The sequence below is a fragment of the Arhodomonas sp. KWT2 genome (genome assembly GCF_041949875.1).
Classification (GTDB): Bacteria; Pseudomonadota; Gammaproteobacteria; order Nitrococcales; family Nitrococcaceae; genus Arhodomonas; species Arhodomonas aquaeolei.
Genome location: NZ_JBHFPQ010000050.1, coordinates 1 through 55451, shown reverse-complemented (window position 1 = coordinate 55451; position 55451 = coordinate 1). Strand labels below are relative to the sequence as shown.

Annotated in this window: 54 protein-coding genes and 2 tRNA genes (1 of these 56 running past the window's edge); 30 read left to right on the top strand and 26 right to left on the bottom strand. The window is 68.3% G+C overall.

Annotated features, from left to right (window positions below; genetic code table 11):
* The 3 genes from bamB to adk all read left to right on the top strand — a co-directional run.
* A protein-coding gene (bamB, locus tag ACEZHJ_RS15060) for an outer membrane protein assembly factor BamB (protein ID WP_018717296.1) crosses the window boundary here: on the top strand, positions 1-733 show its 3' portion. 419 nt of this gene lie to the left of the window's left edge; 733 of the gene's 1152 nt are visible here — the last part of the coding sequence; its start codon lies beyond the left edge, outside the window; the stop codon is at positions 731-733.
* 10 nt (positions 734-743) lie between these two features.
* The gene (locus ACEZHJ_RS15055; protein ID WP_375036666.1) at positions 744-1508 is read left to right on the top strand and encodes an NRDE family protein; all 765 of its coding nucleotides are present in this window, start codon (positions 744-746) and stop codon (positions 1506-1508) included.
* A 196-nt stretch (positions 1509-1704) separates the two neighbouring features.
* Positions 1705-2361: an adenylate kinase gene (gene adk / locus ACEZHJ_RS15050; RefSeq protein ID WP_018717298.1), complete on the top strand. Its 657-nt coding sequence runs from the start codon at positions 1705-1707 to the stop codon at positions 2359-2361.
* Positions 2362-2452: 91 nt separating this feature from the next.
* On the opposite strand, the gene ACEZHJ_RS15045 is transcribed toward adk, so the two are convergent.
* Positions 2453-2914 (bottom strand): DciA family protein, encoded by a 462-nt coding sequence (locus ACEZHJ_RS15045; protein ID WP_018717299.1) that lies wholly within the window; start codon positions 2912-2914, stop codon positions 2453-2455.
* Positions 2915-3018: 104 nt separating this feature from the next.
* Between ACEZHJ_RS15045 and secA the strand changes: the two genes are divergently transcribed.
* The 3 genes from secA to ACEZHJ_RS15030 are packed head-to-tail and all read left to right on the top strand — an operon-like array spanning position 3019 to position 7901.
* Complete coding sequence (gene secA, locus ACEZHJ_RS15040; RefSeq protein WP_163141080.1) at positions 3019-5745, top strand: preprotein translocase subunit SecA; 2727 nt, start codon at positions 3019-3021, stop codon at positions 5743-5745.
* 3 nt (positions 5746-5748) lie between these two features.
* Positions 5749-6969, top strand: a complete 1221-nt coding sequence (gene argJ / locus ACEZHJ_RS15035) for a bifunctional glutamate N-acetyltransferase/amino-acid acetyltransferase ArgJ (RefSeq protein ID WP_259201579.1) — start codon at positions 5749-5751, stop codon at positions 6967-6969.
* 8 nt (positions 6970-6977) lie between these two features.
* Positions 6978-7901: a Nudix family hydrolase gene (locus ACEZHJ_RS15030; RefSeq protein WP_375036665.1), complete on the top strand. Its 924-nt coding sequence runs from the start codon at positions 6978-6980 to the stop codon at positions 7899-7901.
* Positions 7902-7925: 24 nt separating this feature from the next.
* Here ACEZHJ_RS15030 and yacG read toward each other — a convergent pair whose 3' ends face one another.
* The 7 genes from yacG to ACEZHJ_RS14995 form a co-directional block, all read right to left on the bottom strand.
* Complete coding sequence (gene yacG, locus ACEZHJ_RS15025) at positions 7926-8156, bottom strand: DNA gyrase inhibitor YacG (RefSeq protein ID WP_163139538.1); 231 nt, start codon at positions 8154-8156, stop codon at positions 7926-7928.
* Positions 8144-8926: a cell division protein ZapD gene (zapD, locus tag ACEZHJ_RS15020; RefSeq protein ID WP_163139540.1), complete on the bottom strand. Its 783-nt coding sequence runs from the start codon at positions 8924-8926 to the stop codon at positions 8144-8146. The genes yacG and zapD overlap by 13 nt, the downstream gene beginning before the upstream one ends.
* 89 nt (positions 8927-9015) lie before the next feature.
* Entirely contained in the window at positions 9016-9618 is a 603-nt protein-coding gene (gene coaE, locus ACEZHJ_RS15015; RefSeq protein ID WP_163139542.1) for a dephospho-CoA kinase, read from the bottom strand.
* A complete protein-coding gene (locus ACEZHJ_RS15010) occupies positions 9618-10487 on the bottom strand; it encodes an A24 family peptidase (protein ID WP_163139544.1) in 870 nt (289 codons plus the stop codon). Before ACEZHJ_RS15010 ends, coaE begins: the two co-directional genes overlap by 1 nt.
* A gap of 6 nt (positions 10488-10493) precedes the next feature.
* Positions 10494-11723 (bottom strand): type II secretion system F family protein, encoded by a 1230-nt coding sequence (locus tag ACEZHJ_RS15005; protein ID WP_163139545.1) that lies wholly within the window; start codon positions 11721-11723, stop codon positions 10494-10496.
* A gap of 3 nt (positions 11724-11726) precedes the next feature.
* Positions 11727-13448 (bottom strand): type IV-A pilus assembly ATPase PilB, encoded by a 1722-nt coding sequence (gene pilB / locus ACEZHJ_RS15000; protein ID WP_163139547.1) that lies wholly within the window; start codon positions 13446-13448, stop codon positions 11727-11729.
* A 188-nt stretch (positions 13449-13636) separates the two neighbouring features.
* Complete coding sequence (locus ACEZHJ_RS14995; protein ID WP_163139549.1) at positions 13637-15475, bottom strand: EAL domain-containing protein; 1839 nt, start codon at positions 15473-15475, stop codon at positions 13637-13639.
* A 166-nt stretch (positions 15476-15641) separates the two neighbouring features.
* Here ACEZHJ_RS14995 and ACEZHJ_RS14990 point away from each other — a divergent pair, with 166 nt between their 5' ends.
* From ACEZHJ_RS14990 to ACEZHJ_RS14980, 3 genes are read left to right on the top strand one after another with little or no spacing between them, the layout of a single operon-like run.
* Positions 15642-15845 (top strand): heavy-metal-associated domain-containing protein, encoded by a 204-nt coding sequence (locus ACEZHJ_RS14990; RefSeq protein ID WP_018717310.1) that lies wholly within the window; start codon positions 15642-15644, stop codon positions 15843-15845.
* Complete coding sequence (locus tag ACEZHJ_RS14985) at positions 15842-16138, top strand: metal-sensitive transcriptional regulator (protein ID WP_018717311.1); 297 nt, start codon at positions 15842-15844, stop codon at positions 16136-16138. The genes ACEZHJ_RS14990 and ACEZHJ_RS14985 overlap by 4 nt, the downstream gene beginning before the upstream one ends.
* 7 nt (positions 16139-16145) lie before the next feature.
* On the top strand, positions 16146-18641 hold the full coding sequence (locus ACEZHJ_RS14980; RefSeq protein ID WP_018717312.1) for a heavy metal translocating P-type ATPase: 2496 nt from the start codon (positions 16146-16148) through the stop codon (positions 18639-18641).
* On the opposite strand, the gene ACEZHJ_RS14975 is transcribed toward ACEZHJ_RS14980, so the two are convergent.
* From ACEZHJ_RS14975 to ACEZHJ_RS14965, 3 genes are all read right to left on the bottom strand, one after another.
* Positions 18642-18935 (bottom strand): HU family DNA-binding protein, encoded by a 294-nt coding sequence (locus tag ACEZHJ_RS14975; protein WP_018717313.1) that lies wholly within the window; start codon positions 18933-18935, stop codon positions 18642-18644.
* 210 nt (positions 18936-19145) lie between these two features.
* Positions 19146-19222 (bottom strand) — tRNA-Pro (locus tag ACEZHJ_RS14970).
* Between the two features lie 9 nt (positions 19223-19231).
* Positions 19232-20191: a polyprenyl synthetase family protein gene (locus ACEZHJ_RS14965; RefSeq protein WP_018717314.1), complete on the bottom strand. Its 960-nt coding sequence runs from the start codon at positions 20189-20191 to the stop codon at positions 19232-19234.
* Positions 20192-20370: 179 nt separating this feature from the next.
* On the opposite strand from ACEZHJ_RS14965, the gene rplU reads away from it, so the two are divergent.
* The 4 genes from rplU (at position 20371) to proB (ending at position 23216) form a co-directional block, all read left to right on the top strand.
* On the top strand, positions 20371-20682 hold the full coding sequence (rplU, locus tag ACEZHJ_RS14960) for a 50S ribosomal protein L21 (RefSeq protein WP_018717315.1): 312 nt from the start codon (positions 20371-20373) through the stop codon (positions 20680-20682).
* An 18-nt stretch (positions 20683-20700) separates the two neighbouring features.
* Positions 20701-20961 carry a 50S ribosomal protein L27 gene (rpmA, locus tag ACEZHJ_RS14955; RefSeq protein WP_018717316.1) on the top strand — a complete coding sequence of 87 codons (261 nt, stop codon included), beginning with the start codon at positions 20701-20703 and terminating at the stop codon, positions 20959-20961.
* Positions 20962-21043: 82 nt separating this feature from the next.
* Complete coding sequence (gene cgtA / locus ACEZHJ_RS14950) at positions 21044-22078, top strand: Obg family GTPase CgtA (protein ID WP_375036664.1); 1035 nt, start codon at positions 21044-21046, stop codon at positions 22076-22078.
* Positions 22071-23216, top strand: a complete 1146-nt coding sequence (proB, locus tag ACEZHJ_RS14945; RefSeq protein ID WP_375036663.1) for a glutamate 5-kinase — start codon at positions 22071-22073, stop codon at positions 23214-23216. Before cgtA ends, proB begins: the two co-directional genes overlap by 8 nt.
* Before the next feature lie 93 nt (positions 23217-23309).
* On the opposite strand, the gene rpsT is transcribed toward proB, so the two are convergent.
* A complete protein-coding gene (rpsT, locus tag ACEZHJ_RS14940) occupies positions 23310-23573 on the bottom strand; it encodes a 30S ribosomal protein S20 (RefSeq protein WP_375036662.1) in 264 nt (87 codons plus the stop codon).
* Positions 23574-23723: 150 nt separating this feature from the next.
* Here rpsT and murJ point away from each other — a divergent pair, with 150 nt between their 5' ends.
* From murJ to ispH, 5 genes are all read left to right on the top strand, one after another.
* A complete protein-coding gene (gene murJ / locus ACEZHJ_RS14935) occupies positions 23724-25307 on the top strand; it encodes a murein biosynthesis integral membrane protein MurJ (RefSeq protein ID WP_375036661.1) in 1584 nt (527 codons plus the stop codon).
* A gap of 657 nt (positions 25308-25964) precedes the next feature.
* Entirely contained in the window at positions 25965-26933 is a 969-nt protein-coding gene (gene ribF / locus ACEZHJ_RS14930; RefSeq protein ID WP_163139560.1) for a bifunctional riboflavin kinase/FAD synthetase, read from the top strand.
* On the top strand, positions 26930-29758 hold the full coding sequence (ileS, locus tag ACEZHJ_RS14925) for an isoleucine--tRNA ligase (protein WP_163139562.1): 2829 nt from the start codon (positions 26930-26932) through the stop codon (positions 29756-29758). The genes ribF and ileS overlap by 4 nt, the downstream gene beginning before the upstream one ends.
* 456 nt (positions 29759-30214) lie before the next feature.
* Entirely contained in the window at positions 30215-30679 is a 465-nt protein-coding gene (lspA, locus tag ACEZHJ_RS14920) for a signal peptidase II (protein WP_018717323.1), read from the top strand.
* 65 nt (positions 30680-30744) lie between these two features.
* Complete coding sequence (ispH, locus tag ACEZHJ_RS14915) at positions 30745-31710, top strand: 4-hydroxy-3-methylbut-2-enyl diphosphate reductase (protein ID WP_018717324.1); 966 nt, start codon at positions 30745-30747, stop codon at positions 31708-31710.
* Between the two features lie 9 nt (positions 31711-31719).
* On the opposite strand, the gene ACEZHJ_RS14910 is transcribed toward ispH, so the two are convergent.
* The 8 genes from ACEZHJ_RS14910 to ACEZHJ_RS14875 form a co-directional block, all read right to left on the bottom strand.
* Positions 31720-32280, bottom strand: a complete 561-nt coding sequence (locus tag ACEZHJ_RS14910) for a GspH/FimT family pseudopilin (protein ID WP_163141359.1) — start codon at positions 32278-32280, stop codon at positions 31720-31722.
* Positions 32281-32368: 88 nt separating this feature from the next.
* Entirely contained in the window at positions 32369-32866 is a 498-nt protein-coding gene (locus ACEZHJ_RS14905; protein ID WP_163141338.1) for a type IV pilin protein, read from the bottom strand.
* Positions 32863-33210 (bottom strand): hypothetical protein, encoded by a 348-nt coding sequence (locus tag ACEZHJ_RS14900; RefSeq protein ID WP_163141341.1) that lies wholly within the window; start codon positions 33208-33210, stop codon positions 32863-32865. The genes ACEZHJ_RS14905 and ACEZHJ_RS14900 overlap by 4 nt, the downstream gene beginning before the upstream one ends.
* Before the next feature lie 3 nt (positions 33211-33213).
* On the bottom strand, positions 33214-36660 hold the full coding sequence (locus ACEZHJ_RS14895) for a pilus assembly protein (protein WP_163141344.1): 3447 nt from the start codon (positions 36658-36660) through the stop codon (positions 33214-33216).
* Positions 36661-36680: 20 nt separating this feature from the next.
* Entirely contained in the window at positions 36681-37223 is a 543-nt protein-coding gene (locus tag ACEZHJ_RS14890; protein WP_163141347.1) for a PilX N-terminal domain-containing pilus assembly protein, read from the bottom strand.
* The gene (locus ACEZHJ_RS14885; RefSeq protein ID WP_163141350.1) at positions 37220-38284 is read right to left on the bottom strand and encodes a PilW family protein; all 1065 of its coding nucleotides are present in this window, start codon (positions 38282-38284) and stop codon (positions 37220-37222) included. Before ACEZHJ_RS14885 ends, ACEZHJ_RS14890 begins: the two co-directional genes overlap by 4 nt.
* A gap of 14 nt (positions 38285-38298) precedes the next feature.
* Positions 38299-38733, bottom strand: a complete 435-nt coding sequence (gene pilV, locus ACEZHJ_RS14880) for a type IV pilus modification protein PilV (RefSeq protein ID WP_163141353.1) — start codon at positions 38731-38733, stop codon at positions 38299-38301.
* Positions 38734-38753: 20 nt separating this feature from the next.
* Positions 38754-39290, bottom strand: a complete 537-nt coding sequence (locus ACEZHJ_RS14875) for a GspH/FimT family pseudopilin (protein ID WP_163141356.1) — start codon at positions 39288-39290, stop codon at positions 38754-38756.
* 97 nt (positions 39291-39387) lie between these two features.
* Here ACEZHJ_RS14875 and ACEZHJ_RS14870 point away from each other — a divergent pair.
* Positions 39388-39463 (top strand) — tRNA-Thr (locus ACEZHJ_RS14870).
* Between the two features lie 160 nt (positions 39464-39623).
* A complete protein-coding gene (locus ACEZHJ_RS14865) occupies positions 39624-41264 on the top strand; it encodes a methyl-accepting chemotaxis protein (RefSeq protein ID WP_163138556.1) in 1641 nt (546 codons plus the stop codon).
* Here the strand turns inward: ACEZHJ_RS14865 and ACEZHJ_RS14860 are convergent.
* Positions 41248-41952 (bottom strand): TIGR02281 family clan AA aspartic protease, encoded by a 705-nt coding sequence (locus tag ACEZHJ_RS14860; RefSeq protein WP_163138557.1) that lies wholly within the window; start codon positions 41950-41952, stop codon positions 41248-41250. The two genes, ACEZHJ_RS14865 and ACEZHJ_RS14860, sit on opposite strands and share 17 nt — an antisense overlap.
* Positions 41953-42240: 288 nt before the next feature.
* On the bottom strand, positions 42241-44268 hold the full coding sequence (locus ACEZHJ_RS14855; RefSeq protein ID WP_163138558.1) for a methyl-accepting chemotaxis protein: 2028 nt from the start codon (positions 44266-44268) through the stop codon (positions 42241-42243).
* Positions 44269-44525: 257 nt separating this feature from the next.
* On the opposite strand from ACEZHJ_RS14855, the gene pomA reads away from it, so the two are divergent.
* The 3 genes from pomA to ACEZHJ_RS14840 are packed head-to-tail and all read left to right on the top strand — an operon-like array spanning position 44526 to position 46806.
* Positions 44526-45293, top strand: a complete 768-nt coding sequence (gene pomA, locus ACEZHJ_RS14850) for a flagellar motor protein PomA (RefSeq protein WP_375036660.1) — start codon at positions 44526-44528, stop codon at positions 45291-45293.
* Positions 45294-45296: 3 nt separating this feature from the next.
* The gene (gene tssL / locus ACEZHJ_RS14845) at positions 45297-46244 is read left to right on the top strand and encodes a type VI secretion system protein TssL, long form (protein ID WP_018717337.1); all 948 of its coding nucleotides are present in this window, start codon (positions 45297-45299) and stop codon (positions 46242-46244) included.
* On the top strand, positions 46216-46806 hold the full coding sequence (locus tag ACEZHJ_RS14840) for a PilZ domain-containing protein (protein ID WP_163138560.1): 591 nt from the start codon (positions 46216-46218) through the stop codon (positions 46804-46806). Before tssL ends, ACEZHJ_RS14840 begins: the two co-directional genes overlap by 29 nt.
* A 3-nt stretch (positions 46807-46809) precedes the next feature.
* Here the strand turns inward: ACEZHJ_RS14840 and ACEZHJ_RS14835 are convergent, their stop codons facing one another.
* The 4 genes from ACEZHJ_RS14835 to flgA all read right to left on the bottom strand — a co-directional run bounded on the left by ACEZHJ_RS14835 (position 46810) and on the right by flgA (position 49069).
* Positions 46810-47523: a flagellar brake protein gene (locus ACEZHJ_RS14835; protein ID WP_018717339.1), complete on the bottom strand. Its 714-nt coding sequence runs from the start codon at positions 47521-47523 to the stop codon at positions 46810-46812.
* A gap of 19 nt (positions 47524-47542) precedes the next feature.
* Positions 47543-47959 carry a flagellar protein FlgN gene (gene flgN, locus ACEZHJ_RS14830; protein WP_163138561.1) on the bottom strand — a complete coding sequence of 139 codons (417 nt, stop codon included), beginning with the start codon at positions 47957-47959 and terminating at the stop codon, positions 47543-47545.
* Positions 47952-48269, bottom strand: coding sequence for a flagellar biosynthesis anti-sigma factor FlgM (gene flgM / locus ACEZHJ_RS14825; protein ID WP_163138562.1), 318 nt, complete (start codon positions 48267-48269; stop codon positions 47952-47954). The genes flgN and flgM overlap by 8 nt, the downstream gene beginning before the upstream one ends.
* A gap of 101 nt (positions 48270-48370) precedes the next feature.
* Positions 48371-49069: a flagellar basal body P-ring formation chaperone FlgA gene (flgA, locus tag ACEZHJ_RS14820; RefSeq protein ID WP_375036659.1), complete on the bottom strand. Its 699-nt coding sequence runs from the start codon at positions 49067-49069 to the stop codon at positions 48371-48373.
* 199 nt (positions 49070-49268) lie between these two features.
* Here flgA and ACEZHJ_RS14815 point away from each other — a divergent pair, with 199 nt between their 5' ends.
* From ACEZHJ_RS14815 to flgG, 7 genes are all read left to right on the top strand, one after another.
* Complete coding sequence (locus ACEZHJ_RS14815) at positions 49269-50114, top strand: protein-glutamate O-methyltransferase CheR (protein WP_205599680.1); 846 nt, start codon at positions 49269-49271, stop codon at positions 50112-50114.
* Positions 50115-50428: 314 nt separating this feature from the next.
* The gene (gene flgB / locus ACEZHJ_RS14810; protein WP_018717344.1) at positions 50429-50821 is read left to right on the top strand and encodes a flagellar basal body rod protein FlgB; all 393 of its coding nucleotides are present in this window, start codon (positions 50429-50431) and stop codon (positions 50819-50821) included.
* Between the two features lie 3 nt (positions 50822-50824).
* Positions 50825-51247 (top strand): flagellar basal body rod protein FlgC, encoded by a 423-nt coding sequence (gene flgC, locus ACEZHJ_RS14805; RefSeq protein ID WP_018717345.1) that lies wholly within the window; start codon positions 50825-50827, stop codon positions 51245-51247.
* 10 nt (positions 51248-51257) lie between these two features.
* A complete protein-coding gene (locus tag ACEZHJ_RS14800) occupies positions 51258-51932 on the top strand; it encodes a flagellar hook assembly protein FlgD (RefSeq protein ID WP_018717346.1) in 675 nt (224 codons plus the stop codon).
* Between the two features lie 15 nt (positions 51933-51947).
* A complete protein-coding gene (flgE, locus tag ACEZHJ_RS14795) occupies positions 51948-53180 on the top strand; it encodes a flagellar hook protein FlgE (RefSeq protein ID WP_018717347.1) in 1233 nt (410 codons plus the stop codon).
* Positions 53181-53259: 79 nt separating this feature from the next.
* Complete coding sequence (flgF, locus tag ACEZHJ_RS14790; RefSeq protein WP_018717348.1) at positions 53260-54003, top strand: flagellar basal-body rod protein FlgF; 744 nt, start codon at positions 53260-53262, stop codon at positions 54001-54003.
* A gap of 73 nt (positions 54004-54076) precedes the next feature.
* A complete protein-coding gene (flgG, locus tag ACEZHJ_RS14785) occupies positions 54077-54862 on the top strand; it encodes a flagellar basal-body rod protein FlgG (RefSeq protein WP_018717349.1) in 786 nt (261 codons plus the stop codon).
* Positions 54863-55451: the final 589 nt, after the last annotated feature.

The following is a 55451-nucleotide window of genomic DNA, read 5'->3' as shown; positions in this document are numbered from 1 at the left end:
CGCGCCGGCGGCGATCGGCGACGACGTGGTCGTGGTCCGGACCAACGACGGGCGCGTGTTCGCCCTGGAGCCGGACAGCGGTGAGCGCCGCTGGCTCTACGACCGCAACGTCCCGACCCTGACCGTGCGCGGGCACAGCGCCCCGGTGATCGCCGAGGGCGGTGCCATCGTCGGTTTCGATAACGGCCGCCTGGTGGCGCTGTCGCTGAGCGAGGGCACTCCCGTCTGGGAGGCGTCCGTGGCCGTGCCCAAGGGGCAGACCGATCTGGACCGGATGATTGACATCGACGCCGATCCCCTCGTGGCGCGGGATGCGGCGTTCGCCGTGGCCTACCAGGGCCGTGTGGCCGGTGTGGCGCTCAAGAGCGGCCAGGTGGTCTGGGCCCGCGAGCTCTCCGGGAACGCCGGTCTGGCGCTCGCCGGGCGTCGTCTCATCGTGCCCGATACCGGGGGCCGTGTCTGGGCGCTCGATCCGTCCAACGGCGCTTCGCTGTGGCGCCAGGACGCCCTGTCCGGTGAGGCCCTCGCCGGCCCCGCGATCCAGGACGGGTACGTCGTGGTGGCGGGTGATGACGGTTACCTGAGCTGGCTGAACGCGGACAGCGGCGAGATCCTGGCGCGGCGACATGCCGCGGATACCCGCATCACGGTCGCCCCGCTGGTCGTGGGTCACCGGCTCTATACCCTCTCCACCGGCGGCCAGCTCCAGTCCTGGTCCCTGCCGGGCTCGTGATCGCGACGGCATGTGCCTGATCGTCGCCGCGGCGGGCCACCATCCCCGCTACCCGCTGGTGGTGGCGGCCAACCGCGACGAGTTCCACGAACGCCCCGCCGCGCCGGCGGCGTGGTGGGACGACCCGCCGGTGCTGGCGGGGCGCGACCTGCGTGCCGGCGGCACCTGGTTTGCGGTGGACCGGCGCGGCCGTTTCGCCGCGGTCACGAACTTCCGCGATCCCTCCACCGAGGCGGCGCCGCGCTCCCGCGGCGAGCTGCCCGCGGCGATGCTTGCCCACGAACGCCTCGAAGCCGGTCTCGACGCACTGGCCGGCGTCGCCGGCCAGTACGGCGGTTTCAATCTGCTCGCCGGTGACGCGCACGGCGGCGGGCTCGTGCACCTGTGCAACCGGACCGGCGAGTCACAACGGCTCGGGCCGGGGCTGTACGGCCTGAGCAACCACACCCTGGACACCCCCTGGCCCAAGGTCCGGCGGGCCCGTGACGGGCTGGCGGAGTTGCTGGCGGCGGACGCCGTCGACGCCGGCGTGCTTCTCGAGCTGCTTCACGATCGCCGCGGCGTTCCCGACGACGCGCTCCCGGATACCGGTGTCCCGCTGGAGTGGGAGCGCCTGCTGGCACCGGCGTTCATCGTCAGCGAGCGCTACGGGACCCGTGCCTCTAGCGTTTACATCGTCGCCGACGACGGTACCGCGACCTTCGTCGAGCGGCGTTTTGACCCGGCCGGCCGGCCGACGGGGGAGACCCGGGAGGCCTTCCGCGTCATGGGCTGACGGTCGGCGGGCCCGGCGGGCAGGTTACCCGGCGCATCGGCGCGTTCGCGTGGTCCCCCGGGCTGAATTGCGCCCCCCGGGGGCGGGTGATAGGCTCGTTGGCCTCCGTCCGGAGGGTCCCTCCGGACCCGGCCGTCGGGCTTCGCCCCGGCCGCGAGCGAAAACGCCAGCGAGCGACATTGGAGGAGTTCGACTCATGCGCATCATTCTTCTGGGCCCCCCGGGGGCGGGTAAAGGGACTCAGGCGCAGGCCCTGTGCGAGACCTACGGCATTCCGCAGATCTCCACCGGGGATATGCTGCGCGCCGCCGTCAAGGCGGGTACGCCCCTCGGCCAGGAGGCCAAGAAGGTCATGGACAGCGGCGGGCTGGTCTCCGACGAGATCATCATGGGCCTGATCAAGGAGCGCGTGGCCGAGCCGGACTGTGCCAACGGCTTCCTCTTCGACGGCTTTCCGCGCACCATCGCCCAGGCCGACGCCCTGGCGGCGGAGGGCATCCGCATCGACAACGTCGTCGAGATCCAGGTGCCGGACGAAGAGATCGTCCAGCGTATGACCGGGCGGCGCGTGCATCCCGGCTCCGGGCGGGTCTATCACGTCGAGCATAACCCGCCGAAGGCGGCGGGCCGCGACGACGAGACCGGCGAGGAGCTGGTCCAGCGCGACGACGACCGCGAGGAGACGGTCCGCAAGCGCCTGGAGGTCTACCATGAGCAGACCCGTCCGCTGGTCGACTACTATCGCGATCTCGCCGGAAAGGGCGGGCCGGATGCGCCGAAGTACGTGAGCGTGGACGGCCGCGGCAGCGTCGAGGACGTGCAGGCGCGTATCCGCGCCGAGCTCGTCGACTGAGCCCCGATAACGCGGGCGGGCTGCGTCCAGTCCCGCCCGCGTGCGTATTCCGGCCCGGCCCCGTGTCGTGCCGGACGTTCCGGCGGGGCGGCTAGTCCCCGCCCCGGCCATGACTGGCCAGCCGGCGCAGTGCGTCGGCCAGCCGTGGGTCGTCACAGCCCTCGGCGGTGGTCTCCAGCAGGCGGGCGTTCGTGCCACTCAGCCGCCGAGGCGGCGCACGACGGGTGCGCAGTCGCGGCGGCTCGACGGTGATCCGGCACGTACGGGGGCGCTGGTCGATCAGCGATGCGGCGGCCTCCAGCAGCTCCCCCTGCCGGTATCGCAGCTGGGTGGCCCAGATCGGAGAGTGTGCAACCAACGCCAGGGCATCGCGGTCCAACCCGGCGAGGCGCCACTGGCCGTGTAGCTCATCGGGCAGCACGCGCTGGAGCCGGCGTTGCCACCGGGTCGTCTCCCGGGTGCGTGCGCCGAGCCGTTCCAGCACGGTGTTGCCCCGGTGCAGGACCCCGCGCAGGACCTTCGGACGACCGTTGCCGCGCTGATCCGCCGGCATTAGTGACCCTGCTAATGGATGGATGAATACGCTATAGTAGCGCCCTGTCGCGAAGTGGACTACCGCTTTCAGCCCGCACCCATGCCAGCTCGGATGACGTCCATATGTTAGGTGCCATTACCAAGAAGGTCTTCGGCAGTCGCAATGACCGCGTAGTTCGCCGGATGCGCAAGACGGTGCAGCGCATCAACGACCTCGAGGAATCCGTCCAGAAGCTCGACGATGACGCCCTGGCCGGGCGTACCGCGGTGTTCCGCGAGCGTCTCGAGGCCGGCGAGAGCCTGGACGACCTCCTGCCCGAGGCGTTCGCCACCGTGCGCGAGACGGCCCGCCGGGTGCTCGGGATGCGCCACTTCGACGTCCAGCTCATCGGCGGCATGGTGCTCCATGAGGGCCGGATCGCCGAGATGAAGACCGGTGAGGGCAAGACCCTGGTCGCCACGCTGGCCGCCTATCTGAACGCGTTGCCGCGCACCGGGGTGCACGTGGTCACGGTCAACGACTACCTGGCCCGGCGCGACGCCGAGTGGATGGGACGGGTCTATCGCTTCCTGGGCCTGGAGGTCGGGGTCGCGGTGCCGGGAATGGACCCCGAGGACAAGCGCGCCGCCTACGCCGCGGACATCACGTACGGGACCAACAACGAATTCGGCTTCGACTACCTCCGCGACAATATGGCCCTGCGCCTCGAGGAGCGGGTCCAGCGCGGCCGCGGTTTCGCCATCGTCGACGAGGTGGACTCCATCCTCATCGACGAGGCGCGTACCCCGCTGATCATCTCCGGACAGGCGGAGCAGTCCAGCGAGCTCTACCAGCGTATCGACCAGCTCGTGCCCCGCCTCACCCGGCAGGAGGAGGAAGAGGGGCCTGGTGATTTCAGCGTCGACGAGAAGGCCCGCCAGGTCTATCTCACCGAGGACGGCCAGGAGCGCGCCGAGCAGATCCTCAAGGAGAGCGGCCTGCTCAAGGAGGACGAGAACCTCTACGACGCCCGCAACATCTCCCTCGTCCATCATCTGAATGCGGCCCTGCGGGCCCATGCAATCTTCCAGCGCGACGTCCATTACCTCGTGCGCGAAGGCCAGATCGTGATCGTCGACGAGTTCACCGGCCGCGCCATGCCGGGGCGGCGCTGGGGTGACGGCCTCCACCAGGCGGTCGAGGCGAAGGAAGGGGTCGAGATCCAGGCCGAGAACCAGACTCTCGCCTCGATCACCTTCCAGAACTACTTCCGCCTCTACGACAAGCTCTCCGGCATGACCGGTACCGCCGACACCGAGGCGTACGAGTTCCAGCACATCTACGGCCTGGAGGTGGTGGTCATCCCCACCAACAAGCCCATGGTCCGCGAGGACCACCACGACCTGGTCTATCTCAGCCAGCAGGACAAGTACGCGGCAATCCTCGAGGACATCCGGGACTGCCACCAGCGCGGGCAGCCGGTACTGGTGGGCACCACCTCCATCGAGGCCTCGGAGCTGCTCTCCCGGGAGCTGCGCAGTGCCAAGGTCCCCCACGAGGTCCTCAACGCCAAGCAGCACGAGCGCGAGGCGGGCATCATCGCCCAGGCGGGCCGCCCGGGTGCGGTGACCATCGCCACGAACATGGCCGGCCGCGGCACCGATATCGTGCTCGGCGGCAACCTCGACGCGGAGCTCGCCGAGCTCGGCGACGATACCTCCGGGGAGGCCGGGGAGCGCCAGCGCGCGGACTGGCAGGCCCGGCACGACGCCGTGATCGAGGCCGGCGGCCTGCACGTCATCGGCACCGAGCGTCATGAATCCCGGCGCATCGACAACCAGCTCCGCGGCCGTTCCGGCCGTCAGGGCGACCCGGGCTCGACCCGTTTCTATCTCTCCCTGGAGGACAGCCTCCTGCGCATCTTCGCCTCCGAGCGCGTCTCGGGGCTGATGCAGCGCCTTGGCATGGAGGAGGGCGAGGCCATCGAGAGCGGGATGGTCTCGCGGGTGATCGAGAATGCCCAGCGCAAGGTCGAGGGCCACAACTTCGACATGCGCAAGCACCTGCTGGAGTACGACGACGTCGCCAACGACCAGCGCAAGGTGGTCTATCAGCAGCGCGACGAGCTGCTGCGCTCGGAGGACATCTCCGAGACCATAGAGGCGATGCGCGGGGACGTCGTCGAGGCGGTGATCAGCGAGCACATCCGGCCGGGCAGCATCGACGAGCAGTGGGATATCGCCGGCCTCGAGGAGGCCCTCGCCGCGGAGTTCAACGCCCGGCTGCCGGTGCAGCAATGGCTCGACGAGGAGGACGACCTCCACGAGGAGACGCTGCGCGAGCGCATCCAGGAGCACATCGCCGAGCAGTACCGTGAGAAGGAGGCGGAGATCGGCAGCGAGCTCATGCGCCAGGTCGAGCAGAGCTTCCTCCTGCAGGTGCTCGATGCGCACTGGAAGGACCACCTCGCCGCCATGGACCATCTGCGCCAGGGCATCCAGCTGCGCGGCATGGCCAGCCGTGACCCCAAGCAGGAGTTCAAGCGCGAGGCCTTCGCGATGTTCCAGGAGATGCTCGAGGGCATCAAGCGCGAGACCATCAAGATCCTCAGCCACGTTCACGTGCGCTCCGAGGAGGAGGCGCGCGCCGCGGAGGAGGAGCGCCATGCCCGCGAGCAGGCGTCCATGCGGGCCCAGCATGCCGAGGCGAGCGCCATGAGTGACGCCGCCGGCGAGGACGGTGCGGCCGCCGCGGACAGCGGCGAGAGCGGGACGTTCGTGCGCGACGGCCGCAAGGTCGGGCGCAACGAGCCCTGCCCCTGCGGCTCCGGGCGCAAGTACAAGCACTGCCACGGCCGGCTGGCGGGCTGATCCGTGGCGGTCGGTAACGATGCCCTGCCGGTGCTGCATCCGGTCCCCGGCGTGCGCCTCGCCGCCACGGCCGCGGGCGTGAGCAAGCCGAACCGGCGCGACCTCGCGCTCATCGAGCTCGCGCCGGGGGGCAATGCCGCCGCGGTGTTCACGGAGAACCGCTTCCGTGCGGCACCGGTGGTGCTCGCCGCGGCAAACCTCGCGACGACCGCGCCGCGCTATCTGCTCGTCAACACGGGCAACGCCAACGCCGGCACGGGCGAACGCGGTCACGCCGATGCCCGGCGCTGCTGCGAGGCACTGGCGTCCCTGGTCGACTGCACGCCGGAGGCGGTGCTGCCGTATTCCACCGGTGTGATCGGCGAGCCGCTGCCGGTCGGACGCATCGAGGCGGGCCTGCCTGCCCTCGTGGACGGCCTGCGGGCCGACGCCTGGGGGGACGCCGCCGAGGCCATCCTCACCACCGACACCCGGCCCAAGGGGGTCAGCGAGCGCGTGCAGGTCGACGGGCGCACCGTCACCCTCACGGGCATCGCCAAGGGCTCGGGCATGATCCGGCCCAACATGGCGACCATGCTGGCGTTCCTCGCCACCGATGCGGTCATCGAGCCGGCGGTGGTGCAGCGTCTGCTCGGTGACGCCGTGGCCGGGAGCTTCAACCGCATCACCGTCGACGGCGACACCTCCACCAACGACGCGTGCACACTCATCGCCAGCGGCAACAGCGCCGCCCGTATCGATCCGGACACCGATCCCGAGGGCTACCAGCGCTTCCGGGCCGCCCTCTCCCGTGTGTGCGAATCCCTGGCGCGGGCGATCGTGCGTGACGGCGAAGGGGCGACCCGCGAGATCGCGGTCACCGTCCGCGGCGCCCGGGACGACGACGAGGCGGCCCGGGTGGCGTTCGCCGTGGCGGAATCCCCGTTGGTGAAGACCGCCGTGTTCGCGGGCGACCCGAACTGGGGGCGGATCCTCGCCGCGGTCGGCCGTGCCGGTGTGGATGACCTCGATGTCACCCGCGTGCGCGTCGACCTCGCCGATTACACCATCGCCGACGGTGGTGGCCGGGTCGAGGATTACGAGGAGGCGGAGGCCGCGCGGCGCATGGCTGCGGACGAGCTCCCCGTGACCATCGATTTGCGTCGCGGCAAGGCCGGCACCACGGTCTGGAGCTGCGACTTCTCCTACGAGTACGTGCGGATCAACGCCGACTACCGCTCATGAGCCCGGCCGTGGAGACGATCCATGTGGCCGTCGCGGTGATCCGCGGCGGGGACGGCCGCGTGCTGATCTCGCGGCGACCGGATCATCTGCACCAGGGCGGGCTGTGGGAGTTCCCCGGTGGCAAGGTGGAGCCCGGCGAGGCCGTCACCGACGCGCTGGTCCGCGAGATCCGCGAGGAGCTCGGGATCACCGTCGCACCGCGCCGCCCGCTGATTCGTATCCCCTTCGACTACCCCGGCCGGCGGGTCGAGCTCGACGTGTGGCTCACGGAGCCGGCGCCGGGCGAGACGCCGCGGGCCATCGAGGTGGCCGAGTGGCGCTGGGTCCCCGCCGCCGGGCTGAGTGCCTATCCGTTCCCCGCCGCCAACGCGCCGATCGTTCGGGCGCTGACCCTGCCCGAGCGCTACGCCATCACGCCTGCCGACGAGCGTGGTGACGCGCTGCTGATGCGCCTCGATCGCGCCCTCGCGTCCGGGCTGGCCCTGGTGCAGTGGCGGCGGGCCACGCCGGACGCGGCACTGCTGGGGGAGGCGATCCGGCGTTGCCACGCCGCGGGCGCCCGGCTTCTGGTCAACGGCGGGCCGGACGCGGCGCGGACGGCGGGGGCCGACGGTGTCCACCTGACCTCCGCGCGCCTACGCTCGCTGGACGCCCGGCCGCTGCCTGCGGATATGCTGGTGGCCGCCTCCTGCCACGACCCGGACGAGCTCGATCGGGCCCTGGGGGTGGACGCGGACTTCGTCGTGCTCTCACCGGTACACGCCACGCCGTCCCACCCCGAGACCCGCCCTCTCGGCTGGCATCGTTTCGAGGACTGGATCGCGGCATTCCCGCGCCCGGTGTATGCGCTGGGCGGGATGGGTGCGGACGACCTGCCGGAGGCGCTGGCCGCCCGGGCGCAGGGCATCGCGGGCATCCGCGGGCTCTGGTAGGTGCGGGGGCCTGCGCGGGCGCCGTCAGTCGTCGACGTCCTCGCCCTCGCCGGGGCTCCAGGCGTCCAGCGATGGCTCGCCGGGGATGTAGCGCTCGCCCTCCACCCAGGCACCGAGATCAATGAGCCGGCAGCGCTCACTGCAGAAGGGGCGGTGCGGCGATCGCGCCGACCACTCCACGCGGGACCCGCAGTTGGGGCATTGAACCGTGGCCGGGCTGCCGTCCCCGGGCCTGTCGGCGGTCAGATCGCGCATAGCTCCAGCCGGAAAGGTACGTTCTCGTCGGTCTGCTGGGGACGCTCGGTGGCGCCGCCCTGGACCATGAAGCGAACCGTGCAGAAGTGCTTGTTCCCGCTGATCTCCGGGAAGTACGGCGCCTCCGCGGGCAGGGCGACCCGCAGCAGCTGGTAGGGGGAGCCCCGCTCGAGGGTGCGCTGGTAGCTGCCCCCCTCCGCCTCGAGGGTCACCGGGTCGGCGCTGTCGCGCAGCAGGGAGAGGATCCGCCGGGTCGCCTCGTGAAGGATCCCGAAGCCGTCGTACCAGCTCTCCAGGTCTTCGCGGCGCCGCTCGGGGGACTGGTTCAGCCACAGGTGATAGCCCGGCAGATCGAAGGCGCAGGTCCCGCCCATGATCCCGGAGCGCTGCGCCACCGCCGCCAGGAACTCGTTGTCGCGGACGATGGCCGGTATGCCCGGCGCTGCCGCACGCAGACGCTGGGCGAGGTCGCGGCATTCGTCCAGAACCGGTGCGAGCAGCGAGGGGTCGACGCCGGGGCGCTTCTCCAGCGCCTCCAGCGAGTTCACCATCTGCTCGAGCTCCTTCTGGATCTCCGAGCGCAGATCGCCGCGGGAGAGCAGGGCGACGATGTCCACCAGCGTGCCCACCGCGAGCCGGCTGTGCCACTCCGTGTCCCCCGTCATCCCGAAGCGGCCCTGGTCGAAGAGGAACTCCAGGCGCAACAGGGTGCGCACCCGTTCGTTGAGCGGGTGTTCGTAGATGATGCGCGACGAGGAGGTTTCACTCATGGTGGACGATCCTGCAGAAACGAGTGGCCTATTGTGACGCAGCGGGCGAGCCGCGACCAACCCGTCGCCGCGCGGCGTCACCGTGAGGCTTACCGGGTGCCGGCGGCGAGGGCGAGGTAGCGCTGGTGGAGGGCGTCCACGGCGTCGCGGAGCGCTTCCGGCGGTCCGCGGTTGTCGATTACGTCGTCGGCGTGGGCGAGCCGGTGGGCGCGCGAGGTCTGGGCCGCGAGTGCGGCACGGGCCTGCTCGGGGGTGTGGTCGTCGCGCCGGCCGAGGCGCTCGATCTGGTGTGTCTCCTCCACATCCACCACCGCAACGCGATCGACCCACTCGTGCCAGCCGGACTCCACCAGCAGCGGCACCACCAGCACGACATACGGCCCCGGGCTCGCCGCGATGCGCTCGTGCACCGCCGCCTCGATACGCGGGTGCAGGATCGATTCCAGGCGCCGCCGTGCGGTCTCGTCGTCGAATATGAGGGCACGCAGGGCGCGGCGGTCGAGGCTGCCGTCGCCGGCGAGGACGTCCCCGCCGAAGGCGTCCACGACGGCCGTCAGCCCCTCGGAGCCCGGGAGCACCACCTCGCGGGCGACGGTGTCGGTGTCGATGACGTCGGCGCCGTGTCCGGCGAACAGGCGGGCCACCGTCGACTTGCCGCTGGCGATGCCGCCGGTGAGTCCGACCACGAACACTAGGTGATCCCGGCGAACTGCAGGTAGGCGTCGATAAGGGTATCGCCCCACAGCAGGGCAACCCAGCCGGCCGCCGCGAGGTACGGCCCGAACGGAATGGGCTGATCGCGGTGGCGGCCGAGGCCGGCGATGAGTGCGATGCCCACCGCGGCGCCCACGAACGATGAGACGATGATGACCAGGGGCAGCATCTGCCAGCCGAGCCAGGCGCCGAGGAGGGCGAGGAGCTTGAAGTCGCCGTAGCCCATGCCCTCCTTGCCGGTGATCAGACGGAAGGCGTGATACACCGCCCAGAGCACCAGATAGCCCGCGGCGGCACCGGCGATCGCCGTCGCCGGTCCCACGAATACCGGTACCAGCGCAAGCAGCAGCCCGAGCCAGAGCCCCGGGAGGGTCAGGTTGTCCGGCAGGAGGAAATGATCCAGGTCGATGACCGTGAGCACGATCAGCCACCAGGTCAGCACCAACCCGGCCGCTCCGGCGGCGGTCCAGCCGAGCTGCCACCAGGTGACCAGCGAGAGCACGGCGGTGGCGCCCTCCACGATCGGGTAACGCGGGGAGATGCGCGTGCCGCAGTCACGGCAGCGGCCGCGCAACAGCAGCCAGCCCAGGACCGGGATGTTGTCGCGGGCAAGAATCGGGGCGCCGCAGGCGGGGCAGTGCGAGCCCGGCCGCATGAGGTTGAAGGGCTCGCGCCCGGGTGGCGTCTCACCGCGCAGCTCGGCGCACTGGGCAGCCCAGTCCGCCTCCAGCATTCGTGGCACCCGCAGGGTGACGACGTTGAGGAAGCTGCCCACGGCAAGCCCCACCAGCACGACGAGCGCGCCCTGGAGGCCGGGACTGGCGGCCAGGAACTCTAGGGCCGGCATGGGCGCTCAGATCACCTGGCCGAGCTTGAAGATGGGCAGGTACATGGCGATGACCAGCCCGCCCACCAGCACGCCGAGGATGACCATGATGAACGGCTCCAGGAGGCTGGAGAGGCTGTCGATGGCCGCGTCCACCTCCTCCTCGTAGAACTCGGCGACCTTGCCGAGCATGGTGTCGAGGGAGCCGGCCTCCTCGCCGATGGCGATCATCTGTACCACCATGTGCGGGAACATCTTGGTCTGATCCGCCGCCCACTGCAGCTGCTGGCCCTGGGCGACCTCCTCGCGCATGCGCAGCACGAGGTTGCCGTACACGGAGTTGCCCGTGGCGCCGGCTACTGACTCCAGGGCGTCCACCAGGGGCACGCCGGCCGCAAACATGGTCGAGAGCGTACGCGCGAATCGCGCGATCGCCGCCTTGTGGAGGATCGGGCCGATCACCGGTATGCGTAGTACCACCCTATCCAGGAAGTGCTGGAATTTCGGTGATCGTTTGTACGACTGTACTGCCGCGATCACCGCTGCCACCAGGGCGATGAGGATGAACAGCCAGTTCTCCCGCGTGAAGTCCGACAGGTCGATGACCATGCGGGTGAACGCGGGCAGGTCGGCGCCGAAGCCCCGGAACAGCGACTCGAACTGCGGCACCACGTAGATGAGCAGGATCGCGGTCACGCCGATGGCCACGCACACGACCGCCGCCGGGTAGAACAGCGCCTTGCGGATCTTGCGCTTGATCGACTCGGTCTTCTCCTTGTAGGAGGCGATCTTGTCGAGGAGCGTGTCGAGCACACCGGCCTGCTCGCCGGCCTCGATGAGGTTGCAGACGAGCTCGTCGAAGTACATCGGGTGCTTGCGCAGCGAGTCGGACAGCGGTGTGCCGGACTCGACGTCTTCCTTGATGCCGAGCACGAGCTGCTGCATGTTCGGGTTCTCGTGCCCGCGGCCGATGATATCCAGCGCCTGCACGATGGGGACGCCGGAGTCCAGCATCGTCGCCATCTGGCGCATGAGTATCGCGATGTCGCCGGAACGGATGCGCTTGCGCCGCTGTCCCTCCATGAGCTCGGCGATGGAGGACTTGCGCCGGATCCGCTGTGCCGCGATTCCCTGCTTGCGCAGGGTCGCGCGAAGGCTGGTCGCGCTCTCGGCGCGGGAGTCGCCCTTGACCTTGCGGCCGTTGCGGTCGACCCCTTCCCAGTTGAAGCTGTTGAGCTTGAGCGCCTTGGTCGCCATGGCCTAGTCCACCGTGACCCGGTTGATCTCCTCCAGGCTGGTGACGCCCTCGCGGACCTTGTCCAGCCCCGAGGTGCGCAGGTCCTTGACGCCTTCGCGCTCGGCCTGTTCCTGCAGCTGCATTGCGTTACCACCCTCCATGATGATCTGTCCCATTCGCTCTGATACGGGCATGACCTGGTAGACGCCCACCCGCCCCTTGTAGCCGGCCGCGCACTGATCGCATCCCTGGGGGCCGTAGAGGACGAGGTCGTCGATCTCGTCCTCGCGGAACCCTTCCTCGAGCAGCGCCTCCCGCGGGATTTCCTGGGGCTGCTTGCACTGGCTGCACAGTCGCCGCGCCAGGCGTTGGGCGATGATGAGGTTCACCGACGAGGCGATGTTGTAGCCCGGCACGCCCATGTTGGCGAGACGCGTGAGCGTCTGCGGCGCATCGTTGGTGTGCAGCGTCGAGAGGACCAGGTGGCCGGTCTGGGCCGCCTTGATCGCGATCTCCGCGGTTTCCAGGTCGCGGATCTCGCCGACCATGATTACGTCCGGGTCCTGGCGCAGGAACGAGCGCAGCGCACCGGCGAAGTGCAGCCCGGCCTTGGGGTTTATGTTGACCTGGTTGATGCCGCCGACGTTGATCTCGACCGGGTCCTCCACGGTGCAGATGTTGCGGTCCGTGGTGTTGAGGATGTTCAGTGCGGTATAGAGCGAGACCGTCTTGCCGGAGCCCGTGGGGCCGGTCACGAGCACCATGCCGTAGGGCTTGTGGATGTAGTCGAGGAAGTGCTCTTTCTGCTCCGGCTCGTAGCCGAGCTGGTCGATGCCCATCTGCGCCGAGCTTGGGTCGAGGATGCGCAGCACGATCTTCTCACCGTAGATCGTTGGCAGCGAGCTGACACGGAAGTCGATGGCCCTGCGGCGCGAAAGGTTCATCTTGATGCGTCCGTCCTGCGGGACGCGGCGCTCGGCGATGTCCATGCGCGACATCACCTTGAGTCGCGCGGCGAGGCGCGGTGCAAGGGCGCTCGGCGGGCTCGCGACGTTGTGGAGAATGCCGTCCTGGCGGAAGCGGACCCGGTACTCGCGCTCGTAGGGTTCGAAATGGATGTCGGAGGCACCGCGGTTGATCGCGTCCAGCAGGACCTTGTTGATGAAGCGCACCACCGGCGCGTCGTCGGTGTCCGGCGTGGCGGCACCGGCGTCCTGGTTCTCCTCCTCCTCGCCGCTGGAGACCTGGAGGTTCTCCAGGTCCTCGTCCAGGTCGAGGTCGGCGAGGGCGTCGCCGGCGTCGTTGAGTGCGTTCTCGATCGCGGCGCCGAGCTTGTCGTCCTCGACCAGAACGGGCTCGGTAATCAGCCCGGTGTGGAACTTGAATTCGTCCAGGGCGCGCAGGTTGGTGGGGTCGGAGACGGCGACGTAGAGGCGCTTGCCCCGGTGCACCAGCGGCAGCGCCCGGTGATGGCGGATAAGGCGCTCGCGCACCAGGGATACGGCCGTCTGGCTGAGGTCGATGGCGTCCAGATCCATCACCGGCAGGCCGAACTCGTCCGACCCCGCCGCCGCTATGCGCAGCGGCGCGACCATGCGCTGTTCGGTAAGGTAGGTAACGAAGGGCTGTTCAGCCTGCTGGGCCGCGGCGAGCGCTTGCTGAGCCTGCTCGGTTTCAAGCAGACCGTCGCGAACGAGCCGCCCCGCGAGTCCCCCGAGCTTCACCGACGGATTGGCCGTTGCCATAGGCTGTCACCACTTGCCTGATGGAATACGGCGCGAAATGCCCCGGGGTTGGCCGCCCCGTCGCGCCTGTTGCCGACTCCCCTTATGGGGCGACTATACCCGATCGTCCCGTCGACTGTAACCAGCCCCGCCGGGGCCCGGTGCCCGTTTGCCGCAGGTTTTCGCGGCAAAATGGGAACGGGTCGGCACTAATGCGTGTCCTCCTCGACCAGGTTCACGCCGGCGGCCCAGAGCGAAGCGAGCGTGCCGGCGCGGGCGACCGGGGGCGCGATAACCGCGACATCATGAGCGCGGGCGTGCCCGGTAATGGCGCGCAGGGCGGTGTCGTCGAGGACGGAGCCGTCACTGGCGAGCAGTGCCTCATGCAGCCGGATGAAGGCCAGCGGCAGCGCCGCGGCGATCTCCGCGAGGCGTGCGGCGTCCGCGACGCCGGAGACCGCCAGTGGGTCCGGAATGTTCGCGGCGAGGGCCGGGGTGGCGATTTCGGCGGCGGCCACTTCCGGGATGACAGCCCCCTGGGCGACGCCGTGATGGTCGCAGCGCCCGCGCAGCCACCCGGGGTAGGCCGGATCGGCGAGCGTGCCGACCCCGAGCGGCACGATGACCGCCGCGATATCGGCGGATGCGGCCAGCCCGTCGAGGACGCACTCCAGGACCTCGCGGTCCAGCCGCATCGCCAGCCGGGAGCCGGCGATGGCGGGACCGTAGTCCCCCGGCGGCAGGGGCGATCCGGCCTCGTCGAGGATACGCGGGTGTACCCGGGCGAGGTGGCTCGTACCGCCGTCGAGACGCGTCAGTGCCGCGCTGCGCGTGGCCAGACGCTCGGCATTCAAGGCGCTCTCGATGCGCCTGCGCCACTCGCCGCTGCTCCTGTGGCCCCCCGGTTGGGGGAGCGGGCCGGAGGCGCTTAGAAGGCCCTCCGGATCCGACGCCGGCGTCACTCCGCGGGCATCGACCTGCGCCGATACGGTTGGCGCCGCGCCCTCGGCGGCGTCGGCGAGGCGGGCCGCGAGGTCGCCGCAGGCGCCGGCGGGGACGCCCCGTGCGAGAAACGCGAAGCGGTCGTGCCCGAGCCGGGCGAGAGGGCCCAGCGGCGGCACCGCAGTGTTCATGGCGTCGGCGGCGGTGATGATCGCCGCTTCCTCCTCGGCCGGCGTGTCGCCGTCGGTGGTGAGCGCGATGTGCAGCACGGTGGAGGGGACGCGGTCGGCCGTTGCGGTGGCCGTGGCGACCTCGGCGAGCAGGGCGTCTCCGCGCATCAGGCCGGTGGCCGGGTCGCTGTGTTCAAGCATGCAGGCGTTGGTGATCCGGCGGCGGTTGGCCTGGATCCGACGACGGAGGAGGGGGGCGAGTACGGCCTCGTGGCCGGGCCCCAGAGCCAGGTCGACACCGGGGGGCGGGCACCGCGGCGGGTCACCGGCGTGCAGGGTCGCAAGTACCGGTGCCGTCAGCGACGGACGCTGGCGGATGGCCGGAACCAGCGTGGTCGTGAGCTCGGCGTCGACGATCACGGCGTCCGGCCGCCATCGCTCCAGCCTCAGCAGCAGGGCGTCGTCGTCCGGCTCGAAGGTGGTGACGGCGAGGCCGTCTGTCGCAAGCGCATCCGGAATGGAGGCGGCGGTGCCGATCAGCGCGGTCCGCCCCGGTTCCCCGGTGTCGCCCAGCCCGGCGAGGACCCGCCGCAGCGGGCCCGGGGCGACGGGCTGTGGCACCACCGCGTCGGCCCCGGCATCGAGGGCGCGGCGATAGCTGCCGACACCCGCATCCGGGACGGCGAGGATGAGCGTGGTGGCGCCGGGGTCTCGGGTTGTCCGCCATGGTGGGCCGTCCTCGCCGGCGGGAGGGTCCACGGCCGCGACGATAACGGCCGGCGGGCGGTGGGCTACTGCGGTCCGGAGCACGGCCGCGCTGGCGAACGCGCGGGCGTGGTGGCCGTGCGCGCGCAGTGCCGCCGCGAGGTGTTGGCTGTCCGTCAGCTGCGACAGGCAGATGTAGATGGTGTCGGGCCGGTCCGTTCCCTGGTCCATGGCGGTCTCTCATGATGGCGTCCCCTGCGGGCGGGGCCCGGTGGCAATGGTGCGTCATTCCCCGTGCGCGGTCGAGCGGACCTTGTGTGCCGAAGGGTGCGGCGTTATGCTCTGAGCGACATATACCCCTCCCACCGGGGGAGGGATTGAGGCCAGGAGGTGAACGATGGAGTTCCAGGTTGAGGGTATGTCCTGCGGTCATTGCGAGAAGGCGGTTCGCGAAGCGGTCGAGGCCGTGCCCGGGGTGGAGTCGGTCACCCGGGTGGACGCGGCGAGCGGTGCCCTGGTGGTGAGCGGCGAGCCGGAGGCCGGGGCAGTGGCCGACGCTGTGCGCGAGGCCGGTTACGACGTGACGGCGCCGTCGTCATGAGCGAGGCCGAGACGCACTGCGGACTGCAGCTCGACGACGGGGTCCGCGAGGACGCCCGTCGCCGTCTGCTGTCCCTGCGCGGGCATGTCGATGGTATCGCCCGCATGCTCGAGCGCGACGAGATCTACTGTGTCGACGTGCTCAAGCAGATCAAGGCGGTGGAGGGCGCCCTCGGCAAGGTCGGGGATCTCGTTCTCCGCAGCCATCTGCGCAACCACGTCACCACCGCCCATGAGCGCGGCGATACCGACCGTATCGTCGAGGAGCTGATGGACGTCCTGAAGTACCGGTGAGCCGACCATGAGCACCACTGTCGATATCCCCGTGGAGGGGATGACCTGCGCGGGCTGTGTCTCCCGCGTCGAGAAATCCCTCGGCGGCGTCTCCGGCGTCAGCGAGGCCAGCGTGAATCTCACCACCGGTAACGCCCGGGTGGCCTTCGACGGGGACCCGGCGGTGGCGGACGCGGTTGCCGCGGTCCGGGACGCCGGCTACGACGTCGCCACCGAGGAGCGGACGTTCACCATCGAGGGCATGACGTGTGCCGGCTGCGTGCGCCGCGTGGAGCGTGCGCTCGCCGCCGTGCCGGGCGTGCTCGAGGCCAGCGTCAATCTGACCCTGGGCAACGCGCGGTTGAACGTCATCCCCCGCGCCGATCTCGACCGCGAGGTCATCGCCGCGGTGGACCGGGCGGGCTACACGGCCAGCCGCGATGCGGACGAGGGGGCGCCCTCGCAGGGAGACCGTGCCGACCCGGAGCTGACGCGGCTGAAGCGCTCGGTGGCGTTCGCGGCAGCGTTCACAGTGCCGCTGGTGATCATCGGCATGGGCAAGATGCTGCCCGGGATCGGTTCGTGGATGCAGTCGGTGATGCCCGAGCGGGCATGGATGTGGCTCGAGCTGGTGCTGGCCTCGCCCGTGCTCTTCTGGGCCGGTGCGCGGTTCTTCCGCGGCGGCGTGGCGGAGCTGCGCCATGCCGCGCCGGGCATGGACAGCCTCGTGATGCTCGGGGCCAGCGCCGCCTGGGGCTATTCGTTCCTGGCGCTGGTGGTGCCCTGGATATTCCCCGAGGGCACGGCGCAGACCTACTTCGAGGCCGCCGGTGTGATCGTCACCCTGATCCTCGTCGGCCGGCTGCTCGAGCACGTCGCCCGCGGGCGGACCTCGGAGGCGATCCGCGGGCTGCTTGCACTGCAGACCCCCACCGCGCGGGTCCGTGACGGCGACGATACCCGGGAGGTCGATGTCTCCGAGGTGAGCGTCGGGGCCGAGGTGGTGGTGCGCCCCGGGGAGCGGGTGCCGCTGGACGGATCCGTGATCGAGGGTCGTTCCTGGGTGGACGAGTCCATGCTCTCCGGCGAGCCCGAGCCTGTGGCGAAGGAGGCGGGTGCCGAGCTCATGGGCGGTACCGTCAACGGCCAGGGCGGGCTGGTGATGCGGGTCAGCCGCGTCGGCGGTGACACGGTGCTCTCCCAGATCATCCGCATGGTGGAGGCCGCGCAGGCCGAGAAGCCGCCGATACAGCGTCTGGCTGACCGGATCGCGGGGGTGTTCGTGCCCCTGGTGCTGGCCGCGGCGGCGATCACCTTCGTCGTCTGGCTGGCGGCCGGGCCCGAGCCGGCGCTGTCCTACGCCTTCGTCACCGCGGTGAGCGTGCTGCTCATCGCCTGCCCCTGCGCCATGGGACTGGCCACGCCCACGGCGATCATGGTCGGTACCGGCCGGGGCGCGCGCATGGGCGTGCTCTTCCGCCGCGGGGCGGCACTGGAGGGCCTGGCGAAGGCGGATACCGTGGTCATGGACAAGACCGGGACCCTGACCCGGGGGCGGCCGGCGGTCACCGACGTGCGCGTGCTCGCCGGCGACGAGGCGACGGTGCTTGCCCGTGTCGCCGCGGTCGAGGCCCTGAGCGAACACCCGGTGGGCGAGGCCGTCGTCGCCGCGGCCCGGGACCGCGGTCTGGAGCCGACGCGCGCCGAGGGCTTCGAGGCGGAGGCCGGCTACGGTGTGCGCGCCCGGGTGGACGGTCACGACATCGCGGTCGGCGCCGAGCGCTACCTCGAACGCCTCGATGTGGCGGCGGGTGATGGCCGGGAAATCGCCTCGACGCTGGCGGCCCGGGGTCGCACCCCGCTCTACGTCGTCGAGGACGGTCAGCTGGTCGCGGTGCTCGGCGTGGCCGATCCGGTCAAGCCGGAGGCGGCGACCGTCGTTTCAGCGCTGCGCGAGCGCGGGCTCACGGTGGCGATGCTTACCGGTGATACCCGTACCACCGCGGAGGCCATCGCTGGGGAGCTGGGGATCGACCGGGTGGTCGCCGAGGTGCTGCCGGCGCAGAAGGCGGACGAGATCCGGCGCCTGCAGGGCGAGGGCCGGCGTGTCCTGTTCGTGGGCGACGGCATCAACGACGCCCCGGCGCTGGCCCAGGCGGATGCCGGTATTGCCGTGGGAACGGGGACGGACGTGGCCATCGAGGCCGGCGATGTGGTCCTGATGCGGGGATCGCTGGACGGGATCGTCAATGCCGTGGCGCTCTCGCGGGCGACCCGGCGGACCATCCTGATGAACTTCGCCTGGGCCTACGGCTACAACGTCGCGCTGATCCCGGTGGCTGCGGGGGTGCTCTGGCCGGTGAGCGGCTTCCTGCTCAACCCGATGCTCGCCGCGGGCGCGATGAGCCTCTCCAGTGTGCTGGTGCTCACCAACTCCCTGCGGCTGCGCCGGTTCCGTGGGCCCATGGGCCCGGGGGAGGCGGGTGAGGCGGCCGGCGGGCGTACGCCGGCCGCCGCGGCCTGATCAGCCGCCGTTGACCTGATCCTTGAAGCCCTTGCCGGGGCGGAAGGCGGGAACGCGGCTGGCGGCGATCCGGATGCTCTCGCCGGTCTGGGGGTTGCGCCCGGTCCGGGCCGCGCGCTCGGTCCGGGTGAAACGCCCGAAGCCGGTAACGCTGACATCGGTGCCGTCGGCAACTGTGCCCTGAATGGTGTCGAACAGCGCGTCCACGACCTCGGCGACCGCCTTGCGAGGCAGCTCGTCACAGCGGTCACGTACGGCGTCGATGAGCTCGTTCTTGTTCATCACAGGATTCATTCGCCTCTCTCCCTTCGATTGCTGTCGGAGTCGGATCGCTCGCCACCGGGCGGCGGCAACGCAGGGTCTGTGGCGGAGTTCAGCAGACGCATTGCCGCCGTGTCCAGCGATTCCGCGACGAGTGTGACCGGGACCACATTACAGGAGGGTTTTGGCGACGCTCCAACGAAAAAGGGGCCGGATCCGTCGATCCGGCCCCTTCTCGGGGAATGGTCGGGGTGACTGGATTCGAACCAGCGACTCCTACGTCCCGAACGTAGTGCTCTACCAAGCTGAGCTACACCCCGGATTGTCTGCTAGTGGCGACGGTCGGCAGCGAATCGTGCCAGCTCAGCGAGGGCCTCGCGGAGCCGATCGTCCCTCGCGAAGGTGAGTGCTGCCTCTGCCTGGCGCGCCTCCTCCTCAGCGAGGCGGCGAGTATAGGCAATGGCGTCGGTGTTTGCAATGGCCTCGCAGACCGCGGTGATCCGTTCGCGCCCGCCGGCCTCGATCGCCTCGCGGATGAGTGCCCGGGTATGCTCGTCGCCGACCTCCATGGCCCGGATAAGCGGCATCGTCGGCTTGCCCTCGGCGAGGTCGTCGCCGACGTTCTTGCCGATCTCCGCGGGGTTGCCATCGTAGTCCAGGGCGTCGTCAATGAGCTGGAAGGCGGTCCCCAGGTGGCGGCCGTAGGCCGCCGCCGCGGTGTCGTCGCTGCCGGCGAACAGCGCGGCCAGGCGGCAGCCCGCCTCGAACAGGGCCGCGGTCTTGCGGTAGATGACCTCGCGGTAGCGGGCCTCGTCCACGTCGGCGTCGTGGACGTTAAGCAGCTGCAGCACCTCGCCCTCCGCGATCGTGTTGGTCGCGCGTGCGAAGGTCTCCATGGCCTCGGTGCTGCCGAGCTCCACCATCATCTGGAACGAGCGGGTGTAGAGGAAGTCGCCGACGAGCACGCTCGCCTCGTTGCCCCAGATATGGTTGGCCGTGTCCTGTCCGCGGCGCTGGTCGGAGCCGTCGACCACGTCGTCGTGGAGCAGCGTCGCGGTGTGGATGAGCTCGACGATGGCCGCCAGCGGGATGTGGCGGTCGCCCCCGTAGCCGGCGGCGCGGGCGGTCAGCAGCACCACCATCGGGCGCAGCCGCTTGCCGCCGCTGTTGACGATGTAGGCGCCGAGCTGGTTGATGAGCACCACGTCCGAGCGCAGGCGGTCCTGGATGGCCCGGTCGACGGCCTGCATGTCCTCGGTGACGAGTTCGCGAATGGCGGCGAGATCCATTAAATGGTCCGTCCCGGGCAGCTCCTGGAGTGGTGAGTCGACCGGATGCTAGAGAGGGGGGTGGGGGGTGTCAAGAAAACGCCCGCGGGAGTTGACCTCGCGCGGCGCGAAGCCTATGATTCGCGGTCTTTAGTTTCCCAGACTGCATTAGCAGCGAACCGGATTTGGAGAACGCAGCCATGTACGCCGTGATCAAGACGGGCGGTAAGCAGTATCGCGTCAGCGAGGGCGATGTCCTCCGTGTGGAGAAGATGGAGGCCGAGGCCGGCTCCACGGTCGAGTTCGACCAGGTGCTCATGGTCGGCGGCGACGACGTGAAGGTGGGTTCTCCGCTGGTGGACGGCGGCCGTGTTTCCGCCGAGGTGGTCTCCCACGGCCGTGACCGCAAGGTCGAGGTGGTGAAGTTCAAGCGCCGCCAGGGCTACCACCGCAAGCACGGCCACCGCCAGCACTTCACCGAGGTCAAGATCACCGGCATCAACGCCGGCTGAATCGGAGGTTAACGAGGCATGGCACATAAGAAGGCAGGCGGTAGTACCCGCAACGGTCGCGACTCGGAATCGAAGCGCCTGGGCGTGAAGCGCTTCGGTGGCGAGGCGGTGCGCGCCGGTAATATCATCGTTCGCCAGCGCGGCACGCACTTCCACGCGGGCGCCAACGTCGGCATCGGTCACGACCACACCCTGTTCGCCAAGAGCGACGGTGAGGTCGTGTTCGAGCGCAAGGGGCCGCGCAAGCGGCGCTTCGTGAGCATACGCGCGGCGAGCTGATCGGCGACCGAACGCATCCCGAAAAGCCCCGTCGCAGGACGGGGCTTTTTTTTGCCGGTAAGGGCCGGCTCGAGGTGGCGGTATGAAATTCGTGGACGAGGCGCGTATCCGGGTCGCCGCCGGTGACGGCGGGGACGGCTGCGTGAGCTTCCGGCGGGAGAAGTTCGTCCCCAGGGGCGGGCCTGACGGCGGCGATGGCGGCCGTGGTGGCAGCGTCTACCTGGTCGGCGACGAGGGCCTGAACACCCTCGCGGACTTCCGTCACAGCCGCCGCTACGCGGCCGAGCGCGGTGAGAACGGCCGCGGCCGGCAGATGACGGGGCGCAGCGGCGACGACGTCATCGTGCCCGTACCGGTGGGCACCGTCGTCACCGACCGGGAGACCGGCGAGGTGATCGGCGATGTCACCGCCGAGGGCGAGCGGCTGCTCGTGGCTCGCGGTGGCGACGGCGGTGTCGGCAATATCCATTTCAAGAGCTCCACCAACCGTGCGCCCCGGCAGTCTACGCCGGGGCAGGATGGCGAACGCCGCGAGCTCTCGCTGGAGCTGCGCGTGCTCGCCGATGTCGGCCTGCTCGGGCTGCCCAACGCGGGCAAGTCCACCCTGATCCGCGCCGTCTCCGGTGCCCGCCCGCGGGTGGCTGACTACCCCTTTACCACCCTGTATCCCAGCCTGGGCGTGGTCCGCGTGGGACCGGGGCGCAGCTTCGTGATGGCGGACATCCCGGGGCTGATCGAGGGGGCGGCCGATGGTGCCGGGCTCGGGGTGCGTTTCCTCAAGCACCTGGCGCGTAACCGGCTGCTGCTGCACGTCCTCGACATCGCCTGCATCTACGACGACCGTGACCCCGCCGCCGATGCGCGCTCGGTCGTGGACGAACTCGCCGCGTTCGACCCCGGGCTGGCGGCGCGGGAGCGCTGGCTGGTGCTGAACAAGATCGACCTCATTCCCGCCGACGAGCGCGACGCGGTGGCCGCCGAGATCACCGCGGCGATGGATTGGGAGGGCCCGGTGTTCCTGGTCTCCGGTGAGAGCGGGGAGGGCACGGACTACCTGTGCCAGCGCGTCATGGACCGCCTGGAGGCGATGCGGGGCGAGGGTGACGCCGATGGATGAGGGTGCGCGCTGGCGCGCCCGGCTGGCCGATACCCGGCGCTGGGTGCTCAAGGTGGGCAGCGCCCTGGTGACCAATGAGGGCCGGGGGCTCGACGGTGAGCGCATCGCCGGCTGGGTGGCTCAGATCGCGGACGCTCATCGCCAGGGGCGGCAGGTCGTGCTGGTCTCCTCCGGCTCCGTCGCCGAGGGCGTGCAGCGCCTTGGCTGGCCCCGTCGGCCGCATGCGCTGCATCAGCTCCAGGCCGCCGCGGCGGTCGGGCAGATGGGGGTGGTCGAGGCCTACGAGCGGGAGTTCCGCCGTTTCGGTCTGCGCACCGCCCAGGTGCTGCTCACCCATGAGGACCTTGCCGACCGTCGCCGCTATCTCAATGCACGCAGCACCCTGCGCACGCTGCTGGCGCTGGGGGTGGTGCCGGTGGTCAACGAGAACGACACGGTCGCCACGGACGAGATCCGCTTCGGTGACAACGACACCCTGGCGGCGCTGGTGACCAACCTGGTCGAGGCGGAGGTGCTGGCGATCCTGACCGATCAGTCCGGCCTGTACGATGCCGATCCCCGCCGGAATCCGCGGGCCGCCCTGATCAACGAGGCGGACGCCGCCGATGAGCGCCTGGAGGCGATGTGCTCGGATGCGCCCGGTGCCCTGGGCAGCGGAGGGATGCGCACGAAGGTGACCGCGGCGGCCCGTGCCGCTCGTTCCGGCGCTGTGACCGTGATCGCCTCGGGCCGCCTTCCTGACGTGGTGGCACGAATCGCCGGCGGAGAGCGGCTGGGCACGCTGCTGTGGCCCTCGCGGGAGCGGATGGCGGCGCGCAAGCAGTGGCTGGCCGGCCAGCTGCAGGCGCGGGGGACGCTGTGGCTGGACGCCGGTGCGGCACGGGTGCTGCGCGAGGACGGCCGCAGCCTCCTGCCGGTGGGCGTGACACGGGTGGACGGGCGATTCATGCGCGGTGACATGGTGACCTGTCTCGACCCGGATGGCCGCGAAGTGGCCCGGGGGCTGGTGAACTATGGCTCGGGGGATGCCCGCCGGCTGCGCGGCGTCTCCTCCAGTCGCATCGAGGCCGTACTCGGGTATGTCGACGAGCCCGAGCTCATCCACCGTGACAATCTGGTGCTCTCGGAGGAGAGCTGAGGCGGGTGCCGGTGGGGCGTGTCCGGCCGGCAGGTGGAAACGAAGACGCCGGCCAGCGGCCGGCGTCTTCGTCACGATCAGGCAGGTTCCGGCTTAGCCGAGGGCCTTGATCTTCTTGGCTAGGCGCGCCTTGTGCCGCGCGGCCTTGTTCTTGTGGATCACCCCTTTGGTGGCCATGCGGTCGAGGACCGGGACGGCCGTACTGTAGGCTTGCTCGGCCTTCGCCTTGTCGCCCGCCTCGATCGCCTTGATCACCTGCTTGAGCTGGGAACGCATCATCGAGCGGCGGGCCTGATTGTGGCGACGGCGCTGCTCGGTCTGACGAGCGCGCTTCTGAGCAGAGGCGATGTTAGCCAAGGTCGAACTCCTGCGTGATCCTGTCCACGATAAAGTCGCGTATGATGGCGCCTCGCCCGGTCGGTGTCAATCACGCGCGACGCCCGCGGCGCGCGGGCGCGCGACCGCGTACCGGGCCCGGGCATCGCAGGCGTATACGGAGACAACGGCATGAAGGTAGCGGGCCTGTTCCGGGCGTTGCTGACATTCAGCTCGTGGACGCTGCTCTCGCGGGTCCTGGGGCTGGTGCGCGATATCGTCCTGGGCGTGGTCTTCGGCCCGTCGGCAGGGATGGACGCGTTCCTGGTGGCGTTCAAGATCCCGAACTTCATGCGCCGGCTCTTCGCCGAGGGGGCGTTCTCCCAGGCCTTCGTGCCGGTCCTCTCGGAGTACCACACGCAGAGCACGCCGCAGGAGGTCAGGGCGCTGGTGCGCCGGGCCTCCGGGAGCCTGGCGGTGGTGCTGTTGGCGGTGACCCTCGTGGGGATGGCGGCCTCGCCCTGGCTGGTGCGGGTGTTCGCCCCCGGCTTCGCCGGTGACCCCGAGCGCCTCGCGGCGGCAGCGGGGATGCTGCGGGTGACCTTTCCCTACCTGATGCTGATCTCGCTGACCGCGTGTGCCGGCGCGGTGCTCAACAGCCTGGGCTCGTTCGGTCCGCCTGCGTTCGCGCCGGTACTGCTCAACATCTGCCTGATCGGCGCGGCGCTGATCCTCGGCGACGTGCTCGATCCCGGGGTGGCGGTACTTGCCTGGGCGGTGGCACTCGCCGGGGCGTTGCAGCTGGCGCTGCAGCTGCCGTTCCTCGCCCGCCAGGGGTTGCTGGTGATGCCGCGGCCGGATTTCCGCGATCCCGGCGTTCGACGGGTCCTGCGGCTGATGGGGCCCACGCTGTTCGGCACCTCGGTGCAGCAGATCAACCTGCTCGTGGACACGGTGCTGGCGTCGTTCCTGATGACCGGCAGCATCAGCTGGCTGTACTGGTCCGACCGTCTGGTGGAGTTTCCGCTGGGCATCTTTGGCGTCGCCCTCGGCACGGTGATCCTGCCGCGGCTGTCTCGGGATCACACCGGCGCCGGGCCGAAGGCGTTCAACGCGACCCTCGACTGGGCCCTGCGGCTCACGCTGGTGCTCATCGTCCCGGCGACCGTGGGGCTGATGGCGCTGGCCGCGCCGATGCTGGCGACGTTGTTCCAGTACGGCGCCTTCGGGGCCCGCGATGTCCAGGCGGCGAGCTTCAGCCTGCTCACCTACGGGGTGGGGCTGTTCCCCTTCGTGCTGGTCAAGGTCCTGCTGCCCGGCTATTTCGCCCGCCAGGACACGCGCACACCGGTGCGTTACGCGGTGGTCGCGATGGTGGTAAACGCGGTGTTCAGCATCGCCGCCGTGGCGCTGCTGTACGGCAGCGGCGTTGCCCACGCCGGGCTGGCCCTGGGTACGGCCCTGGCCGCGGGGGTGAACGCCGGACTGCTCGTGCGCGGGCTGCGCCGGCGCGGCGTCTACCGGCCGCAGGCCGGCTGGCCGCGCCTGCGCCGGCAGGTCGGTCTGGCGGTCCTGGTGATGCTCGCCGTACTCTACTGGCCGGCCCGCCAGCTCGACGCCTGGATCGCGGCGGGACCGGGGCTGCGGGTGGCCGCGCTGGCGGGCTGCATCGTGGTGGCGGCGGTGGCGTATTTTGCCGTGCTCCTCGCCCTCGGTCTGCGCCCGGCGATGCTGCGCGAGCCGCCGTCGTCGGAGGTTCGGACGCCGGCGGGGTAGACCGGCCGCGCCCGGCGGCGGGCCGTCTTCACGGACGGGTGCCGGTCGGGACCCCGGCTCCCGGGAGGCGGCCCGGACTGTCGCACGCCTGCGGCGCACGACCTACCTGCGGGTTCCGGCCGGGATATACCGTGCCATCTGTAGGTCGGCTGCTCCTGGCAGCCAACAGCTTCCGGGCCCGTGTCGGAACCTGCGCATGGCCGGTCCACGGCGGGTCTGGCGGAACGTCGGCTGCCTGCGAGCAGCCGACCTACCGGCGGCAACATACAAGGTCATGCGTGGTCGCAGGCCGTGTGCGACGTCCCCGCCGGTTCCGGCCGGGATGCCGTGCCACCGGTAGGTTGGCTGCTCCTGGCAGCCAACATCTTCCGGGCCCGTGTCGGATACCTGTACATGACCGGCCCAAGGCGGGTTGGGCCGGGATCTTGGCTGTGCTCAGCAGCCAGCCCACGGGCCCCCTGCGGCCAGGGCCTCCACGCACGGGTCCCGGTCAGGGTGTCGGTGGCCGGACGTAACCGGCCCGCGGTGGCGGTGCGGGCCGTCGTCGGCGTTCGGCAGATACGCTGAACCGGCGTTACGCCGGGCCGGCGGCGGCCCACGACTTTCACCGCGCAGTGAATCCACCGTAGAATACAGGGATTTGGGGACCGGCACGGCATGGAGCTCATCCGGGGCAGCCACAATCTAGTGCACCGGCACCACGGTTGCGTCGCCACCATCGGCAATTTCGATGGCGTGCACCGTGGCCATCATGCCGTGATCGCGCGTCTGCGCGAGCGCGCGGACGCGCTCGGGCTGCCGGCGACGGTGGTGACCTTCGAGCCCCACCCGCTGGAGTTCTTCGTGCCCGAGCGTGCGCCGCCGCGTATCACCGGGCTGCGCGACAAGCTCGCCGCGTTGCACGGCTGCGGCATCGACCGGGTCGTTTGCCTGCGCTTCGGCCGAGGCCTGGCGGATATGCCGGCGGAGGCGTTCATCGATGATCTGCTGGTGCGGCGGCTCGGCGTGCGGTTCCTGATGGTGGGCGACGACTTCCGCTTCGGCCACGGCAGGCGGGGCGGTTTCGAGATGCTGCGCACGGCGGGCGAGACGAACGGCTTCGAGGTGGAACGGATGCCGACGGTAGTCGACGGCGGCAGCCGGGTTTCGAGCACCCGGGTCCGGGAGGCGCTGGGATCGGGTGACCTCGCCACGGCGGGCCGGCTGCTCGGACGGGCCTACACCATCAGTGGCCGGGTCGCCCGCGGGGACGCGATCGGCCGGGAGCTCGGCTGGCGTACCGCGAACATCCGTTTCCGGCGTTCGCCGCCGCCGGTGCACGGCATATTTGCGGTGACCCTGGACGGTCTTGGCCGGCGACAGGAGGGGGTGGCCAGCGTCGGCACGCGGCCCACGGTCAACGGTCGGGCCACGCTGCTGGAAACCCACCTCTTCGATTTCGACGGCGACATCTACGGCGCCCACGTCGCCGTGACCTTCCGGGCGTTCCTGCGTGGCGAGGAGCGTTTCGACACCATGGAGGCGCTGCGCGATCAGATCGCGCGCGACGCCGACGCGGCGCGGGCCTGGTTCGCCGGGCAGCCCGACAACCCGTCATCGACACAGGATCGCAGGACGACGTCGTGACCGATTACAAAGACACCCTGAATCTGCCCAAGACAGACTTCCCCATGCGCGCCAACCTCGCCAAGCGCGAGCCCGACCGGGTGGCGCGCTGGAACGACGAGGGCCTGTACCGGCGCATCCGCGAGCAGCGCGCCGGCCGCGAGCGTTTCATCCTCCACGATGGCCCGCCCTACGCCAACGGCGAGATCCATATCGGCCACGCGGTCAACAAGATCCTCAAGGACATCATCGTCAAGGCGCGCACCCTGGACGGGTACGACGCCCCCTACGTCCCCGGTTGGGACTGCCATGGCCTGCCCATCGAGCACAAGGTCGAGCAGGACATCGGCAAGGCCGGCGAGGAGGTCTCCGACGCCGATTTCCGTGCGGCCTGCCGACGCTTCGCCGAGGAGCAGGTGACCGGGCAGAAAGCGGACTTCCAGCGCCTTGGCGTGATCGGGGACTGGGACGATCCGTACCTGACCATGAATTTCCGCACCGAGGCGGACATCCTGCGCGCGCTCGGGCGAATCGTCGGCAACGGGCATCTCAAGCGCGGCTTCAAACCCGTGCACTGGTGTACCGACTGCGGCTCGGCACTGGCGGAGGCGGAGGTCGAGTACGATGACCATGTCTCCCCGGCGATCGATGTGCGTTTCACCGCGGTGGACGGCGACGCGCTGCGCCGTGCCTGTGGTGCCGAGGGCGTGGAACCGCAGGCCGCCGCGTCGCTGGTGATCTGGACGACGACCCCGTGGACGCTGCCGGCGAACCAGGCGGTGGCCGTCCACCCCGAGCTGGATTACGTGCTGGTCTCCGTGGACCACGGCCGCGAGCTGCTTGTGCTGGCTGAGGCGTTGCACGAGACGGCACTCGCGCGCTACGGCATGGAGCACTACGGCATCGTCGGGCGCTGCCTCGGGCGGGACCTCGAGGGCCTGGAGCTGCGCCACCCGTTCCTGGACCGGCAGGTGCCCGTGGTCGTCGGTGAGCACGTCACCACCGAGGCGGGCACGGGTGCCGTGCATACCGCCCCGGGCCATGGTGCCGATGACTTCGAGGTAGGCCAGCGCTACGACCTGCCGCTGGAGAACCCGGTTGGCGATGACGGCCGCTTCCTCCCCGGGACCGAGCGTTTCGCCGGGCTGTTCGTCTTCGATGCCAACCCGAAGATCGTCGAGACCCTGCGCGAGACCGGGACGCTGCTCAACGTCGAGCGCTACGAGCACAGCTATCCCCACTGCTGGCGGCACAAGACCCCGATCCTCTTCCGCGCCACGCCCCAGTGGTTCCTCAACCTGGAGGCCAACGGGGTGCGCGAGAAGACCCTGGAGGCCCTGCCCACGGTGCGCTGGTTCCCCGACTGGGGTGAGGGCCGCATGGCGGCGATGGTGCGCAACCGCCCGGAGTGGTGCATCTCGCGCCAGCGCAACTGGGGCGTGCCCATCGCGCTGTTCGTCGATCGCGACACCGGCGAGCCCCACCCGCGCACCGACGAGTTCATCGAGGCGGTGGCACAGCGCATGGAGCAGCGCGGCATCGACGCATGGTTCGAACTCGATCCCGCGGAGCTGCTCGGCGACGACGCCCCGCGCTACGAGAAGGTCACCGACATCCTGGATGTGTGGTTCGACTCCGGGACCACCCACGCCTCCGTGCTGGACTCGCGCCCGGAGCTCGCCAAGCCGGCGGACCTCTACCTCGAGGGCTCGGACCAGTATCGCGGCTGGTTCCAGTCGTCGCTGCTCACCGGCATGATGCTCGACGGCCGCCCCCCCTACCGGGGCACGCTTACCCACGGCTTCACCGTGGACGAGAAGGGCTACAAGATGTCCAAGTCGCGGGGCAACGTCATCGCCCCGCAGACGGTGATGAACAAGCTCGGTGCAGATATCCTTCGGCTCTGGGTGGGGTCCACGGACTACACCGGCGAGATCGCCGTGTCCGACGAGATCCTCAAGCGCACCGCCGACAGCTACCGGCGCATGCGCAACACCGCCCGCTTCCTCCTCGCCAATCTGGCGGGGTTCGACCCGGCCAGCGACTGCGTCGAGCCGCAGCGTATGCTGGCGCTGGACCGTTGGGCGGTGGACCGGGCTCTGGAGGTCCAGCGCGAGGTGGTCGCCGCCTACGACGCCTATGATTTTCACCAGGTCACCCAGCGCGTGCACCATTTCTGCGTGCTGGACATGGGCGGCTTCTACCTCGACGTGATCAAGGACCGCCAGTACACCACCCAGAGCGACAGCCTGGCCCGGCGCTCCTGCCAGACGGCGATGTACCACATCGTCGAGGCGCTGGCGCGCTGGATCGCGCCGATCCTCTCGTTCACCGCCGATGAGCTCTGGGCCCATATCCCCGGCGAGCGGGACGAGGCGTCCGTGTTCATGGCGGAGTGGTACGACCGGCTTGTCCCGCTGGAGGACGAGGCGTTCGACCGGGGCTTCTGGCAGCGTGTCCAGGGGCTGCGCGAGGCGGTTGCCAAGCGGGTCGAGGAGCTGCGCAACGACAAGGTCCTGGGCGCCACCCTGGAGGCCGAGGTCGAGCTCTACTGCCCGGAGCCGCTGTACAGCGAGTGGCAGCAGCTTGGCGACGAGCTCCGCTTTCTGCTGATCACCTCCGCGGCGCGGGTGCACCCGGCGGAGGCCCGCCCGGAAGGGGCGATGACCGCGAGCCTCTCCGACGGCACGGAGTTCGGCGTGGTGGTCTCGGCCACCGAGCACGCCAAGTGCGTGCGCTGCTGGCACCACACGCCGGACGTGGGCCGCAACGCCGACCACCCGGAGCTGTGCGGTCGCTGCGTGGCCAACGTAGCCGGCGAGGGCGAGGAACGGCTGTATGCCTAGCCACGCTCCGGCGCCCGCCGTGTGTCCGTCGCACGCCTCCGGCGCACGACCTACGCGGTCCCCAGTGGTCGTCCAGCGGGTAGGTCGTGCACGGCCAAAGGCCGTGTGCGACAGCGCGGCCCTGCGGCAGGTCAGGGCGTCGCAAGTACGTCGTGCACGGCCGCAGGCCGTGTGCGAGAGCCCAACACCGCGGCAGGTCGGAATGTCGCACGGCCCCGTCGCGCGACCTGCTTGGTCGACGGCGGATAGCGGTCGGGTAGGTCGTGCACCGCCAAAGGCCGTGTGCGACAGCCCCGCGTCGCGGCGCCTGGTCCGCGCGCGGTGCATCATCGACTCGATCCATGGCGATGCTCGCGCGGGTAGGTCGTGCACGGCCACAGGCCGTGTGCGACATCGCCTCCTTCGCTGTGCCGTGCCCGCCGCGAGGCCCGCCTTGTCACACCGGGAATCCGATCCATGCTGCGCTTCGGCCTGATCATCGCCGCCGTCGTCCTGGTCGCCGATCAGGCGACGAAGTACTGGGCGGCAACGGCACTGATGCCCTATCGTCCGGTGCCCGTGATGCCGTCGTTCAACCTCACGCTCTCGTTCAACACCGGTGCGGCGTTCAGCCTGCTCGCCGACGGCAGCGGCTGGCAGCGCTGGCTTTTTACCGCCCTGGCGCTGGCGGTGAGTGTCTACCTGATCTGGTGGCTGCGTGCGCTGCGGCCCGGTGAGCGGCTGGTCGCCGCGGCACTCGGCCTGGTGCTCGGGGGCGCGCTGGGCAACGTGCTGGACCGCATGGTCCACGGGTACGTCATCGATTTCCTGGACGTTTATGCCGGCAACTGGCATTGGCCGGCCTTCAACGTGGCCGACAGCGCCATCTCCGTGGGTGTGGCGATGCTGGTGATCAGTGTCGTCCTGGGCCGGCGGGTGTGAGCCTTCTAGGCGAGGCTCCGGCGCTCGTGAGACAATCCGTCCACATACGCGAGGCGACTGCCACCATGCCCGAGATACTGCTTGCCAACCCCCGCGGCTTCTGCGCCGGCGTCGACCGGGCGATCAGCATCGTCGAGCGGGCGCTGGAGTGTTTCGGCGCCCCGATCTACGTCCGCCACGAGGTCGTGCACAATCGCACCGTTGTCGAGGATCTCCGCGGCAAGGGCGCGGTGTTCGTCGAGGAACTCGACGAGGTCCCTTCCGGTGCGACCGTCATCTTCAGTGCCCACGGCGTTTCCCAGGCGGTGCGGGAGGAGGCGGACCGTCGCGGCCTGCGCGTGTTCGATGCGACCTGCCCACTGGTCACCAAGGTCCACATCGAGGTGCAGAAGCATGCCAGCGAAGGGCGGGAGGTGGTGCTCATCGGCCATGACGGCCATCCGGAAGTGGAGGGCACCATCGGCCAGTACGTAGGCGAGGGCGCGGACCGCGGCGCGATCTACCTGGTGGAGACGCCCGACGACGTCGCCCGCATGGACGTCCGCAACCCGGACGAGCTCGCCTTTGTCAGCCAGACGACCCTGTCGATGGATGATACCGGGCAGGTCATCGACGCCCTGCGCGAGCGCTTCCCGCGTATCCACGGGCCGCGCAAGGACGATATCTGCTACGCGACCCAGAACCGCCAGGATGCCGTCAAGGACCTCGCCGCGCAGGTCGACTGCATGATCGTCGTGGGCTCCCAGAACAGTTCCAATACGCGCCGGCTCAAGGAGCTCGCCGAGCGCATGGGGGTCACCGCGTACCAGATCGACGGCCCTGACGACCTGCGCCGGGAGTGGCTTGACGGTGCCGAACGTATCGGCGTCACCGCCGGGGCGTCGGCACCGGAGGTCCTGGTGAAGGGGGTCGTGGACCGCCTCGTCGCCTGGGGCGGCACCCGGCCGGCGGAACAGGCCGGTCACACCGAGGAGGTAGTCTTCTCCCTGCCCCGGGATCTCATGCGAGAGATCAGACGGCGGAGTGCGTAGCGTCCGGTCTCAGTCACAGCTTAGAGTGCCGGGGGGGCGTTTGCGGATCCTCCCCACCATCGACAGGGTTATTCCGTGTGATGGGGCATTGTCGGTGGTGTCACAGAGGACGAAGGTGCCGGCATAGCCGGAAGCGAGTCCGGTGGGGCGATAACGTACGTAGTCCGATGGGTTGCCGCTCGCCCTCAGTGTCAGCCCTGCGTCTGCGATGGCACCAGCCACTTGGACGATCCTTCCGGCCCCGGCATCGCAGCGTTCATCCCGGTCGGCATCCACACAGTTCCTGCGTCGCTCGGGGTCCTGGAACGCGAGCCAACCCTGCTCCCAGTGCCCGTCGTCGCGGCATCCCGTCGTCGGGTGGCCGGGGCACACTACGGTTCCAAGCCCTGTGGTTATTGCCTCTCGCCGGGCGGCGTGCAGGCTGCCGGTAAGGCGGTTGAGGTCGGTTGCCATGCGGTTTCGGGCGGTGATTCCGGCCAGGACTGGAACGGCCGCCACGGTAACGGCTGCGACGATTGCCAGTGTGACCAGCAGCTCGGCGAGGGTGAATGCGGACTGGCGTGGATGCATGATGGACCTCCGTGTCCGCTGAAAGATAAAGGCCGTCCATGGCCGCTATCCGTGCCCATCGCGTCTCGACGCGATTCGTCATGGCCGACTACGGGGATTCGCCCCGGCATTCGTCATCCGACCCCGCAGAATGGGTCCACTGACCGGTCTGGTCGAGGGTCAGCGTTCCGCAGGGATCGTTCGTCTGATCGTTCTGGGGCGCCGCCTGCAGGGTGTAGGTCGCCGCAGCGACGCTGGATACGCTGATGTCGTAGAACGTGGTGCCGTCCTGCGGGGATTCCGTCACCGGCAGTAGGTTGGTGACCTCGGCGGTGCTCAGTGTGTTGCCCGCGTCGTCCTCATCGTATGCCATGGTGGACGTATGATGCCGCTCGAGAAACTGGGCGTTCTCGAGCAGGTCACTCTCGGCAGTGGCACGCCGGGTGTCCCGGACGTGGTCGATATACGACGGGTACGCGACGGCGGCGAGGATGCCGACGATCACGACGACGATCATCAGCTCGATCAGGCTGAAGCCGTTACGGGGAGTGTTGGCTATCGTGCGGCAACGCTCCCCCGGGCCTGCGACACCGGCATTGAATCTCATCGTTTCACCTGCAGTTCCTTTACACGGATTCGCGAGCCCCGTAAGGACTCGAAGCGCATCTCGACACGCATTCCCTTGCGTAACGATTTCCGGGACATCAACTCGCCCCGTGTGTTGCGCAATACCGTGCGATCGTCGATTACAGCGGTCACGTCACCTATCACGAGGGATGAGTGGTCCTCGCCGAGGGTGGATATCGCGCCGGAGACGACGTGCCCGCTGCCGGCGTCACCTTCCTCGCGCTGAATGCTCGGTCGGCCATCGTTTTGCTGAGCGGAGACCATGCCGCCGCCCGACAGTCCCAGTACGACAGCGGCTGCAATGGCAAGACGGCTCGCTCTCATTGCCTACCTCCGGAGTTCCTGCCATGAAACGCGGCCCGTGTTCGAGGCGTCGAGCGGCGGAATGGTGTATGAAGTGTCGTCGTTGGCATCGTCACCGAAGGTGTAAAGTCGGTCGCCGAGAACGCCGAGGTCGGATACCCGCTTCGGCAGCTTGAGTCCCGATACCGGGTACGCGGCGTCACCGTTTGTCACCCTGTCACGCTGGTCGACGATGTCATCGTCGTCGATGTCGATCGCTGCCTCCTCCGGCCGTCCCCCGTTGAGAAGGTCGACAACCATGAGCCAGCTCTCCCCACCGCCGGCACACGGGTCGTCATTGGGGATGAGCGTTGAGAAGTAGCCGATCTCGTTGCGTACTACTGTATCGGAAACGACCCGTTCGCCGTTCGCCGGGAGATCGAAATACCAGCCCTTTTTGCCATCCGTTTCGGTGCTGTAGTTGACTGGATTGCGGGTGAGCACGCGGCGGTCGCTGGGGGCCCAGTCGGCGAATGTCTGCTCGACGAGATCAGTACGCTCCAGCGATCCGGTTCCCGCGTCCCAGATACCGTAGTAACTCTGCGCCTGCTCGGTGTTCCGGTCTCCAGGGACGAGGTACTGTCCGGTCCCGAAGGTGACAATGATGTTTGGGGCGTTATCGGCCGTCTCGCCGACATCCGTGTTGAACAGCAGACTCGGCTGTGTCGTGATCGGTTGACCGTTGCCATCCGGATCCTCGGCCGTGAATAGCGGGGACGAGCCGTACGCCAGACCCCACTGGTTGTCGTTCTGGTCGGAGAGATCGAAAACCCAGAGGTTGCCCCGCAGATCTCCGGCGTAGACGCGGTCCACGACGCTGTCCCCGTCGATGTCAGCAACCACCGGTGTACTCAGGCCGTTACGGTCGGATGTAGAGCCGATTCCCGTATCGATGGTCATGTAGTCGCTGTTCTTCCAGTCGCCGTCGATCCCTTTTTCGATGAACAGGATGAACAGCTGCGCGGTGCCGCTGCCGGAATCGTTGTAGCCGTTGCCGAAGATAACGGCCCATTCGCCGTTGTTCAGTCTCGCGACCGTGGGCTCGCTGAAGGTGTGGCCGAGATCGGCGTCGTTCTGTGATGAGAACTCCCACAGGACGTCTGAGCTGTCGATGGAAGGGGAGGTGACGTCGAGCGCGAACAGGCCGCGTCCTCCGCCGCGGAGACTGCCGATCAGCAGCGTACGCCAGTCGTCTCCACTGCCGGTATTCACGTATGCGTCCGAGACGACGGGTGACTGATCGACGTAGTAGCGATGACTGTAGTCGGGGTCGGTAAGAAAATGCAGACCCTGCTGAGCACTGTCGCTCGCGAGTGCTCTCGGCACGTAGGCCATGGTCTCCTCGCCCGTTTCCGCGTCGAAACCGTGCAGCATGCCGTCGTTCGCCCCGACATAGACCGCGGGATCCCGGTTCGTCGAGTTCTGGAATTCGGAGTACCGTTCGCCTTCCGCTGTCGGGAAAGGCTCCTGATCGGGCCAGCTGAGTTCCGGGTCGCCCACGTAGACCGGTGCGGAATGGATGATGTCGCCCAGGCGGCTGCCGCGGTCCCGGAAACTACCGCCGTTATCCTCTTCGCTGCTGCGATCGCCACGGAGGAAGGCGAGACGTTTCTGACCGCTGGTGACGCTGCCCTCGCTGCCGTCGGGGTTGGTCCGAAGGTCGGCCTTCATCGTGCTGCCGATGTTGCCCCATGCGAAGTCGACGCCGCTGCTTCCGTTGTAGCTGAGGATGTTCCTCGGCGAGGTGTTGAGGTTACGGGCGTCCAGCACGTTGGCGGCGGACCAGGCGGAGGAACTCTCGTAGGAGCCGTCCTCCGGATCGATCGGGATCGCGATCATGTCGCCGGACCAGTCCCGCGTGTTGTAGACCGGAACGAAGACCGTCGAGCCGTCCTCGAGGATCTTGCCGTTGAACGCGCCTGCTGCGGCGGTGGCGCTGCGATCAACCGCGGTCTGGTAGGCGTCGGAAAGCGCTGTAATCAGGGTTTCCGGGTTTTTGGCGCTGAGATAGTCTCCGCGCCCGTTCCAGGCCGCATGGCGGAGGTCGTCAATGGTGGTGATGTCGTCCGACGACGGCTCGGGCCAGGTGAATGCGTCCTCCCGGTTCGGCGGATTGGCACTCAGCGTGCCATTCACCCCGAAGGACACGCCGAAGGTCACCATGTGCTGATGGTCCGCAGGATCGGCGTCGCTGGTCGGAACCAGGTTAGGCAGGTTGCTGAGGTCGCGTTCGTAGTAGTCCATCGCGACGTCGGCGAGCGTGTTCGAGTAGGTGTCGGCGTACGACGCACCGTCATAATCGGTATCGTCGTCGCCGTCCGCGTTTCCGACGTCCGGTGAGGAACTGTTCCAGTAGCCGTCGGTCATCGCGATGACGAAGTTCTGCTGGCAGGAACCGCCGTCGGACTGGGACAGGATTGGGCTGGGCCAACGATCGCCCCAGTATCCACCCTCTCGGTAATTGCCCTCAAAGTACTCTCCAATGTCTTCCAGGCGTCGCCGCAGTGGCGTGCCGCCGTTGGAGTAGTTGCCGAGCAGGTTATCGAGGAGGTCGGACTTGTTGGCCGCAGCGGTTGCGTCGACTGGCGTGGTCTGGTCGTCAACATCCTTGACCGGAGTGTCGGCCCCGCCGTTGTCGTGCAATGTCAGCAGACCCATGCGTTCCGCCGAGCCGCTGATCAGCTCGGAGATCGCGCGCTTTGCGACGTATTCCTTCTTGCGGTAGTAGCTGAACCAGTTGGCGTAGTTCTGCTTCTCGTCCGCCGTCATGTCCTTGACGTAAACGATTTCGCCTTGCCCGCCGGTAGGCACCGAGTTGGGGTAGTAGTGCCCGTCCGTCGGTATGTTGTTACGGGGCGGGAGGCATTCCTTCTTGTCGTATTCGCCGTTGCCGTTCGCGTCGTTCCACTTGACGTAGAAGAAGCCGACGTCACTGGACCAGCAGCCCCAGGAATTCTCGTCCTCTATATCTCCCTCTTCGCAGGCGTCATTCTCCAGGTCTAGAGTGTCGCTGTTGTGGTCGTAAGGGTTGAACGGCGCGTCATTGACGGAGACGTCAGACAGCGTGTTGCCGTCGTCGTCCTCCCCGGCCCAGGGGGAATAGTCGATCGACGGGTCGAACGCCATGGTGTTGTAGGCCGAACACAGCTCCCGCCATTCCTCGGCCTCACTCGGTGTGGGGTCGATGTACACCCACTCATCCGATGCGTTCGGATAAAGCGTCCTGGCGCGGTCAGTGGGCATGTGGTCCCAGTCCATACTGCCGGAGTCGTCCAGCAGGAACATGATGTTCGGCGGTACTGTGATGCCCGTGTCCAGCGGGGCGTTCGCCAGTGTACCCGGAGCAGCACTGGCGTTGCCGACGGCGACGCCGAGCGCCAGCGCGCCGACCATGCGCGTGAGTCGCCGCTTGCTGATGATTCCGTTGATCATGGCGTGGTCCTTTCGCCGCCTCACAGTGCGGTGACGTAGCGGGAACGCAGGAACACCTCGGCGTTTTCCGAGCCGCCTACCCCCCGGACGGTGATCTGGAAATGGTATAGCGTCGGGCTGCCGGCACCGCCGCCATAGCTGGCGTCGGGAGTCGGTGAACGGTTGTTCGCGGAACCCGCGGTTTTGCCGAGGTACTTGACGACACATCGCGGCTGACTGGCGACGTCGGCCATGTTTACGCCGCAGTTGAACGAATCGCTGCTGGACCAGTCCATCGACAGGTAGTCCGGCTCGGTGTTGCCTTCGCCCAGCTTGCCGTTCGCGCCATCCAGGGCGGCCGTCGAGACGATGCCGTCAATCCAGTCCTCGGCCGCCCGCAGTCCCGCCTCGGCGGCCTGGAACGCGAGATCCCGATTGCGGAAGCTGCCGGTCATCCGCTCCTGAAGCGTCGTCGACTGCATCGCAGTCACGCCGATCAGCGTCAGTAATAGAAGGAATATCAGGGATATGGCGAGTACGACACCTCGTTGCCGCGCCGGCGGCATCGCAGCTATGGCGTTCATGGCAGCCGGTTCCTCAGGGCAATGGTAGTGGTGAACACGTGTCCCAGACGCCGGTTGGGGGGGCTGACGTTGCTGCCATTGAACTCCAGCGTCTGGGTGTCGTTGAGGACATTGTCATCCAGCGAGTAGACGAGGAGGGAGATCCGGAGCCCAACCGCCTCGTTCCAGTCGCCGACCGCGTCTGCGTCCTCGTAGCTGTCTACGTTGCCGTCGTCGTCCGTGTCCAGTCCGTACTCGATCTGCATGTCCTGAACGCCGGGAACGAGTTCCTCGTTGCTGCCTCCCAGGCCGGCGCGGTAGAGCGCCGAGACCCCGTCCGCGTTCTCGGCGACGTAGTACAGGTAGGAGTTCATGCGCACGATGCGGGAATCGTCCCCAAAGGTGTACGGGGTGCCGTTGGTCGTGCACTGCAGCGGCGAGCCAAGTCCCTTGGTGCAATTGCCCGGGCTGATGCTGCCGCCGGTGTTGTGCACGATCGTGAGGTTCTCCTGGTTGGCATTGCTGACCTGGAAGATCGCGGAGTGAGAGAGGTCGCAGGCCATGAGGACGTCTTCCGCCTCGAAGTCGTGTTTGGCCCGGTCCGATTCCGATTTGTCCACGTCAGAGGCCTTGGCGATCTTGAACTCCGCTGAAGTGGGGTTGTGATCGGTGACGACGAAACCGGACGACTGGTCACCGAACAGCGCCATCACCGCATCCGTACCGTCGACCGGATCGCGGACGCCGGCATACGACGGGAGGTCGCTTGCGGAATTCACTGACTCGTAGCCCATCAGCGGGGTGTCAAAGAAATCGAGCGATGGCGTAGTGCCGGCGTTTTTCAGCACGTTGGTCGCGGTCGCCGTGTTGCCGCAGGGGGAATAGCCGGCGGCACGGAGGTCCCGACGCAGGAACTCCATCGCGAAACGGCCGTTCTCCTGAATGTCGGCAAGGGCGCCGTTGGTGCGATAGCTCTGCTTGCTGCCCATGAAGATCGCGCCTACCCCGAGTATCAGCACGAGGCTGATCGTGAGCGCGACCATGATCTCCGGCAGCGAGAACCCCCGCTGTGCCCGGCGCATTCCGCCTCCGGCCCTCATACGCGTGTCTCTATGGTGAACGTCTGTTCGTCTTCCCCGCCTGCCCGGCTGTCGTTCCACCGGATCCGTACGGTGCACACAGCACTGGTGCCGTCACAGTCCACCGACGCAGCGCCCGAGGGGAGCCGGCTTAGCTGTGTCGACACCCAGTCCTTGAACTGCTGTACAGAGACGTCCCCGCTCTCGTCAACGAAATTGCCGGACGTGTCGTAATCCGGCGCGTCCTGGCGGTCCAGTCGGATGCGGTCAATCAGGTCGTAACCGGCGAGAACGGCCTGACTGCGGAGATAGGAGCTGTCGCTCAGGCGCAGTCCCGAAGTCTGCAGGGACGCAAGGCCAAGCAGTCCGACGGACAGGACGAGCAGGGCGACCAGTACCTCGATCAGGGTGAAACCTCGGGAATGGCCGTTGAGATTCAGGGGGGATGCCATCGTTTCGTATGCTCCTGGTCTCACGGACAGCTCCCTGTGCCTGCGCTGGCGCGTCCTGTCGGTGACACGTCCACGTTTCGGGCGGCGGAGCTGCCGGAATCGGTGATATCGAAGCAGCCGTTGGTGGTGGTCAATCCGGAGGGTTCATAGACAACCTCGTCCGGACCACCGCTTATCGAAACCGCGCCATCCGGTGCCCCGATGGTCTGAATGATCTCGTCGGCATCCTGGCTGCCGTTATCGTCTGTATCGGACCAGACCTCCCAGCCGGATTCCCAGTCCGTGCCGCTCTGCGGCTGAAGGGTCACTTCGCGCCCGCGCTCCAGGGCTTCACTGCGCGCGACGTTCATGGAGCGTACGAGGCTGTTGGCCGTCGTTACCAGCCGGTTGTCCTGAACGACGGAGCGGAAACTCGGCACCCCGATGCCGATGAGCACCACAAGCACCGCGATGGTTACCAGCAGCTCGACGAGTGTAAATCCGTTTCTTCGTTTCATTGCTTTTGTGTTGTGCCGCATGCGTTGCTCGTCAGTAAACCATTGTGTGACGGACTGCACTCTGTCACCGATGAACGGGGTCTAGCCCGGCCAGTAGGGAAAGCGAAGTCTATCTTGCGGTGCGTGCTGGTGCTCGGCTAGAATTCGCGTTTTGAAAGCCGGCGTAGCTCAGCTGGTAGAGCAACGCATTCGTAATGCGTAGGTCCGCGGTTCGAGTCCGTGCGCCGGCACCATAATTTTCCGCTGACCGGGTCCTCCGGTTGGCATCGGTTCCCGCGAGTTCGTCGCCGGCCTGTTTCCATCACAGGCCGGCGGTATGCACGCCGCTCAAGTTCCCGGGTGAACCTGCCGCTAAAGAACGGTAAGGGTTTCACGGACGGAAGAGGGGCGATCGTGTTCAGACTGCTGACGTCGAGCATCCGCAACAAGCTGCTGCTCAATACCGGCCTGGGTACCGGGCTGACCCTGGGCGCTGCGCTGTTTGCCATGGCCGTGGCCTGGCAGGGCCTGCAGACCTATCGCGGGCTGCTCGACAGCTCCCTGGTCACCCAGGCCGATATCAGCTCTCTGAATCAGGATCTGGACCGTCAGCTTCTTGCCTGGAAGGACATCATGCTTCTCGGTGCCGACCCTGCGCGTGAGAAGGCGGAGGCCCGGTTCCGCAAGCAGGGTGACTCCATCGAGGAGGACAGCAAGGCGCTGATCTCCCGTCTCGACGGCATGCCAGAAGTGCGGGCCTTGCTGAAACGCTTCCGTTCCGAGTACGCGGAGATGCGCAGCGGCTACGATGAGGCGCTGCAGGTCTTCGTCGACTCCGGGTATATGCGTCTGACGGCGCGTGCGATGGTGGACGGGTTGGCCGAGCAACCGCGGCAGACCCTGGTCCAGGTCCAGGACCGGGTGGACGAGCGGCTGCAGGGCATGGCCCAGGAGACCGCGGCGTCGACGATGCGCAACTTCATGATCACGCTCGTCCTGATCGCGATCGCGGTGCTGGTCGCGTTTGCGGTCTTCCTGTTTCTCCTGCGCCGCAGTATCACGCGCCCCGCCGGCGAGCTGGTGGAAGGGCTCCAGGCGATGGCGGCCGGGGATTTCACCCGGCCGGTGGAGCGTCATACCCAGGATGAGCTCGGGCGGGTCGCCGAGGCCGCGGAACGCCTGCGCACCGATGTCGGCGAGCTGGTTGGAGAGGTCCGCGGGGCGGTCGCCCGGCTGGGCGAGTCCGCCGAGCAGACGGCGGCACTGGCGGAGCATAATCGCACCGCGATCACGACCCAGCGCGAGGAGACCAGCCAGGTCGCCACCGCCATGAACGAGATGAACGCCACCGTGCAGGAAGTGGCCCGGAATGCGGGCGAGGCGGCCGAGTCCGCGGCGTCTGCGTCACGGGATTCCGAGAACGGGCGTGGCGTGGTGGAGACCACGGTATCCCGCATGGATCAGCTGGCCGAGCGTATCGACGAGGCGGGTACGGCGGTGGAGCAGCTCGACCAGCACAGCACGGCCATCGGCTCGGTGCTGGATGTCATCCGCGATATCGCCGAGCAGACCAATCTGCTGGCCCTCAACGCCGCCATCGAGGCGGCCCGGGCCGGCGAGCAGGGCCGTGGTTTCGCCGTGGTCGCCGAGGAAGTGCGGGCGCTGGCGCGTCGCACCGCGGAGTCCACGGATCAGATCCAGCGCACGATCGAGGAGCTGCAGTCGGGTAGCCGGCGGAGCGTGGAGCTGATGGGGGAGAGCCGCGGTGCCGCGGGCGAGGTCGTGGAGCAGGCCCGCGAGGCCGGGGCGGCGTTGCAGCGGATCGCCGAGGGTGTGCAGCGCATCAACGAGATGAACGACCAGATCGCCAGTGCCGCTGAAGAGCAGAGCGCGACCACCGATGAGATGAACCGCAGTATCTCCAATATCGCCCAGGTGGCCGACGACAGTGCCGAGACCGCCGGCGAGACGACCCGCGCCAGCGAGTCGCTCCAGCGCCTGGCCGACGAGCTGGATGAGCTCGTCCGCCGTTTCCGGATCAGTGCTGCTCGATGACCAGTACCCGGCCCTCGTGCCGGAGGTTTACCCGCCCGAGAAACGACATCCCCAGTAGCGGCGTGCTCGGCGCGCCGCCGGGGAGCACCATCCCGTCGACCCCCTGGACCACCACCTCGCCGAGGCGTACCCGATCGAAGGTGACCCGCCAGCCGGTGGTGGCGCCGGAAGCGGTATTGACCCGTATGCGGGTCCCGCTTTCCTGGTAATCCAGCCCCATGCCGTCCGCCATGGCCGCGTTGATCGCTACCATATCGGCACCGGTGTCCACCAGGAAGCGCACGGGGCGGCCATTGATGCGGCCGTTGCTCATGTAGCGCCCGCGGGTGTCCGGTGACAGCCGCATCTGGCGGGGGGTGGTGGCGGCGTATGTGCCGCCGGCACGGCTGGTGAGGCTCAGTCGACGGCGCTGGCCGTCGATACTGATGACCGCGGCCTTGGGGGTGGCGTCGATGAGGCGCACACCGCGGGGACCGGTCGTGCCCTCGGAGAGCACGACCCGGGTGCCGTCGATCTCCAGCAATGCCTTGCCGGGGAACAGGGCGCGGACCTGCACGTCCGGAGGGGCGGCTGCGGCGACGGTGCATGCCATGACGGCGGTGGCCGCCGCAGTGCGCAGCCATACCCGGAGGGTGAGCCGCGCATGCCGTGCCCGGCGGCGTCCGGATTGGATGGGTACGTGATTCAACACCGGCGACTCCCTGTGGTGATGAGGTGTGCGTGGCGCTCCAGCCGGGGTTCAGCATACTAAGCCGGCTATTGCGATTGCCACCTCCAGAATCGTGCCGATGCCCGACCCGGCTGCGAATCCCAGCCTCTGGCCGTCCGCCCGGTGTCGGCAGCCTCCGAGTAGCCGACCTACGGGATGCGTCGCGCGCCTTCGGCGCATGCCCTGTGCGATTGCCCGGCGGAAGAAACCGCCCCGGCAGGGGAAGCCCGGCCGGGGCGGTGACGGGTCGTGAGGTGTGTCGGCGGGTTACTCGCCGCGGAAGCGCCCCACGAGCTCGCGGAGGCGGTTGCTCATGGCCGCGAGCTCTTCGCCCGCGCTCTTGAGCTGATCCATGGCGTTGACCGATTCCTCGACCACCGAGCCGACCTGCGAGACGCTCTGGTTGATGCTCTCGCTGGTGGCGGTCTGCTCCTCGGCGGCGCCGGCGATCTGCGTGTTCATCTCGGTCATCTGGTTGATGCCCTTGCTGATGCTGCTGAACGAGTCGCCGGCCTCGGCGGCCTTGTCCACGGTCTCCTGGGCGCGGCTGCGGCTGCTGTCCATGGCGGTGGCCGCGTCCTCCGCGCCGTTCTGCACCCGCTCGATGATCGACTGGATCTCGCCGGTGGATTCCTGGGTGCGCTGGGCGAGGGTGCGGACCTCCTCGGCGACCACCGCGAAGCCGCGACCCTGCTCGCCGGCGCGGGCCGCCTCGATGGCGGCGTTGAGCGCGAGCAGGTTGGTCTGCTCCGCCACCTCGCGGATGACGTCGAGCACCGTGGAGATGTTGCCCGCCTCGTCGCGCAGGGTCATTACCTTCTGCGCCGCGGACTCCACTTCCGAGGCGAGCCCGTCAATGGCCTCCACCGTATCCTGCACGACCTTGCGGCCACGCTCGCCCTCGTCGGAGACGGATTCCGCGCTCTTCGCCGCCTCGGCGGTGTTGCGCGCGATCTCCTGCGCCGTGGCCGCCATCTCGTTCATCGCGGTGGCGACCTGATCGATCTCCGAGCGCTGGCGCTGGACACCCTCATCGGTGCTCTGGGTGACCGCCGTGAGCTCCTCGGAGGCGCTCGCCAGGCTTGTGGTTTCCTGCTTGATACCGCGCACGACGCCCTGTAGCGCGCCGAGGAAACCGTTCACCGCGGCGATGAACTCCCCGACCTCGTCGTTCTTGCCGGCGTCCAGGCGGCGGGAGAGGTCCGCGTCGCCGTTTTCCATGCTGGTGAGCAGCCCGGTGATCTGCTCCTGGCCGCGCTTGATCGGGCGCACGATGCCGCGGGTGATCAGCAGCGCGAGCAGCAACCCGCCGATAACGGCCGCAGCCAGTACGCCGGAGGTCACCAGGGAGGCCTGCTGGGCACGGCCCTGGGCGCCTTTCGCCACGTCGGCCAGATCGTCGAACGTGCTGTCCTGCAGCGCGCGGGCGGCCTTCGCCATGGACTTGCCGAGCGGATCAAGGGTGTCGTCCCTGGCGGTCCCGATGGCATTCAGACGGGAGGCGAGCCCCTTGGCGGTCTCGTGATATTCCGTCAGGCCGTCACGGGCCTGCTTCACGAGCTCCTCCTGGTGGTCGCCGAGCACGTAGGTGGACAGGCGCTCGATGCCCTTCGCCGTTTCCTCGGCGAGCTGGTTCGTTTCCTTCTTCAGGGCCGGGTCCTGGTTGTTCACGTACTGCCGGGTGGTGGCCCGGAGCTGGTTGAACAGTCCGAGGGTGGACTGGGCCTGGTAAGCGAGGAGATAGTCGTTGGAACCGGTGCCCGCCTCCGCCAGCTCCTGGAGCGGGGCATTGATGCCGGAAGCGGTATCGCCGAGCTTGGTGGCGATCTCGTTGATGCCCGTCGCCGCCTGCTCGATCTTCGTCTCGAAGACCTTCTCGTAGCGCCCGTGCTGCTCGGCGAGCTGGTCGACGAGGTCCTGGCGCTCGGTGTTCTCGATCAGGCCCTGGGCGCGTTTGACCGCCGCGTCGAACTCCTCGCCGAACTGGGAGAACTCCTTCGCCATCTGCGGATCGCGGGAGGTGATGTAGGCATCCAGGCGCAGGCGCTGGCGGTACAGGGAGCTCAGCATGTCCGTGGCGACGGCGGTGTTCGGCACGAGCGTCTCGGTGACATCCGTCATCTGGGAGTCGACGCTGCGGAAACCGTTGACCGCTACCACGCCGACGATCACGAACAGCGCCAGTATCAGCGCCGGTGCCGCCATTACCTTGGCCGTAAGGCCCATCCTGCGGTTGCGCAGGCCCTTGCGCGTTGCGCCCCTCTCGGTGGCTTCACTGCGTTTTGACTGCTTCATTGTTGCCCCGCCGTTCCGTGAAACATAGCCTTCCCCGTTCGTATCGGCACGGCCGCGGGCGACTTGACCGGCGTACCGGAGCCGGTCGGGGGTGAACGCCGCGCGCGCCGTGTTGTCCGCATCTGCGGGGTACCGGCGTGATCGCGCCGGATATTAGCATGACGTCAGTCAAGGATCGGGCTCCGGCGCCGATACCCTTGAGTGAAAGCGGGGCGAAGTCCTCGCCATGCACTGGCAGCATCGGGGACACATAGCGGATGGATCTGGCGACGCTGATCGGTCTAATCGGGGCGACGGGCGTGATCACGATGGCCATCGTCGTGGGCGGCGATGCGGCGATCTTTCTCAACGTCCCTTCGCTGCTGATCGTGGTCTCCGGCGCTCTGCTCGCGACACTGATCAAGTTCCCCCTGAGTCAGTTCCTCGGGGCGTTCAAGTCGGTGGGAAGGGCGTTCAAGTATCGTAGCGACGATCCGCGCCGGCTGATCGAGCAGACCGTCGACCTCGCCCAGGTGGCGCGCAAGGAAGGGCTGCTGGCGCTGGAGAACTACGAGGTGGACAACCCGTTCCTGCAGCAGGGCGTTCAGCTGCTTGCCGATGGCCACGAGCCCGAATTCGTCAAGAAGGTGCTCGGCCAGGAGATCGACCTCAGCATCGAGCGTGCCGAGCGTGGGGAGAACGTCTTCCGTGCCCTCGGGGACGTGGCGCCGGCGATGGGCATGATCGGCACGCTGATCGGGCTCGTGCAGATGCTCTCCAATATGGACGATCCCAAGAAGATCGGTCCGGCCATGGCCATCGCGTTGCTCACCACGCTCTACGGTGCGGTTATTGCCAACGCCATCGCCCTGCCGCTGGCCGACAAGCTCGCCGCGCGTAATACCGAGGAACGGCTCAACCGGACCCTCATCCTGGAGGGGCTGATTTCGATCCAGGAGGGCCTGAATCCGCGGGTCATCGAGGAGCTGCTCAAGACCTACCTGCCGACGAGCCAGCGCCAGGACGCCACCGACGAGGCGGCGTAGGCGATGATCGGGGACGCGCCGACACGACGGCAGAAACGCCAGGCGATGCCGCCGGGGGCGCCGCAGTGGATGGCGACCTTCGCGGACCTGGCGACGATCCTCCTGTCCTTTTTCGTGCTGCTGCTCTCGTTCTCCGAGATGGACGTGGAGAAGTACAAGCAGGTGGCCGGATCGATGCGCAACGCCTTCGGCGTGCAGCGCATCGAGTTCGCCTCCGACGTGCCCAAGGGGACGAGCTTCGTGCAGCAGGAGTTCGAGACCGGCCAGCCGCAGAAGACCTCCATTGACCGTTTGCGTCAGATTACCAGCTCCGCCCAGCGCCGAAACCTGACGCGGCTCGACGAGCAACTGCCTATCCCGGTCGAGGAGCGCCAACGAGGCCTCAAGGAACAGGCACAGGCCAAGCAGAACGCCAGGGTGGAGGAAAACCTCAAACGCCTGCGGGCACTGCTCGCCGAGGAGATCAAGCAGGGGCTGGTCGAGGTCAAGCGTGCGGGCACGCGTATCATCATACGTATACGTGAGCGGGGCTCGTTCCCCACCGGCTCGGACCGCCTCATAAAGCCGTTCAAGCCCGTGGTCGAGAAGATCGCCACGGCGCTGGGGGAGACCGCCGGCGGGGTCACTGTGGCGGGGCACACGGACAACGTGCCGATAGACAACGACCGTTTCCGCTCGAACTGGGCGCTGTCAGCGGCTCGTGCGGTGACGATGTACCATCGCCTGGTGACCGCGGCCGATCTCGATCCGAAGCGGTTCACCGTGGAGGGGCACGCCGATACCCGTCCCGTGGCGTCCAACGATACGCCCGAAGGCCGTGCACAGAACCGGCGGGTCGAGGTGATTCTCGAGCATGGTGGCAGCGGAGAGATCGAGCGCAGCATTGATGCCCTGCTCGGACTCAAGGGAGGAGGGAAGCCGGATGAGCCATCATCAACCACCGGACAGTGACGAACGGCGCGCGCACTTCCGTGTACCGGATACGCTGCTCCTCGACTACGAGCCAATAGACGAGGGGCAGATGGAGTCGCGCCGCGAGGAGATGGCGGGGCGCTGGCCGAATGCCTTCATGCTGGCCAGCCGCCTGCACGAGATCCGCGAGGGGGCGACGGTGCTCCGACGCCACGCCCGCCAGGAATCCGCCGTTTTCTCCAAGCTCGTGGATACCCTGGATCAGAGCATCGACCTCCTCGCCGAGACGCTGGCCGTCCAGGCGTTCGGCAACCGGGTCGCCAAGGTGACGGACGTCAACATCGGTGCCGGCGGGATGGATTTCATAAGCTCCGACGGCGCGCTGCCACCGGGCTCCATCCTTGATTTGCGCATGCTCTTCCATTCAACCGGTGCGGGGCTGCGTATGTTCGGCCGCGTGCGCCATTGCGACCGTGTCGCAACCGGAGGACACCGGCTCGGCATTGAGTTCGAGTTTGCCCGCGAGCACGACCGGGAGCTGCTGGTGCATCTGATGCTGCGCCGCGAGGCCCAGCTGCTGCGTGAGGAGCGAGGAGACTGAGCGTCAGGTCTTGCGCAGGAGCTCGCGCTGTAACGAGAGCACGAGGCCCTGGAGGCGGTCGCGGTCCGCGTGCGTGAAGTCCTGGAATTCGGCGCCGAAGCGGTAACGCTTTCGCTGCCGGTCGTATTCGAGGTAACGGATCTCCACCCGCGCGTCCAGTGGCTGGCTGTCGTGCAGGGCGATGTGGCAGTCGTACTGGTTATGCGGCTCGGGCTCCGGGCCCTTGATCACGTAGGCGCCGATGCCGCCGGCGGAGAGGTCGCAGAGCTGTATATCGGTATCCGGGGCGTCCTCGCCGCCGGACAGTGTGCAGTGCTGCTGGCGGGTCAGCGGGACGGGCACGCGCACGAAGCGTCGGCGCTGATTGTAGACGATCTCCTCGGGGTAGCCGGCCACGTAGTAGTAGATGCCATCGGCCAGGCCGATCTCCTGGACAGTGACCGTGAACCGGGTGTCGACACCGAGGGTCCGGCTGACGACGCGCAGCTCGGTGCCGATCTCGATGCGGTCGTGGCCGCGTCGGGGTTTGAGCTCGTCGAGGGTCAGCCGGCGGCTCTGGGGGTCGACGTAGAGCAGCGCGCTGCGGAAGGGCGTGCCCCGTTCCGGCAGGTGGACGTCCAGAAGGTTGCGGGATTCGTGGAGGCGGCGGAGGATTCCGGTCTTCTGCCCGGGGTTGCGTATGATTTCCGGTTCCTCATAGGGCGCCGCGTTCGTCATACCGCTTTTTTCCCCACCGTCAGGCGCTGGTTCGCAGGCGCCCGGATCCGGACGCCGTTCCCCCGCCGGGACCGTAGGTCTCCCCGTCGCGCTCGCGGCCGGTCAGCAGCGCGACTTCCTCGCCGACGGTCTCGAGCACCCGCGCGATGGCAATGCCGTTGCGCTCGTTGCGGCGGTTAACGCGCGCGAGGGTATCGCGCAGCGCCTGCCACTCGGTTTGCAGGGCCGAGTCGGCGTCCTCGCCCGGGGGGACCGGTTCGGGGCAGGTGTCGATTGCCTCGAACAGCCGCAGCTTCTCCTGGGCGGTGGCCTCGATGGTCGCGGCATCGGCACGCGCGGTGATTTCCGCGTGCTCGCGCTCGAGCACTGCATCGAGTTCGTCGACAAGCCCGCGGAGGGTGCGCAATCCGTCAAGCGTCAATGTGCCGTCAGCCATCGCTCAGCAGTTGCTCGAAGTCCGCGAAGCGCTGGGCGATGCGGTCCGCGTCCAGCGGGTACTCCCCTCGCGAGATGCGATCGCGGAGATCCTGGACACGGTTGCTGTCCACTTCCGGCGTGTTATCGATAGACTCACGCACCGCCTGCAGGCGGCTGGATTCGCTGGTGCTGTCACTCTGCGGGGCCGCGGTCGCGGCGGACGGGCGGCTGTCGGTATCCTCATGCGAGCCGGTCCGTGCCGTGCCGTTCCTGCTACCCGTCGGGTAACTGCCGGGCGGGCGCGGGCCGTTGTCGATGGGGTTGCTCATGTTCCCTGCTCCTCGATTATCCAGACCTGCCTCTGCAGGAGTTAGCGGCCGGATTTCCGCGAACTTTAGCAGCTCGCGGGGTGAATGTCCGTTGTCAGCGCTCAGTAGTTGACGCGCATGCGCCCGCGCGCGATGACCTCGCCCTCGACGACACGCTCGGAAGAGAGATTGCGGGCACGTATCCGTTCGCCTCGGGTGCCGTCCTCCAGGGCGCGCCCCTGCATGCTGACCTTCACCGGGCCGTTGCCGGCCTGGATAAGCAGGGTATCGCCGCGGCGCACGAGTGTCGGGCGGGTCAGCTGACCGGCGTCGATTACCGTACCCGGTTGCAGCGACCGCTGTGTCTGCAGCCCGATCAGGCCCTTCGGGTCGGTATAGTACTCGCCCCGGAGCCTCGTGGTGGTGCGCCGGGCCGTGCGCAGGTCTTCGGCATCGAGCCGGCTGCCGCGGGGGACGGGCCGGGCCGCGACGACGACCTCGATGCTGCGCACCACCCGGGTCGGGACGTAGACCTTCCAGGGGGAGGGACCCGGGCAGCGAACCCGGACCACGAGCCGCTCGCTGCCCTCCCGCCGGTTGGGAGCGTCGGCAGCCAGGGCCTCGCCGCAGGCCGGTAGCCGCAGGCGCTCGTCGAGCCGGTCGATTTCCACGCGCTCCAGCTGTCCGGCATCGCCGTCGAGCTCGTTGACGAAGGCCTGTACGCTCGTGCGTATCTCCGCCAGCGACTGGGTCGGGCGAGCCTGGGCCGCGGGCAGCACGCTGCCCAGCAGTATCAGTGCGACGATTGCTCGGTAGGCCATCGTGGGTCCGTATCGTTCCTGTGTCCGCCCTCGTGCTTGCAGAATCCGTTCCAGGTGGGTTCAGTCCCGTGGCGGTTGGCCGATAACCATACTGTCCGGTACATCAGTGGAGCCCTGTTCCAGGACGCTAGCGCCATCCGTTACGATGGAGTCGCGAAATCCGGCCCTGTGGCCGGTGAAATGCCCGAGGAGGTCGCGCGTGGCCCTGGAGAGCCGCAAAGACAACAACACGATGGCCGCGGCGGACTACGAGGCGTTCCGGCGCTTTCTCGAGGAGCGCTCGGGCATCATGCTCGGCGAGAACAAGCAGTATCTCGTCACCAGCCGCCTGGCGCCGTTGCTGCGTCGCCATTCCCTCGCCGACCTGGGGGCGTTGGTTCAGCGGCTCCAGTCCGCGGCGGGTCAGCAGCTGCGTACCGAGGTCGTCGACGCGATGACGACCAACGAGACGCAGTGGTTCCGCGATATCTACCCGTTCCGCATCCTCGCCGACCAGCTTTTTCCGGAGTTCGAGCGGCGTGGCAAGCGCCATATCCGGATCTGGTCGGCGGCGTGCTCGTCGGGCCAGGAGGCCTACTCGGTGAGCATGACGCTGTCGGAGTACCAGGCAAAGGGTCGGAATCTTGACGCTACAATCGTCGGTACGGACATCTCCACGCAGATTGTCGGTCGGGCGAAGGCCGCGGAATACAGTGCCAGCGAGATCCGTCGCGGGCTGAGCGAGGAACGCCAGCGACGATATTTCGACGCCGTCGATCAGAACACGTGGCGGGTTCGCCCGGAGGTCACCCGGCGGGTGAGCTTCCGCCAGCACAACCTCCTCGAGGCCTACGGTACCCTCGGCCGGTTCGATCTCATCCTCTGCCGCAACACTCTCATCTACTTCTCCATGCCCACGCGCACGGATCTCATCCGCCGCATGGGGCAGGCCCTGGAGCCCGGCGGCTACCTCATGGTCGGGGCCTCCGAGTCCCTGCCCAGGGAGCTCACGGAATTCGAGATGGTGCGCTGCCATCCCGGCGTGGTGTACCGCCGCAAGGACTGATCGTTTCCGGGTTGATCCGGCCTGTCGCACACGGCCTGCGGCTGTGCCCGGCCCATCTGTTTCGGCCTTGACCCCTTCGGCTGGTGGTGTGAGACCTGCGTCCCGGACGCGGGATTCGGCGAGCCGGGCGGGTAGGTCGTGCGCCGAAGGCGTGCGACGTCGCGGAGGACAGGCCGTCTTCTCGCACACGGCCTGACGGCCGTGCCCGACCTACACGTTTCGACCTGTAACCCTCCGGTGGTCGAGGCGCTCGCGCTAGCTGGCACGTCTGTTGCATCTGCCTGACCCGGAATCATCGCAGGAGGTGACCGGGCATGAGCATCACGATGGATCGGGTTTTCGGCGTCGCTGCCGACGCCCTGCAGGTGCAGTCCGAGCGCACGCAGCTGATAAGCGGCAACATCGCCAACGCCGATACCCCCGGCTACAAGGCGCGGGACATCGATTTCCGCAAGGCCCTGGACGGCGCCGGCGGCGGTGCGCTGGCGCTCGCGCGGACGTCGCCGGCGCATCTCGGTACCGGCGCCGCGGGCACGAGCGCCTCGGTGCAGTACCGCGTGCCTGCCAACCCCTCCCTCGACGGCAACACCGTGGAGGTCCACCGCGAGCAGGCGAAGTTCGCGGAGGCCACCACCCAGTACCAGGCCGCCCTCAGCATGCTCGGTGACGACATCAAGGGCATCATCGGCGCGATCAAGGGGGAGTAGCCCATGTCCATGTTCAATGTCTTCGACGTCGCGGGCTCGGCGATGAGTGCCCAGTCCCTGCGGCTGAATCTCACGGCGAGCAACCTCGCCAACGCCGAGACCACGGCCTCGTCGCCGGAGCAGGCCTACCGGGCGCGCCAGCCGGTCTTCTCGGCGGCGTTGCAGGCGGCCCAGGCACGCGACGGCGACGCCGGTGCGGTGCCGGTGGAGGTGCGCGGCGTGGTCGAGAGCGAGGCACCGGTGCAGGAGCTTTACCGGCCCAACAGCCCGCAGGCCGATAACGAGGGCTATGTCTATCGCTCGAACGTCAACCCGGTCGAGGAGATGGTCAACATGATCTCGGCCTCGCGCTCGTACCAGAACAGCGTCGAGGTGATGTCCACCTCCCGCGATCTGATGCTCCAGACGCTGCGTCTCGGACGCTAAGGAGAACGCCATGACCACGGTGACCGGCACGAGCAGTGCCTCGCAGCAGGCTGCCATGTCGTCCAGCCAGGCAGAGAACGACCGCACGGAGCTCGGCCAGCAGGACTTCCTCAAGCTGATGACCACCCAGCTGCAGAATCAGGACCCGATGAACCCGATGGAGAACGCGGAGTTCATGTCGCAGATGGCCCAGTTCACATCGGCGTCGGGCATCCAGTCCCTGCAGAGCTCGTTCTCCGACTTCCAGTCCTCCATGACCGCCAGCCAGTCGCTGCAGGCGGCCGGCCTGGTCGGCCGCAAGGTCACCGCCGAGAGCGACACGGGGCATCTGCCCCAGGACGGCGAGCTCAGCGGCACCGTGGAGCTGGACGCCGGAGTCGGCAATTTGACGGTATCCATCGTCGACGGTACCGGCACCCGTGTCGCGGAGATGGCGCTCGGCGCCCAGGATGCGGGCTCGGTGGATTTCTCCTGGGACGGCGAGAACGCGAACGGCGAGCGCCTGCCCAGTGGCGATTACCAGGTGGTCGCCGAGACCACCACGACGGACGGGGTGACTACGCAACCGGTACGCATCGCCGGCGAGGTCACCAGCGTTGCCCTGGCGGGCAACGGCCGTACGCCGACACTCACCGTCGACGGCGTGGGCGATATCTCGCTGTCCGATGTACGCAAGGTTCAGTAAGGGGAGGCACAAGGCATGTCTTTCGGAACGGCTCTCACCGGTCTCAAGGCCGCGGCATCGGACCTCGATGTTTCCGGCAACAACGTGGCGAACAGCCAGACGACGGGCTTCAAGTCCTCGCGGACCGAGTTCGCGGATATCTTCGCTTCCAGCAACCTGGGGGTCTCGCAGACCGCGGTGGGGCAGGGCGTGCGCCTGGCCAATACCCGTCAGCAGTTTTCCCAGGGGCAGTTCGACTTCACCGGTCGCAGCCTGGATCTGGCCGTCAACGGCGAGGGGTTCTTCCGCGTGAGCGACGGCGGGGAGACGCAGTACACCCGAAACGGTGCGTTCAGTCTCGACAAGGACGGCTACATCGTCGATGCGAACGGCCGCCAGCTCACCGGTTTCCAGGCGGACGGCGAGGGCAATATCACCGGGGCGCAGGGGCCGCTGCAGGTCAATATCGGCAACGTCGCACCCCAGGCGTCCAACGAGATGCGGTTGTCGGCCAATCTCGACGCCACCGCGGACGCCCTGACCAACCCGTTCGATTCCGGTGATCCCGAGACCTATAACTTCTCCACGTCGACCACCCTGTACGACTCCCAGGGCGGTGATCACCTGACGACGCTGTATTTCCGCAAGACCGGCTCGAATCAGTGGAACGTCCAGGCGACCGTCGATGGGGCCTCCGGTGTCGGGAGTCCTGGCAACGAGATCGACATGGGTACCGTGTCGTTCGACACCCAGGGTCAGCTGACGGCGCCGGCGAACGACACCCTGACGTCGGGCGCGGTCCCGCTAAGCGGCAACGTCGCGGACCTCGATCTCTCGCTGAACGTCGAGGACCTCACCCAGTTCGGCTCCCCCTTCGAGGTCAAGCAGCTGCGCCAGAACGGCTACGCCGCCGGCCAGTTCACCGGCCTGGGCGTCGAGGCGGACGGGCGCATCATCGCGCGCTTCACCAACGGCCAGACCGAGGCGCTGGGGCAGGTGGCACTGGCGCGTTTCCCGGCCCCCGAGCAGCTTCAGCAGGTGGGCGACACGAGCTGGGTGGAGACCTTCCAGTCCGGCACGCCCGTGGTCGCCGCGCCGGGCTCCTCGGGGACGGGATCGCTGGAGCCGGGGGCGCTGGAGCAGTCCAATGTCGACATCACCGAGGAGCTGGTGAGCATGATCACCGCCCAGCGCAACTATCAGGCGAACTCCCAGATGATCTCGACCCAGAACCAGATCACCCAGGAGATCCTCAATATCCGCTCGTGAGCGGTGAGCGTCTGCGCCGCGGCACGCCGGCCGTGCCGGCGGCGCAGGCACAGGCTCGCGCCCGAAGGAGGCAGAGACCATGGATCGCATGGCCTACATCGCGATGGCGGGGGCGAAATACGCCCTCGAACAGCAGCGGGTTACCAGCAACAACCTCGCCAACGCGAACACCACCGGCTTTCGCGCGGACCTGGAGGCACTGACCAGTCGCGACGTTCACGGCCCGGTGCGCCCGAGCCGTGTCTACGGCGTGGAGACGCGCACCGGCAGTGATTTCACCGAGGGGGCGCTGAAGACCACCGGGCGTGACCTGGACGCCGCGATCAGCGGCAACGGCTGGTTCACCGTCCAGGCGGCCGATGGGACCGAGGCCTACACCCGCCGTGGCGACTTCCGCGTCACCCAGGGCGGCCTGCTGGAGACCGGAGCCGGCGAGCTGGTCATGGGGGAGAACGGCCCCGTGGCCATCCCACCGGCGGAGAAGGTCGAGATCGGTCAGGACGGCACCATCAGCGTCGTGCCCAAGGGGCAGAGCGCCAATGCCATGGCGGTGGTTGACCGGCTCAAGCTGGTGGATCCGCCGACCCGGCAGCTGCGCAAGGGCGAGGACGGGCTGTTCCGGCTCGCCGGCGGCGGCACTGCCGATGCCGACGCCGGTGTGAAAGTGGTTTCCGGCGCGCTTGAGTCCAGCAACGTCAATGCCACGGACGCGCTGGTGCAGATGATCGACCATGCCCGCCGCTTCGAGAGCTACATCAAGATGATCGAGACGGCGCGCCAGACGGACGAGGCCGGACAGCGACTGCTGCGCAGCGGCGGCTGATGCGGCATGAGAGTTGCAACGGTTTAGCCACGACGGGATCGATGCGCGCGGATACGCGCGGGAGGAATGAACCATGAATCCGGCACTCTGGGTGGCCAAGACGGGGATGGACGCGCAGCAGACGCGGATGTCCGTGGTCTCCAATAACCTGGCCAACGTGAACACCACCGGCTTCAAGCAGGACCGGGCGAAGTTCGAGGACCTCGTCTACCAGACCGTCCGCCAGGCCGGCGGCCAGACCACGCAGGACGCGCAGCTGCCCTCCGGGCTGATGGTCGGGACCGGCGTGCGCGTGGCCGCCACGGAGAAGATGCACACCCAGGGCAACATCCAGCAGACGGGGAACGCCCTGGACATGGCCATCAACGGGGACGGCTTCTTCCAGGTGCTGCAGCCCGACGGCACGATCGCCTACACCCGGGACGGCTCGTTCCAGGTCGACAGCCAGGGCCAGCTCGTCACCAAGAACGGTCTCTCCGTGGTGCCCAACATCACCATCCCGGACGACGCCCAGAGCGTGACCATCGGCCAGGACGGTACCGTTTCCGTCAAGACCGCCGGCCAGGCCCAGTCCACCCAGGTGGGTACCGTGGAGCTCGCGGGCTTCGTGAACCCCGCCGGGCTCAAGCCCGTCGGTCAGAACCTGTTCGTGGAGACCGGGGCCAGTGGCACGCCGCAGACCGGTACCCCGGGGCTCAACGGCCTGGGGAGTATCCAGCAGGGCTCGCTGGAGAGCTCCAACGTCAACATCGCCGAAGAGCTGGTGAATATGATCGAGACCCAGCGGGCGTTCGAGACCAACACCCGTGCGATCTCCACCACGGACGGCATGCTCCAGTTCATGACCAACAACCTGTAATCACCGCAGGTGGGCGGGGCATTCAACATGACCTTCGAGACAACAGACCGGCCAGAGGCGGATCGAGGGCGCGGGAGCGGGCAGCCGACCGCCTCGCCGGTTCCCGTAGGTCGTGCGCCGAAGGCGTGCGACTTCTCCGATGGCGCCCCGCGGGGCGCCGGGCGTGCCGTGTCGCACACGGCCCGGGATGTCGGTTGCCGGGAGCAGCCGACCTACGGGCAAGGCGTAGCGCAGGTAGGTCGTGCGCCGAAGGCGTGCGACTTCTCCGATGGCGCCCCGCGTGGCGCCGGGCGTGCCGTGTCGCCCACGGCCCGGGACGTCGGCTGCGAGGAGCAGCCGACCTACGGGAAAGGCGTAGCCCCGGTAGGTTGTGCGCCGAAGGCGTGCGACGTCTCCGACGGTGCCCCGCGGGGTGCCGGGCGTGCCGTGTCGCCCACGGCCCGGGATGTCGGCTGCCGGGAGCAGCCGACCTACGGGCAAGGCGTAGCCCAGGTAGGTCGTGCGCCGAAGGCGTGCGACGTCTCCGACGGTGCCCCGCGGGGCGCCGGGCGTGCCGTGTCGCCCACGGCCCGGGATGTCGGCTGCCGGG

Excerpts from the sequence above, each read along its gene's own strand:
- ACEZHJ_RS15055 (WP_375036666.1), top strand. The coding sequence starts at position 744 with ATGTGCCTGATCGTCGCCGCGGCGGGCCACCATCCCCGCTACCCGCTG.
- adk (WP_018717298.1), top strand. The coding sequence starts at position 1,705 with ATGCGCATCATTCTTCTGGGCCCCCCGGGGGCGGGTAAAGGGACTCAG.
- ACEZHJ_RS15045 (WP_018717299.1), bottom strand. The coding sequence starts at position 2,914 with ATGCCGGCGGATCAGCGCGGCAACGGTCGTCCGAAGGTCCTGCGCGGG.
- secA (WP_163141080.1), top strand. The coding sequence starts at position 3,019 with ATGTTAGGTGCCATTACCAAGAAGGTCTTCGGCAGTCGCAATGACCGC.
- yacG (WP_163139538.1), bottom strand. The coding sequence starts at position 8,156 with ATGCGCGATCTGACCGCCGACAGGCCCGGGGACGGCAGCCCGGCCACG.
- zapD (WP_163139540.1), bottom strand. The coding sequence starts at position 8,926 with ATGAGTGAAACCTCCTCGTCGCGCATCATCTACGAACACCCGCTCAAC.
- ACEZHJ_RS15010 (WP_163139544.1), bottom strand. The coding sequence starts at position 10,487 with ATGCCGGCCCTAGAGTTCCTGGCCGCCAGTCCCGGCCTCCAGGGCGCG.
- ACEZHJ_RS15005 (WP_163139545.1), bottom strand. The coding sequence starts at position 11,723 with ATGGCGACCAAGGCGCTCAAGCTCAACAGCTTCAACTGGGAAGGGGTC.
- pilB (WP_163139547.1), bottom strand. The coding sequence starts at position 13,448 with ATGGCAACGGCCAATCCGTCGGTGAAGCTCGGGGGACTCGCGGGGCGG.
- ACEZHJ_RS14995 (WP_163139549.1), bottom strand. The coding sequence starts at position 15,475 with ATGGACCAGGGAACGGACCGGCCCGACACCATCTACATCTGCCTGTCG.
- ACEZHJ_RS14990 (WP_018717310.1), top strand. The coding sequence starts at position 15,642 with ATGGAGTTCCAGGTTGAGGGTATGTCCTGCGGTCATTGCGAGAAGGCG.
- ACEZHJ_RS14985 (WP_018717311.1), top strand. The coding sequence starts at position 15,842 with ATGAGCGAGGCCGAGACGCACTGCGGACTGCAGCTCGACGACGGGGTC.
- ACEZHJ_RS14980 (WP_018717312.1), top strand. The coding sequence starts at position 16,146 with ATGAGCACCACTGTCGATATCCCCGTGGAGGGGATGACCTGCGCGGGC.
- ACEZHJ_RS14975 (WP_018717313.1), bottom strand. The coding sequence starts at position 18,935 with ATGAATCCTGTGATGAACAAGAACGAGCTCATCGACGCCGTACGTGAC.
- ACEZHJ_RS14965 (WP_018717314.1), bottom strand. The coding sequence starts at position 20,191 with ATGGATCTCGCCGCCATTCGCGAACTCGTCACCGAGGACATGCAGGCC.
- rplU (WP_018717315.1), top strand. The coding sequence starts at position 20,371 with ATGTACGCCGTGATCAAGACGGGCGGTAAGCAGTATCGCGTCAGCGAG.
- rpmA (WP_018717316.1), top strand. The coding sequence starts at position 20,701 with ATGGCACATAAGAAGGCAGGCGGTAGTACCCGCAACGGTCGCGACTCG.
- cgtA (WP_375036664.1), top strand. The coding sequence starts at position 21,044 with ATGAAATTCGTGGACGAGGCGCGTATCCGGGTCGCCGCCGGTGACGGC.
- proB (WP_375036663.1), top strand. The coding sequence starts at position 22,071 with ATGGATGAGGGTGCGCGCTGGCGCGCCCGGCTGGCCGATACCCGGCGC.
- murJ (WP_375036661.1), top strand. The coding sequence starts at position 23,724 with ATGAAGGTAGCGGGCCTGTTCCGGGCGTTGCTGACATTCAGCTCGTGG.
- ribF (WP_163139560.1), top strand. The coding sequence starts at position 25,965 with ATGGAGCTCATCCGGGGCAGCCACAATCTAGTGCACCGGCACCACGGT.
- lspA (WP_018717323.1), top strand. The coding sequence starts at position 30,215 with ATGCTGCGCTTCGGCCTGATCATCGCCGCCGTCGTCCTGGTCGCCGAT.
- ispH (WP_018717324.1), top strand. The coding sequence starts at position 30,745 with ATGCCCGAGATACTGCTTGCCAACCCCCGCGGCTTCTGCGCCGGCGTC.
- ACEZHJ_RS14910 (WP_163141359.1), bottom strand. The coding sequence starts at position 32,280 with ATGCATCCACGCCAGTCCGCATTCACCCTCGCCGAGCTGCTGGTCACA.
- ACEZHJ_RS14905 (WP_163141338.1), bottom strand. The coding sequence starts at position 32,866 with ATGAGATTCAATGCCGGTGTCGCAGGCCCGGGGGAGCGTTGCCGCACG.
- ACEZHJ_RS14900 (WP_163141341.1), bottom strand. The coding sequence starts at position 33,210 with ATGAGAGCGAGCCGTCTTGCCATTGCAGCCGCTGTCGTACTGGGACTG.
- ACEZHJ_RS14895 (WP_163141344.1), bottom strand. The coding sequence starts at position 36,660 with ATGATCAACGGAATCATCAGCAAGCGGCGACTCACGCGCATGGTCGGC.
- ACEZHJ_RS14890 (WP_163141347.1), bottom strand. The coding sequence starts at position 37,223 with ATGAACGCCATAGCTGCGATGCCGCCGGCGCGGCAACGAGGTGTCGTA.
- ACEZHJ_RS14885 (WP_163141350.1), bottom strand. The coding sequence starts at position 38,284 with ATGCGCCGGGCACAGCGGGGGTTCTCGCTGCCGGAGATCATGGTCGCG.
- pilV (WP_163141353.1), bottom strand. The coding sequence starts at position 38,733 with ATGGCATCCCCCCTGAATCTCAACGGCCATTCCCGAGGTTTCACCCTG.
- ACEZHJ_RS14855 (WP_163138558.1), bottom strand. The coding sequence starts at position 44,268 with ATGAAGCAGTCAAAACGCAGTGAAGCCACCGAGAGGGGCGCAACGCGC.
- pomA (WP_375036660.1), top strand. The coding sequence starts at position 44,526 with ATGGATCTGGCGACGCTGATCGGTCTAATCGGGGCGACGGGCGTGATC.
- tssL (WP_018717337.1), top strand. The coding sequence starts at position 45,297 with ATGATCGGGGACGCGCCGACACGACGGCAGAAACGCCAGGCGATGCCG.
- ACEZHJ_RS14840 (WP_163138560.1), top strand. The coding sequence starts at position 46,216 with ATGAGCCATCATCAACCACCGGACAGTGACGAACGGCGCGCGCACTTC.
- ACEZHJ_RS14835 (WP_018717339.1), bottom strand. The coding sequence starts at position 47,523 with ATGACGAACGCGGCGCCCTATGAGGAACCGGAAATCATACGCAACCCC.
- flgN (WP_163138561.1), bottom strand. The coding sequence starts at position 47,959 with ATGGCTGACGGCACATTGACGCTTGACGGATTGCGCACCCTCCGCGGG.
- flgM (WP_163138562.1), bottom strand. The coding sequence starts at position 48,269 with ATGAGCAACCCCATCGACAACGGCCCGCGCCCGCCCGGCAGTTACCCG.
- flgA (WP_375036659.1), bottom strand. The coding sequence starts at position 49,069 with ATGGCCTACCGAGCAATCGTCGCACTGATACTGCTGGGCAGCGTGCTG.
- flgB (WP_018717344.1), top strand. The coding sequence starts at position 50,429 with ATGAGCATCACGATGGATCGGGTTTTCGGCGTCGCTGCCGACGCCCTG.
- flgC (WP_018717345.1), top strand. The coding sequence starts at position 50,825 with ATGTCCATGTTCAATGTCTTCGACGTCGCGGGCTCGGCGATGAGTGCC.
- ACEZHJ_RS14800 (WP_018717346.1), top strand. The coding sequence starts at position 51,258 with ATGACCACGGTGACCGGCACGAGCAGTGCCTCGCAGCAGGCTGCCATG.
- flgE (WP_018717347.1), top strand. The coding sequence starts at position 51,948 with ATGTCTTTCGGAACGGCTCTCACCGGTCTCAAGGCCGCGGCATCGGAC.
- flgF (WP_018717348.1), top strand. The coding sequence starts at position 53,260 with ATGGATCGCATGGCCTACATCGCGATGGCGGGGGCGAAATACGCCCTC.
- flgG (WP_018717349.1), top strand. The coding sequence starts at position 54,077 with ATGAATCCGGCACTCTGGGTGGCCAAGACGGGGATGGACGCGCAGCAG.